This is a genomic window from Bradyrhizobium sp. CSA112, assembly GCF_029051645.1.
Lineage (GTDB): Bacteria > Pseudomonadota > Alphaproteobacteria > Rhizobiales > Xanthobacteraceae > Bradyrhizobium.
Window position 1 is genome coordinate 1 of the sequence record NZ_JAACFS010000022.1, and the last position, 57,671, is coordinate 57,671.

The 57,671-nt window shown below is 63.0% G+C and carries 40 protein-coding genes (1 of these 40 running past the window's edge); 16 read left to right on the forward strand and 24 right to left on the reverse strand.

Annotation, left to right across the window (positions count from 1 at the left end; translation table 11 throughout):
* Positions 1-133: 133 nt before the first annotated feature.
* A complete protein-coding gene (locus GWE18_RS27825) occupies positions 134-601 on the reverse strand; it encodes a hypothetical protein (protein ID WP_275188881.1) in 468 nt (155 codons plus the stop codon).
* Between the two features lie 399 nt (positions 602-1,000).
* Here GWE18_RS27825 and GWE18_RS27830 point away from each other — a divergent pair, with 399 nt between their 5' ends.
* From GWE18_RS27830 to GWE18_RS27865, 8 genes are all read left to right on the forward strand, one after another.
* The gene (locus tag GWE18_RS27830; RefSeq protein WP_275188882.1) at positions 1,001-1,132 is read left to right on the forward strand and encodes a hypothetical protein; all 132 of its coding nucleotides are present in this window, start codon (positions 1,001-1,003) and stop codon (positions 1,130-1,132) included.
* A 13-nt stretch (positions 1,133-1,145) separates the two neighbouring features.
* Positions 1,146-1,235, forward strand: a complete 90-nt coding sequence (locus tag GWE18_RS27835) for a K(+)-transporting ATPase subunit F (RefSeq protein ID WP_016846764.1) — start codon at positions 1,146-1,148, stop codon at positions 1,233-1,235.
* Between the two features lie 116 nt (positions 1,236-1,351).
* Positions 1,352-3,055 (forward strand): potassium-transporting ATPase subunit KdpA, encoded by a 1,704-nt coding sequence (kdpA, locus tag GWE18_RS27840; protein WP_275188887.1) that lies wholly within the window; start codon positions 1,352-1,354, stop codon positions 3,053-3,055.
* 26 nt (positions 3,056-3,081) lie between these two features.
* Positions 3,082-5,199 (forward strand): potassium-transporting ATPase subunit KdpB, encoded by a 2,118-nt coding sequence (kdpB, locus tag GWE18_RS27845; RefSeq protein WP_275188889.1) that lies wholly within the window; start codon positions 3,082-3,084, stop codon positions 5,197-5,199.
* A gap of 103 nt (positions 5,200-5,302) precedes the next feature.
* Positions 5,303-5,905 carry a K(+)-transporting ATPase subunit C gene (locus tag GWE18_RS27850; protein ID WP_275188890.1) on the forward strand — a complete coding sequence of 201 codons (603 nt, stop codon included), beginning with the start codon at positions 5,303-5,305 and terminating at the stop codon, positions 5,903-5,905.
* Between the two features lie 41 nt (positions 5,906-5,946).
* A complete protein-coding gene (locus GWE18_RS27855) occupies positions 5,947-8,664 on the forward strand; it encodes a sensor histidine kinase KdpD (protein WP_275188891.1) in 2,718 nt (905 codons plus the stop codon).
* Entirely contained in the window at positions 8,661-9,350 is a 690-nt protein-coding gene (locus GWE18_RS27860; RefSeq protein ID WP_275188892.1) for a response regulator transcription factor, read from the forward strand. Before GWE18_RS27855 ends, GWE18_RS27860 begins: the two co-directional genes overlap by 4 nt.
* A gap of 139 nt (positions 9,351-9,489) precedes the next feature.
* Complete coding sequence (locus GWE18_RS27865) at positions 9,490-10,095, forward strand: pyridoxamine 5'-phosphate oxidase family protein (protein WP_275188893.1); 606 nt, start codon at positions 9,490-9,492, stop codon at positions 10,093-10,095.
* A 44-nt stretch (positions 10,096-10,139) separates the two neighbouring features.
* Here the strand turns inward: GWE18_RS27865 and GWE18_RS27870 are convergent, their stop codons facing one another.
* From GWE18_RS27870 to GWE18_RS27885, 4 genes are all read right to left on the reverse strand, one after another.
* A complete protein-coding gene (locus GWE18_RS27870; RefSeq protein WP_275188894.1) occupies positions 10,140-11,522 on the reverse strand; it encodes a TRAP transporter large permease subunit in 1,383 nt (460 codons plus the stop codon).
* A 20-nt stretch (positions 11,523-11,542) separates the two neighbouring features.
* Entirely contained in the window at positions 11,543-12,094 is a 552-nt protein-coding gene (locus GWE18_RS27875) for a TRAP transporter small permease subunit (protein WP_275188896.1), read from the reverse strand.
* Positions 12,095-12,236: 142 nt separating this feature from the next.
* Positions 12,237-13,310, reverse strand: coding sequence for a TRAP transporter substrate-binding protein (locus GWE18_RS27880; protein ID WP_275188897.1), 1,074 nt, complete (start codon positions 13,308-13,310; stop codon positions 12,237-12,239).
* Between the two features lie 420 nt (positions 13,311-13,730).
* Entirely contained in the window at positions 13,731-15,338 is a 1,608-nt protein-coding gene (locus GWE18_RS27885) for an AMP-binding protein (protein WP_275188898.1), read from the reverse strand.
* 188 nt (positions 15,339-15,526) lie between these two features.
* Here GWE18_RS27885 and GWE18_RS27890 point away from each other — a divergent pair, with 188 nt between their 5' ends.
* Entirely contained in the window at positions 15,527-15,769 is a 243-nt protein-coding gene (locus GWE18_RS27890; protein WP_275188899.1) for a DUF6496 domain-containing protein, read from the forward strand.
* A 131-nt stretch (positions 15,770-15,900) separates the two neighbouring features.
* Here the strand turns inward: GWE18_RS27890 and GWE18_RS27895 are convergent, their stop codons facing one another.
* A complete protein-coding gene (locus GWE18_RS27895; protein WP_275188900.1) occupies positions 15,901-16,785 on the reverse strand; it encodes a Ku protein in 885 nt (294 codons plus the stop codon).
* 100 nt (positions 16,786-16,885) lie between these two features.
* On the opposite strand from GWE18_RS27895, the gene ligD reads away from it, so the two are divergent.
* On the forward strand, positions 16,886-19,549 hold the full coding sequence (ligD, locus tag GWE18_RS27900; protein WP_275188902.1) for a DNA ligase D: 2,664 nt from the start codon (positions 16,886-16,888) through the stop codon (positions 19,547-19,549).
* Positions 19,550-19,780: 231 nt separating this feature from the next.
* On the opposite strand, the gene GWE18_RS27905 is transcribed toward ligD, so the two are convergent.
* Entirely contained in the window at positions 19,781-19,945 is a 165-nt protein-coding gene (locus GWE18_RS27905) for a DUF3309 family protein (protein WP_082645846.1), read from the reverse strand.
* Between the two features lie 164 nt (positions 19,946-20,109).
* Between GWE18_RS27905 and GWE18_RS27910 the strand changes: the two genes are divergently transcribed.
* Positions 20,110-20,421, forward strand: a complete 312-nt coding sequence (locus tag GWE18_RS27910) for a polyhydroxyalkanoic acid system family protein (protein ID WP_057848881.1) — start codon at positions 20,110-20,112, stop codon at positions 20,419-20,421.
* A gap of 16 nt (positions 20,422-20,437) precedes the next feature.
* Here GWE18_RS27910 and treY read toward each other — a convergent pair whose 3' ends face one another.
* Genes treY through treS form a run of 5 tightly spaced genes read right to left on the reverse strand, consistent with a single transcriptional unit; the run spans position 20,438 to position 32,502 of the window.
* Positions 20,438-23,227 (reverse strand): malto-oligosyltrehalose synthase, encoded by a 2,790-nt coding sequence (gene treY, locus GWE18_RS27915; RefSeq protein WP_275188903.1) that lies wholly within the window; start codon positions 23,225-23,227, stop codon positions 20,438-20,440.
* Between the two features lie 4 nt (positions 23,228-23,231).
* Complete coding sequence (gene treZ, locus GWE18_RS27920; protein ID WP_275188904.1) at positions 23,232-24,986, reverse strand: malto-oligosyltrehalose trehalohydrolase; 1,755 nt, start codon at positions 24,984-24,986, stop codon at positions 23,232-23,234.
* The gene (gene glgX, locus GWE18_RS27925; RefSeq protein WP_275188905.1) at positions 24,983-27,058 is read right to left on the reverse strand and encodes a glycogen debranching protein GlgX; all 2,076 of its coding nucleotides are present in this window, start codon (positions 27,056-27,058) and stop codon (positions 24,983-24,985) included. The genes treZ and glgX overlap by 4 nt, the downstream gene beginning before the upstream one ends.
* A gap of 3 nt (positions 27,059-27,061) precedes the next feature.
* Complete coding sequence (glgB, locus tag GWE18_RS27930) at positions 27,062-29,209, reverse strand: 1,4-alpha-glucan branching protein GlgB (protein WP_275188906.1); 2,148 nt, start codon at positions 29,207-29,209, stop codon at positions 27,062-27,064.
* Positions 29,206-32,502, reverse strand: coding sequence for a maltose alpha-D-glucosyltransferase (treS, locus tag GWE18_RS27935; protein WP_275188987.1), 3,297 nt, complete (start codon positions 32,500-32,502; stop codon positions 29,206-29,208). The genes glgB and treS overlap by 4 nt, the downstream gene beginning before the upstream one ends.
* 299 nt (positions 32,503-32,801) lie before the next feature.
* On the opposite strand from treS, the gene malQ reads away from it, so the two are divergent.
* Together malQ and GWE18_RS27945 are read left to right on the forward strand one after the other, a co-directional pair.
* Positions 32,802-34,751, forward strand: a complete 1,950-nt coding sequence (malQ, locus tag GWE18_RS27940; protein ID WP_275188907.1) for a 4-alpha-glucanotransferase — start codon at positions 32,802-32,804, stop codon at positions 34,749-34,751.
* Between the two features lie 135 nt (positions 34,752-34,886).
* The gene (locus tag GWE18_RS27945; protein WP_275188908.1) at positions 34,887-36,686 is read left to right on the forward strand and encodes a glycoside hydrolase family 15 protein; all 1,800 of its coding nucleotides are present in this window, start codon (positions 34,887-34,889) and stop codon (positions 36,684-36,686) included.
* Between the two features lie 415 nt (positions 36,687-37,101).
* On the opposite strand, the gene GWE18_RS27950 is transcribed toward GWE18_RS27945, so the two are convergent.
* From GWE18_RS27950 to GWE18_RS27985, 8 genes are all read right to left on the reverse strand, one after another.
* On the reverse strand, positions 37,102-37,905 hold the full coding sequence (locus GWE18_RS27950) for a Cof-type HAD-IIB family hydrolase (protein WP_275188909.1): 804 nt from the start codon (positions 37,903-37,905) through the stop codon (positions 37,102-37,104).
* Positions 37,902-38,390: a gluconokinase gene (locus GWE18_RS27955; protein WP_275188988.1), complete on the reverse strand. Its 489-nt coding sequence runs from the start codon at positions 38,388-38,390 to the stop codon at positions 37,902-37,904. The genes GWE18_RS27950 and GWE18_RS27955 overlap by 4 nt, the downstream gene beginning before the upstream one ends.
* 22 nt (positions 38,391-38,412) lie before the next feature.
* On the reverse strand, positions 38,413-39,168 hold the full coding sequence (pgl, locus tag GWE18_RS27960) for a 6-phosphogluconolactonase (protein ID WP_275188910.1): 756 nt from the start codon (positions 39,166-39,168) through the stop codon (positions 38,413-38,415).
* Between the two features lie 3 nt (positions 39,169-39,171).
* Positions 39,172-40,683: a glucose-6-phosphate dehydrogenase gene (gene zwf / locus GWE18_RS27965; protein WP_275188911.1), complete on the reverse strand. Its 1,512-nt coding sequence runs from the start codon at positions 40,681-40,683 to the stop codon at positions 39,172-39,174.
* 6 nt (positions 40,684-40,689) lie between these two features.
* Positions 40,690-41,685 carry a phosphogluconate dehydrogenase (NAD(+)-dependent, decarboxylating) gene (gene gnd, locus GWE18_RS27970; RefSeq protein WP_275188912.1) on the reverse strand — a complete coding sequence of 332 codons (996 nt, stop codon included), beginning with the start codon at positions 41,683-41,685 and terminating at the stop codon, positions 40,690-40,692.
* A gap of 11 nt (positions 41,686-41,696) precedes the next feature.
* Positions 41,697-44,543: a bifunctional transaldolase/phosoglucose isomerase gene (locus tag GWE18_RS27975; protein WP_275188913.1), complete on the reverse strand. Its 2,847-nt coding sequence runs from the start codon at positions 44,541-44,543 to the stop codon at positions 41,697-41,699.
* 478 nt (positions 44,544-45,021) lie between these two features.
* Complete coding sequence (locus tag GWE18_RS27980) at positions 45,022-45,471, reverse strand: DsrE family protein (protein ID WP_275188915.1); 450 nt, start codon at positions 45,469-45,471, stop codon at positions 45,022-45,024.
* Positions 45,472-45,499: 28 nt separating this feature from the next.
* A complete protein-coding gene (locus GWE18_RS27985; RefSeq protein WP_275188916.1) occupies positions 45,500-46,102 on the reverse strand; it encodes a hypothetical protein in 603 nt (200 codons plus the stop codon).
* 501 nt (positions 46,103-46,603) lie between these two features.
* On the opposite strand from GWE18_RS27985, the gene GWE18_RS27990 reads away from it, so the two are divergent.
* Genes GWE18_RS27990 through GWE18_RS28000 form a run of 3 tightly spaced genes read left to right on the forward strand, consistent with a single transcriptional unit; the run spans position 46,604 to position 51,384 of the window.
* Positions 46,604-48,547, forward strand: coding sequence for a PrkA family serine protein kinase (locus tag GWE18_RS27990; protein WP_275188917.1), 1,944 nt, complete (start codon positions 46,604-46,606; stop codon positions 48,545-48,547).
* A gap of 18 nt (positions 48,548-48,565) precedes the next feature.
* Complete coding sequence (locus GWE18_RS27995) at positions 48,566-49,843, forward strand: YeaH/YhbH family protein (protein ID WP_275188990.1); 1,278 nt, start codon at positions 48,566-48,568, stop codon at positions 49,841-49,843.
* Positions 49,840-51,384, forward strand: coding sequence for a SpoVR family protein (locus GWE18_RS28000; protein WP_275188919.1), 1,545 nt, complete (start codon positions 49,840-49,842; stop codon positions 51,382-51,384). The genes GWE18_RS27995 and GWE18_RS28000 overlap by 4 nt, the downstream gene beginning before the upstream one ends.
* 148 nt (positions 51,385-51,532) lie before the next feature.
* Here GWE18_RS28000 and GWE18_RS28005 read toward each other — a convergent pair whose 3' ends face one another.
* From GWE18_RS28005 to chrA, 4 genes are all read right to left on the reverse strand, one after another.
* Complete coding sequence (locus tag GWE18_RS28005) at positions 51,533-52,588, reverse strand: 2-oxoacid:ferredoxin oxidoreductase subunit beta (protein WP_275188920.1); 1,056 nt, start codon at positions 52,586-52,588, stop codon at positions 51,533-51,535.
* On the reverse strand, positions 52,585-54,435 hold the full coding sequence (locus tag GWE18_RS28010; RefSeq protein ID WP_275188921.1) for a 2-oxoacid:acceptor oxidoreductase subunit alpha: 1,851 nt from the start codon (positions 54,433-54,435) through the stop codon (positions 52,585-52,587). The genes GWE18_RS28005 and GWE18_RS28010 overlap by 4 nt, the downstream gene beginning before the upstream one ends.
* The gene (locus GWE18_RS28015) at positions 54,405-56,204 is read right to left on the reverse strand and encodes an FAD-dependent oxidoreductase (protein ID WP_275188922.1); all 1,800 of its coding nucleotides are present in this window, start codon (positions 56,202-56,204) and stop codon (positions 54,405-54,407) included. The genes GWE18_RS28010 and GWE18_RS28015 overlap by 31 nt, the downstream gene beginning before the upstream one ends.
* 304 nt (positions 56,205-56,508) lie before the next feature.
* Positions 56,509-57,671, reverse strand: partial view of a chromate efflux transporter gene (gene chrA / locus GWE18_RS28020; protein ID WP_275188924.1) — the 3' portion only. 37 nt of this gene lie beyond the right edge of the window; the window shows 1,163 of its 1,200 coding nt (coding positions 38-1,200); its start codon lies off the right edge, out of view; the stop codon is at positions 56,509-56,511.

A 57,671-nucleotide genomic window follows, 5' to 3' on the forward strand; every position in this document is an offset into this window, starting at 1 on the left:
CCGTAACACCATCCATGTGAGGGACGACCGCCCGCCTTCCAAGCAAGCCGCGCGAAGCGCGCATTCAACAGCGCCGTAGCAAGCGCGGCTTGCTTGGAGGGCAGACCGGGCCCGTTACCCCATCTACAAATATTCACGCAAAGCTATCGCTGCAGACCGGCTCGTAGAGTGAGTCGGCATTGCGCGGCACGCTGAGAACGCTGGTCCGGCTCGCCGGTGCATTGATGCGTTGCGCCTCCACGAATGCGCTCAGGATCGACAGTGCCAGATCCGCGTGACAGCCTTCGACTGCCTGATCCAGCCAATCCGGCAGTTCGCGTTGCCGCGACAAGGCGCAATGCCATTCACTGTCATCATAGGCGAGGCGGCGGACCTGCCATTGCGGCAATTCAAGATCGATCAGCGCCAGCGCCGCGTCGGTCCATGCCTGCGACCAGATCAGTCGCTCAATGCGCGCGCTCCTGCAATTCTGATCCGCCGAAGGAAAGCGCCGGCAGGTGGCGTGGATGATATCGGACAGAAATTCAGCCGTGACGCCACAGGCGTCGCGCAGCCGATCGCCGAGGTCGGCGGGAGCTTGCTGTTCTGAAAGAAGCGACATGGCGTTACCTCGCTTATGGCGCGGCCGTCACGGCAACCGCGCTCCCAAGGTGATCAGACCGTCATTTGAAAACGAGAGGGAGCGAGGGGCGGAGATATAGGGATTTCATAGGGCCCTTCTTCCCCTCTCCCCTTGTGGGAGAGGGTGGATCGGCGCCGCGAAGCGGCGGCGAGACGGGTGAGGGGTCTCTCTCCGCGGAGAGAACCCCTCATCCGGCGCCGTAGCCGATGCCAAGCATCGGCGTTCTAAGAGACGGCGGCCAAAGGCCGCCTATGCCACCTTCTCCCACAAGGGGAGAAGGAAGAGGGCCACGTCTTTATGAGATTCCTATAACGTCGCCATCTCCCCCGTCTCGAAAACCTATGCGGCCGGTGGCACTTCAGCCCCTGAAAAAACGCGATGACCGGTAAGCCGACATCGCAGCTCACGTCGCACAGGAACATTCCCATGCTGGACATTCTCATGCTGGCGCTCGCCCTCGGCTTCTTCGCGGCAGGCATTGGTTACGCTTATGCCTGTGAGCGGCTGTAGAGAGGAGAACGCCATGATCTTCGATTACTCGCTCGCCGGCCTCGTCTCGCTCGGCCTGCTGTTCTACCTGACTTACGCGTTGCTGCGGCCCGAGCGCTTCTGAGCGCCCCATGATCACGCTGGTCGAGGTCGTCCTGGCGTTTGTCGTCACCTCGGCGCTCCTGATTGCGCTCATTCGCTTGCTGCTGCCTGCAAAGAAATCCTGAAGGGTTCACGACTATGACCGTCATTGGCTGGATTCAAATTCTTTTGTACTGCGCGATCGTGGTTGCGCTGGTCAAGCCGCTCGGCTGGTACATGACGCGCGTGTTCAGCGGCGAGCGAACGTTCATGTCTCCGATCCTGCGGCCGGTCGAAACGGCGCTATACCGGATCGGCGGCGTCGACGAGAAGCGCGAGCAGCACTGGCTGACCTATACGGTCGCGATGCTGCTGTTCCATGTCGGCGGCTTCCTCATCATCTACGGCCTGATGCGGCTGCAGGCGCTGTTGCCGCTCAATCCGGCGGAGCAATCTGCCGTCGCCCCGGATCTGTCCTTCAATACGGCGATCTCTTTCCTCACCAACACCAACTGGCAGAACTACGGCGGCGAGAGCACGCTGTCCTATCTGACGCAGATGGTCGGCCTGACGCATCAGAATTTCCTGTCGGCCGCGACCGGCATTGCGCTCGCCGTGGCGATGATCCGCGGCTTCTCCCGTTCCTCGATGCGCACCATCGGCAATTTCTGGGTCGATGTGGTCAGGTGCACCCTCTATGTGCTGCTGCCGATCTGCATCGTTTACACGCTGTTTCTGGTCTGGCAGGGCATGCCGCAGACGCTTGGCGCTTATGTCGAAGCCACGACGCTGGAGGGGGCGAAACAGACCATCGCCGTCGGGCCCGTCGCCTCGCAAGTCGCCATCAAGATGCTCGGCACCAATGGCGGCGGCTTCTTCAATGCCAACGCGGCGCATCCCTTTGAGAATCCCACGGCGTTGTCGAACTTCGTGCAGATGATCTCGATCTTCGCGCTTGGCGCGGCGCTTACCAACGTGTTCGGCCGCACGGTCGGCAACCAGCGCCAGGGCTGGGCGATTCTGGCCGTGATGGGCGTGCTCTTCATTGCCGGCGTCGCCGTTACCTATTGGGCCGAAGCCAACGGAACCGCGACACTCAATGCGCTGGGGCTAACCGGCGGCAACATGGAGGGCAAGGAAGTCCGCTTCGGCATCGTCGCGTCCTCACTCTTTGCGGTCATTACCACGGCAGCGTCCTGCGGCGCGGTCAACGCCATGCATGACAGCTTCACCGCGCTCGGCGGCATGATCCCGCTGATCAACATGCAGATCGGCGAGATCATCGTCGGCGGCGTAGGCGCCGGGCTGTACGGCATGCTGCTGTTCGTCGTGCTGGCGATCTTCGTCGCAGGCCTGATGGTCGGCCGCACGCCGGAATATGTCGGCAAGAAGATCGAGGCGCGCGAAGTCAAGATGGCGATGCTGGCGATCCTGGTACTGCCGCTGATGTATCTCGGCTGGACGGCGGTCGCCGTGGTGCTGCCGTCGGCAGTGGCCTCGATGGCCAATGCCGGTCCGCACGGCTTTACCGAGGTGCTCTATGCCTTTACGTCAGCGACCGGCAACAACGGCTCGGCCTTCGGCGGCCTGACCGGCAACACCTTCTTCTACAATCTGACGCTCGCCAGTTCGATGTTCGTCGGCCGCTTCTTCATGATCGTGCCGGCGATGGCGCTGGCGGGTTCGCTCGCCGCCAAAAAGTCGATTCCGCCGTCGGCCGGCACGCTTCCAACCACGGGCGGGCTGTTCGTCGGCCTCGTCGTCGGCGTCATCCTGATCATCGGCGGACTGACGTTCTTCCCGGCGCTGGCGCTCGGCCCGATCGTTGAGCACCTCGCGATGAATGCCAACACCCTGTTCTGATCGAACGCCATCCGGAGTCTACGTCCATGGAAACCATGAAACTGCAGAAACAGGTCAAGACCTCGGCGATGCTCGATCCGAAAATCGTGCTGCCCGCAATCCGTGCGGCCGTTGCAAAACTCGATCCGCGGCTGATGATCAAGAATCCCGTGATGTTTGTGGTCGAGGTCGTTGCCGCCCTCACCACCGTGATCTTCCTGCGCAACCTCGCGGCGGGCGGCGAGGGCCTCGCCTTCACCTTCCAGATCATCTTGTGGCTGTGGTTCACGGTGCTGTTCGCCAATTTCGCCGAAGCCGTCGCCGAAGGCCGCGGCAAGGCGCAGGCCGAATCGCTGAAGAAGACCCGCACCGAGAGCAAGGCGAAGCTGCTGGAAGGTCCCGGCAAGGCCTATCGCCTGGTTTCCGGGACCACCCTGAAGGTCGGCGATATCGTCCTGGTCGAGGCCGGCGACAACATCCCCTCCGACGGTGAGGTGATCGAAGGTGTGGCATCGGTGAACGAGGCGGCCATCACCGGCGAGTCCGCACCCGTGATCCGCGAATCCGGCGGTGACCGCTCGGCGGTGACCGGGGGCACGCAGGTGCTGTCGGACTGGATTCGCGTCCGCATCACGGCGGCCCAAGGCTCTACCTTCATCGATCGCATGATCAGGCTGGTGGAGGGCGCCGAGCGGCAGAAGACGCCGAACGAGATCGCACTCAATATCCTGCTCGCAGGGCTCACTATCATCTTCGTGTTTGCCACCGTGACGATCCCGAGCTACGCGGCCTACGCCGGCGGCTCGATCTCGGTTGTCGTGCTGGTGGCTTTGTTCGTGACGCTGATCCCGACCACCATCGGCGCGCTGTTGTCGGCGATCGGTATTGCCGGCATGGATCGCCTGGTGCGCTTCAACGTGCTCGCCATGTCCGGCCGCGCGGTCGAGGCCGCCGGTGACGTCGACACGCTGCTGCTGGACAAGACCGGCACCATCACGCTCGGCAACCGGCAGGCGGCGGCGTTCCGTCCTGTCCGCGGCGTCACCGAGCAGGAACTGGCGGATGCCGCCCAATTGGCGTCGCTCGCCGACGAGACGCCGGAAGGCCGCTCGATCGTTGTGCTGGCGAAGGAGAAATACGGCATCCGCGGCCGCGACATGAAGGAGCTCAACGCGACGTTCATTCCGTTCACCGCGCAGACGCGCATGAGCGGTATCGATGCCGGCTCACTATCGGTCCGCAAGGGCGCGGTGGACGCAATCCTGACCCATGTCGACGGCGGCGGCGCCGTTCGCACGGCCGCCTCGGGGAGTGCCGTGCGTGCGCTGCAATCGGGCGTCATGTCCGAGGCGGGGCGCGAGGTCCAGGCGATTTCGGATGAGGTCGCCAAGGCCGGTGGCACGCCGCTCGCCGTCGCCCGCGACGGCAAGCTGCTCGGCGTCGTGCACCTGAAGGATATCGTCAAGGGCGGTATCCGTGAGCGCTTTGCGGAGCTGCGCCGGATGGGCATCCGCACTGTCATGATCACGGGCGACAACCCGATGACGGCCGCCGCCATCGCCGCCGAAGCCGGTGTCGATGATTTCCTGGCGCAGGCGACACCGGAGGACAAGCTGAAGCTGATCCGCGACGAGCAGGCCAAGGGCAAGCTGGTGGCGATGTGCGGTGACGGTACCAACGATGCGCCGGCGCTGGCGCAGGCCGACGTCGGCGTCGCCATGAACACCGGCACGCAGGCCGCGCGCGAGGCCGGCAACATGGTCGATCTCGACTCCAACCCGACCAAGCTGATCGAGGTGGTCGAGATCGGCAAGCAGCTCTTGATGACCCGCGGCGCGCTGACCACGTTCTCGATCGCCAACGACGTCGCGAAATACTTCGCCATCATCCCGGCGATGTTCCTGGCGTTCTACCCGCAGCTCGAGGTGCTTAACGTTATGCATCTGGCGAGCCCGCAAAGCGCGATCCTGTCGGCGATCATCTTTAACGCGCTGATCATCATCGCGCTGATCCCGCTGGCGCTGAAAGGCGTCGCCTATCGGGCCGTGGGAGCAGGGGCGTTGTTGCGCCGTAACCTGCTGATCTACGGCCTCGGCGGCATCATCGTTCCCTTCATCGGCATCAAGGCCATCGACCTCGCTGTCACGGCCTTGGGATTGGCCTAGCCGTCATTGCGAGCGCAGCGAAGCAATCCATCTCACCACACGAAGAAAGCTGGATTGCTTCGTCGCTTCGCTCCTCGCAATGACGAACTAATGGAGACACATCATGCTCAGAGAAATTCGCCCCGCCATCCTCATCCTGCTCCTGCTTACCGCGATCACCGGCCTTGCCTATCCCCTCGCCATGACCGCGATTGCCGGCGCGATCTTTCCGAAACAGGCGCAGGGCAGCCTGATCGAGAAGGACGGCAAGATCATCGGCTCCGCGCTGATCGGGCAGGAATTCAAGGACGACAAATATTTCCACGGCCGTCCGTCTGCGACCTCGGCGCCGGATCCGGCTGACACCACCAAGACGGTGTCCGCGCCGTACAATGCCGCCAATTCGGGCGGCTCGAATCTCGGTCCGACCAGCAAAGCGCTGGCCGACCGGATCAAGGAAGATGTCGAGAAGCTGAAGGCCGAGAATCCTTTCGCCCCAGTGCCGGTTGATCTCGTTACCACTTCCGCCAGCGGGCTCGATCCCGACATTTCGCCTGAAGGCGCGCTGTTCCAGGTGCCGCGGGTGGCGAAGGCCCGCAACCTTCCGGAGGCCCGGGTACGCCAACTGGTTACGGAGCACATCCAGGGCCGCATGGCTGGATTGCTTGGCGAGCCCAGCGTTAACGTATTGGCGTTGAATCTGGCGTTGGACGAGGCCTCCAAATGAGAGCCGCTAGGCCCGCCGAGGGGTGAGGACTATATTGCCGCATGGTTCAAATCCGCCGCGACCCCGAACAGCGTCCCTCGCCGGAAGCCCTCCTGGAAGCGGCCCGGCGCGAGGACAGCCGTGCGGGCAGGCTCAAGATCTTCGTCGGTGCCGCTCCCGGTGTCGGCAAAACTTACGAGATGCTGCAGAGCGCCCATGCCAAGAAGAAGGCCGGCGCCGATGTCGTGGTCGGGATCGTCGAAACCCATGGCCGGGCGGAAACCGAAGTGCTGTTGAAGGGCCTCGAGGTGCTGCCGCGCAAGCGGCTCGCCTACAGGGAGCAGACCCTTGAAGAGATGGACCTCGATGCGCTGATCGCGCGGCGGCCGCAGATTGCCCTCGTCGACGAACTTGCCCATAGCAACGCACCCGGCAGCCGTCATCCCAAACGCTATCTCGACGTCGAGGAGCTGCTGTCCCACGGCATCGACGTCTATACCGCGGTCAATATCCAGCACATCGAAAGCCTCAACGACGTGGTTGCGCAGATCACGCATGTGCGGGTGCGCGAGACCGTGCCGGACAAGATATTTGACCGCGCCGACGCCATCGAACTGATCGACCTTACGCCGGACGATCTGATCCAGCGGCTGAAGGAGGGCAAGGTCTATGTGCCCAAGCAGGCCGAGCGCGCGCTGGAGCATTATTTCTCGCCGGGCAATCTGACCGCGCTGCGCGAGCTGGCGCTGCGGCGCACCGCCGAGCGGGTTGACGAGCAGCTGCTCACCCACATGCAGGCCAACGCCATCGCGGGGCCTTGGGCCGCAGGCGAACGCATTCTGGTTTGCGTCAGCGAAGATCCGCGCGCGGCCGGCCTCGTGCGCTACACCAGGCGGCTGGCCGACCGCCTGCATGCGCCATGGACGGCGATCAGTATCGAGACGCGGCGCAGCCTGCAACTGACCGACGAGGAGCGCGACCGGCTGGCCGATACCATGCGGCTCGCCGAAGCGCTTGGCGGGGAGGCGCTGACCATTCCCGGCGTCGGCCGCCGCATCGCCGACGACGTCATCAATTTCGCGCACGCCAACAACGTTACCCAGATCATCATCGGCAAATCGACGCGCTCCTGGTGGTTCGAACTGACGCACGGCTCCGTGGTGCACGATCTGGTGCGGCGCGCCGGCAATATCAGTGTCCACGTCATTGCCGGGGATGAAGAGGGGGTGGCGAAGACGTCGGTGCAGACCGCGGCGCGGCAGGAGCCATTCGAGGCGAGGCCTTACCTGATGGCGCTATTGTTCGTCGCGATCGGTCTTGCCGCCGCCACGCTGATAAGGCCTCTGTTCGGTGGTATCGAGAACGTCGATCTGGTGTTTCTCACCGCCGTGGTCAGTGTGGCGGTTCGCTACGGGCTTTTGCCCTCGCTGCTGACGAGTGTCGCCGCTTCGCTATGCTACAACTTCTTCTTCATGCCACCGTACTATACCTTCACCATCGCCGACCCTACCAACATCGCCGCGTTCTTCTTCTTTATGTTGATTGCGATTGTAGTCTCCAATGTCGCGGCGCGGGTGCGCTCGCAGGCCGACACGGCGATCGGACGGGTGCGCACCACCGAATCGCTCTACGCTTTCAGCCGCAAGCTGGCGGGCACTGCGACGCTGGACGACGTGCTGTGGGCGACCGCTTACCAGACCGCGCTGATGCTGAAGGTGAGGGTAGTATTGCTGCTGCCGGAGGATGGCGTGCTCACCGTTAAGTCGGGCTATCCGCCGGAAGACCAGCTCGACCAGGCCGATCTCGCCGCCGCCAACTGGGCTTGGAGCAACGATCGTCCCGCCGGGCGCGGCTCGGACACCTTGCCGGGTGCCAAGCGGCTGTTTCTGCCGATGCGGACCGGGCGCGGCGCGATCGGCGTCATCGGCATCGACGACGACCGGACGGGCCCCTTGTTGACGCCGGATCAGCGCCGCCTGCTGGATGCGCTGGTCGATCAGGGGGCGCTCGCGATCGAGCGCGTGCTGCTGGTCGAGGACATGGACCGCGTGAAGCGGACGGTGGAATCCAATCGCTTGCGCGGCGCGCTCCTGACCTCGATTTCGCACGATCTGAAAACGCCGCTGGCCTCGGTGCTGGGCGCCGCCAGCACCCTGCGCGATCTCGGCTCCGATCTTGATGACGTCCAGAAGCGCGACCTGCTCGCCACCGTGATCGACGAATCCGAACGGCTCAACCGCTTCATCGCCAATCTGCTCGACATGACGAAGCTCGAATCCGGCGCCATCGTGCCGAATGCTGCATGGCACGATGTCGGGGAGATCGTCGGCAGCGCGCTCCGGCGCGCCGGCAAGATCCTCGTGCATCACAAGGTGTCGCTCGAACTCGCGGCCGATCTGCCGATGCTGGAGCTGGATGCCGTGCTATTCGAGCAGGTGCTGTTCAATCTACTTGACAACGGCGCCAAGTACGCGCCTGCCGATACCACGATATCGATCAGGGGCGTGCGCGATAGGGAGTCGGTGCTGCTGCAGATCGTGGACGAGGGTAACGGCATCCCGCCCGCGGAGCTGGAAAGCGTGTTCGACAAGTTTTATCGCGCGCAGAAGGGCGATCACGTCCGTCCCGGCACGGGGCTCGGGCTCGCGATTTCCCGCGGCTTCGTCGAGGCGATGCACGGCACCATCTCGGCCGCCAACCGCGCCGACCGTTCCGGCGCCATCATCACCATCCGCCTGCCGGTCCCGGCCGCGGCGGATACGCTGGACACCGCCGCATGAGCGCCGCCCCGATCAAGGTTCTGGTGATCGACGACGAGCCGCCGATCCGCAAACTCTTGCGGATGGGCCTGAGCACGCAGGGCTACGACATTCTCGAAGCGTCCAACGGCAAGATCGCGCTGGAGAAGCTGGCCGAGAGCCCGGCGCTGATCATCCTCGATCTGGGCCTGCCTGACATCCAGGGCCATGACCTGCTGCGCATGATCCGCGGCCGCAATGAAAGCGTGCCGATCGTGGTGCTGTCGAGCCGCGGCGATGAGGCCGGCAAGGTTCAGGCGCTCGATCTCGGCGCCGACGATTACCTGACAAAGCCGTTCGGGATGGATGAACTGCTGGCGCGCATGCGCGCAGCGCTACGGCACCAGTTGCAAGTGCAGGGCGAGCGGCCGGTGTTTCGCGCAGGCGATCTCTCCGTCGACCTGGTGCGCCGCATCGTCAAGGTCGGCGAGCGCGAGGTGAAGCTGTCGCCGAAGGAATACGAATTGTTACGCGTGCTGGTGCAGCATGCCGGCAAGGTACTGACCCATCGCTTTCTCTTGAAAGAGCTGTGGGACGAACTGACGGATGCGCAGTACCTGCGCGTCTATGTCCGCCAGCTCCGGCAGAAGATCGAAGCCGATCCCGAGCGTCCGCAATTCGTACTGACCGAGACGGGGATCGGATACCGGTTGCGCGCGCAGGATTGATCATGCCTCCGATAGCGGCGATCCCCGCGCTCGGCTTATCATGCGGGTCAGCTTGCCGCATCCGGTTTGACCATGAAGTGGTATGCTTCCCGGGCTGACCACGCGCACCCCGGGGTGAATCGGAGGAGGAAGCACAGCCATGGCTGAGAGCGTCATGTATCACGAAGGTAACAGGCAATTGCAGGATCAGTTCGATAGCCGCCGGATTTCGGACCGGCTGGAAGAGAAGCTGATGCGCAGGGAATTTTCGGATGACGACAAGCAGTTCATCGAAAGCCTTCCTTACTTCTTCCTGGCGACGGCGGACGCCGAGGGCCGGCCCGATTGCTCGTTCAAGGGTGGAGCGCCGGGATTTGTGCGCATCACCGGGCCTTCCGAGCTCGCATCTCCCGACTATGACGGCAACGGCATGTTCAAGAGTCTAGGCAACATCGTCGTCAACGCCGATGTCGGTTTGCTGTTCATCGCCATGCACGACAAGCCGCGGCGCCTGCGGGTCAACGGCAGCGCGCGCGTGAGCGACAACGATCCGCTGCTGTCGGAGACCATTGGCGCGCAGCTCATCGTTCGCGTGACCGCGCGCGCGATCTTTCCCAACTGTCCGCGCTATATTCCGACGATGCGTTCGATCGAGCCGTCGATGTATGTACCCGTTGCCGGCCAGGACGCGCCGGAGCCGGCGTGGAAAGGTTTTGCGGATTTCAAGGATTGCATCCACCCGCGGCAGCCGACCTTCAAGGGATGAGGACGACGAGTCGCGCGTCCTTCCTGAAGCCGAGGAACTGGTGGCTATTCGATGAAGCCGGCCAGTCTGGGCAGCCACAGGCTGATGCTCGGGAAATAAATGCACAGTATCAAGCCGAGCGCCTGCAGCGCGACGAACGGATACATGGCCGTGAACACGTCGTTCATGGTGACGCCCGGCGGCGCCGTGCCCTTCATGTAGAACAGCGTCGCCCCGAACGGCGGCGTCATGAACGCGGTCTGCAGATTTACCGCAACCAGTGTGCCGAACCAGGTCATCAGCGCAGCGTTGTTGCCGAGATGGTCGGAGAAGTCGTACCTCAACAGGATCGGCCCGAACACCGGCAGGACGATCAGGCAGATCTCGATCCACTCGAACGGGAAACCGAGCAGGAAGATCAGAATCATGACAAAGCCGAGCATTTCCCACTTGGTATCGATGCCGAAATGGGTGAGCGTCGAGATCATCAGGTCGTCGCCGCCGAGCACGCGGAAGACGTAGGAGAATCCGGTCGCGCCGAGGAAGATCAGGAACACGAGGCCGTTGGCGCGGCAGGAGGAAAAGATCGCCTCGTTCATCATCTTGAACGTCATGCGCCGGTTCAGCGCGGCGATGAACATCGAGCCGAGCACGCCGACGGCCCCGCTCTCCGTGGGCGTGGCCCAGCCGGCGAAGATCGAGCCGAGCACGATCACCAGCAGCGCCGTCATCGGGAACAGGCCCCGCCACAGCGCGTACCAGAACGCACTGCGGGTCTGCGGCCCGTAGCCGGGCGGCAGCTTCGGCGCGGCGCCCGGCCTGAAGATGGCAACGAGCACGATATAGACCAGATAGAGGCCGGAGAGCAGGAAGCCTGGCATGATGGCGGCGAGAAACAAATTGCCCGCCGAGGTCGCCAGCATCTCTGCCATCACCACCAGCATGATGGCCGGCGGAATCAGGATGCCGAGCGTTCCGGCCGAGGCGATGGTGCCGATGGCAAGCCGCTTGTCGTAGCCCGCGGCCAGCATCTGCGGCAGCGCGATCACCGACAGCGTGATGACAGCGGCGCCGACCACGCCGATCGGCGCCGCCAGGATCGTGCCCATCACCATCACGGAGACCGCCAGCGCGCCCGGGCACCGCTTGAGCAGCACCTCGGTGGCATCCAGCATGTCCTTGGCGGAGCCCGATCGCTCCAGGATCGCGCCCATGAAGATGAACATGGGGATCGACGCCAACACCGGATCGTTGGCGACCCCGCCCCACATGCGCAGCACGATATCGGACAGGCCGATCAGGTTGAACGTGCCGAGCCAGGCGCCGAAGACGGCAAAGGCCAGCGCCAGTCCGCCCATGATGAACGCGACCGGGTAGCCGATGAAAATGAAGAAAAACATCGACACGAACATGATCAGAGCGAGATTGTCGGCCAGCCAGTCGAGCACGTTGCAGTCCCCCGGTTGGATTAGACGTCCGTAATCACATGCCCGATTTGCAGATTGACTTCCCGCTCCGACTTTTTACCGAACAGGAAGACGATCACGCGGAGCAGCACGCTGAGGATGCCGAGCACCACCATCCACAGGCCGGCTGCGTAGATGCCCTTGATGATCCAGCGGTGGGTCAGCCCGACGGTGCTGTCGGACTGCTCGCCGAGCCGATAGGACTGTGCAACGAAATCCAGGCTGTAGTAGGCGACCAGCGCCATGTAGGGCAGCGCCAGCAGGAGGCAGCCGGCGAGTTCAATCCATGCCCTTCGGCGATACGACATCATCTCGGTGAATGTATCGACCCGCGGATGCGCGTTGATCGTGTAGCAGTAGCCCATCCAAAGCGAGAAGATCGCGGCGTGGAAGTGCCATTCCAGCTCTTGCAGTCTGGTGTACGGCAGCGGCACGCCAAACTTGCGCGCGACGACATCGAACGTGGTCACGCACGCCATGATGACGAGCAGCCAGCCGGACGTCAGGGCAACAACCTCGAGTGCCCGCCGCATATTCTCGGCCAGCTTCAGCAATGCGTTCATCGCGACAAAGTCCTGCTGTGGCGCAACCCGCGGCAGCGCACTGTGCGCAACCGGCTGATCTCATCACCTGCCGGCGAGGCAAACCTCCCCGGCGGGAGCCGGCGCAGCCGCGCGCTGCACCGGCTGCCTCCGCTCAATCCTTCTGGTAGGTGGCCTTCATCGTCTGCGACACGCCCCAGACCGCGAACTTCTTGCGGTAGTCCAGGTAGTGGTCGGCGACCTTCTTGAACAGCGGGTCCTTGGCCGATTCCTCCGCCAGCACTTCCAGCCAGGCCTTCTCCAGCGCGGCCAGGTCCTGGTCGCTCCAGCGCTTGACCTGAACCTTGTGCTTGTCGCGCATCTCGGCCATCGCCGCGAACTGGGCGTGGTCGCTCTCGACGTAGGTGTGCATAACGGATTCGCCGAGAGCGATCTCGATGATCGCCTTGTTCTGATCCGACAGCTTGTCCCATGCCGCCTTGTTCATCAGAAGCTCGCTCACCGAGGTCTGCTGATGCCAGCCTGGGAAATAGTTGTACTTGGCGATCTGATGGAAGCCCAACTTGGTGTCCATCGTCGGCATCGAGAACTCGGTCGCGTCGATCACGCCGCGTTCCAGCGCAGGATAGATATCGGCCGCTGCCAGCAGCTGGGTGGAGACGCCGAGCTTCTGCATCACCTGTGCGCCAAGGCCGAAGAACCGCATCTTCAGCCCCTTGAGTTCCTCGACCGACTTGATCTCGTTGCGGAACCAGCCGGAGGTCTCGGGCGCGATGGCGAAGGAGTCGATCGCAATCAGGCCGTGCTGGGCGTAGATCTCGTTGCGCAACTGGTTGCCGCCGCCGAACCACTTCCAACCGAGGAACTCGCCGACGGGCGGTCCGAACGGCACGGTCGTGAAGAAGGCGAGCGCGGGATACTTGCCGGTGTGGTAGCCGGGCGTCGTCCAGCATGATTCGATCGAGCCCTTGGCCACCGCGTCGAAGCACTCCAGCGGCGGGATCAGCGCACCGGGCTCGTAGAACTTGATCTCCAGTTTGCCGCCCGACAACCGCTCGACATTCTTCACGAAGCGCACGGCCGAGGTGCCGAGGTGTGGCAGTTGGCTGCCGAACGCGCTCTGCATCTTCCAGCGGACTTTTTCCTGCGCGTTAGCATCTGTGGTCACCGCCGCGAGGGCCAAGGCGGCTAGCCCCGCGAATCCCAATACCAGTGTGGATTTAATCATCGCAGCTCCTCCCTTCGTTTCACGCAAGACCGACGCCCACGGCTCACGCTGCCGCAGTGTTGTTCGACGGTACGTTCGATGAGGTGGCTACGTTTCTTTTTGGCCTTGGAAGGTGCCGGGACGGACGTTGTCTCACCCCATTGCCAGCAACGTGGCATGAAGGCGCATAGCTGTCAAAAAAAGCGCTCGGCAGACGGAAGCGCAATTTTGCCGCCGCGTCTTATTCCTCCTACGTCCGTATTTTCCCGGAGCCGGTCGCAACGCCGATATGGTGCGCCGCGAAGGCGCGAGCCATCACCAAACGAGGATCTCATCCGGACAATTGCCGATTGGCTTGGAAGCTGGGGAGTGGGCATGCGCGACTTGGCCTCAGCCGTGCTTTGGGCGGCTCCTCGAAGGGGGCAAGGACCGTGCTCTAGTCTAGATCGCCGTCATCTCGCCCTTGGTCCAGGCTTCCCGCAGCTTGAATTTCTGGATCTTGCCCGATCCCGTCAGCGGGAATGCGTCCACCACGAACCAATGCTTCGGCGTCTTGTGCGGGGCAAGCGAGGCGCGCATGTAGTCGATCAATTCTTCCTTTTCGATTGTTGCGCCGGGCGCCGGGCGGATGAAGGCCGCGACCTCTTCGCCCCACTTTTCGTGGGGCACACCAATGATCGCGACTTCGCCGACGTTGGGATGCTTGAACAAGAGCTCCTCCAGTTCGCGCGGATAGATGTTCTCGCCGCCGCGGATGATCATATCCTTGAGGCGGCCTTCCACCGTGCAATAGCCGCGTTCGTCCATTGCGCAGAGATCGCCGGTATGCAGCCAGCCGTCTGCATCAATCGCAGCCGCGGTCGCATCAGGCATTTCAAAGTAACCGAGCATCACGTGATAGCCGCGGGTGCAGAACTCGCCGATCGTGCCGATCGGGACGGTCTCGCCGGTATCGGGATCGATGATCTTGGTTTCCATATTGGGCAGCGGCAGGCCGATCGTGTTGGCCTTGTCCTCGACGCTGTCGGTGGTGCGGGTTTGTGCCGCGACCGGCGAGCATTCGGTCTGGCCGAACACGATGGTGAAGGGGGCGCCGAGCTTTTCCTCCAATCGCCGCACCAGCGCGGCTGGCACCGTGGAGCCGCCCGAGCAGATCGCCTTGACGGATGAGAGATCAGTGGTCGGAAATGTCGCGTGTTCCAGCATCGCGACCAGCATAGTGGGAACGCCGAGCATCGCATTGCCGCGATAGATTCCGAGCATTTCCAGCACCAGTCCAGGCTCGAAGGCCTCGATCAGCACCTGAGTTGAGGCTTTCGATACCGCGCCGATCACGCAGCAGACGCAGCCGCCGGTATGAAACAACGGCATCGTGGTGACGAAGACGTCGCCGGGATCGACGCCCATCCGGTCGGCGGTGTCGGCGCCGTTGTTCAGCAACCCGCGATGACGGAGCAGGGCGCCCTTTGGAAAGCCCGTGGTGCCCGAAGTGTACTGGATCATGACGGGATCGTCGGGACTGACCGCCGGCAGCTTGATGCCCTCATCGTCGCCTGCGGCGATGAAGGCATTCCAGTCGTCGAAGCAGATGATCTCGCGCAGCTCGGGGCAGTTCGGCGCCACCGCCTGCACGGTCTCGAGCATCGGGTTGCCGCGGAAACCGCTGACGACGAAGACGCCGGCCGAGCGCGACTGCTTCAATACGTACTCGACCTCGCGGGCGCGAAAGGCCGGATTCACGGTAACGAGGATCATGCCCGCCATGCCGGCGCCGAATTCGAGCATCACCCATTCCGGGAGGTTCTGCGCCCAGACGGCAATACGCTCGCCCGGTTTGAAGCGCGACAGCAGCGCGCGGGCAGTGCGCTGGGCTTCGCGATAAAACTGCGCGTAGGTCCATTGTCGCCGCAGCTTTGGATCGGCGACGCCTGCAATAAGGGCCAGGCGATCGGGCGCCTCCTCGGCCGCCTTGCGCAAGAGATCGCCGAACGTCATCTCCCGCACCGCAGGTGTGGTCGGTCCTGCGACGTGCGACTTCGTCAATGTCATTCAATCCTCCCGATCCGGCGTCCTCACGGGGGAATGCTGCCGTTCTTCTTGCTGGCGTTTCAGATGTCCCCCTGAGACTGAAAATGCCTTCCGTCTCCAATCAATGCAAGCGGACTATGACGTGCGCGGAACTTTGCATGCCACCGATGATTACATTTTCGCCAAACGGAGGAAGCCGGAGAAAAGCAATGGCACGAAGATACTCGAAGAAGGCGTCGACCGACGTCGGGCGCGCGATGAAGAAGCGCAAGGCTGGCACATTGAAGAGCGGCCGATCAGGCAGGAAAGTCAAGAGCCGCAAGCAGGCGATTGCGATCGGGCTGTCGGAGGCGAGGGCCAAGGGCAAGAAGGTGCCAAAGAAGGCGTCGAAGAAACGCAAGACGGCGAAGAAAAAGGCAGCGAAGAAGTCGAAGCGGAAGGCGAAGCGGTAGGGCGCTCGCCTCTGTCATTGCCTGCGACAAACGCGAAGCGTTTGCGCAAGGGAGCAAAGCGACGAAGCAATCCAGAATCCCGATGGGACTCTGGATTGCTTCGCTTCGCTCGCAATGACGGTGGACCAGCCTCACCCCGCCTTGCGGTGCCTGGCTGCGGACCGGTGAGCCTTCTTGGCCGTCCGGCGCGCCGGCGCCCGCCGCGCGGTCGAGCCATGCGCCCGCCGTTTCGCCGCCGATTTTCCCTTCAGGCTCGCCTTCAGCGCATCCATCAGGTTGATGACGTTGTCCGGCCTTTCCTCGGGCTCAGGCAGTTTGATCGTCTTGCCGGAGGCCTTGCGGCGTACCAGCGCCTTCAGCGCGTCTTCATATTCGTCCTTGAATTTCGAGGGATCGAAATGCGCGGCCATCTTGTGCAGGATGTGGCCCGCGAGCTCGACCATGTCCTTGGTGATCTTGGGGCTCTTGATGTCCTCGAAAAAGTCGTCCTCGTCGCGCAGCTCGTACGGATATCGCAGCGTGGTGCCGAGCAGGCCCTTGCCGAGCGGCTCGATCGCCATGACGTGCTCGCGGTTGGTCAGCACGATGCGCGCCAGCGCGACCCGCTCCTCATCCTTCATGGCGTCGCGGATCACTGCGAAGGCGTCGACCGCGGCCTTGCCGTCAGGCGCGATGTAATAGGGGTGGTTGTAATAGCGCTTATCGATTTCGTCCCGCGGCACGAAGCTGTCGATCTCGATGGTGTGATTGCTCTCGATCTGGACGGCCTCGAGTTCGTCCTTTTCGATCTCGACATACTGGCCCTTTTTCAGCTCATAGCCGCGGCCCTTCTGGTCGCTCTCCACGACATCGCCGGTCTCGGCATCGATCATCTGCTGCTTCAGCCGGTTGCCGGTCTCCTTGTTGATCATGTGAAAGCGGGTTTTCTCGACCGATGTCGAGGCGGGATAAAGCACCACCGGGCATGACACCAGGGAGAGCTTTAGCGAGCCTTTCCAATAGGCGCGGGGGGCCATTGCAGTCTCCGGCATGGTTGGGTTTGGGAACTTCAACGGTTAGTATGGGTTTTCGTTCCGAATGCCGCCCTGCGAGCGGTCGTAATCGTCGAGGTTTGCCGTGGCGTTGAAAAGACTCAGCACGTACCGGAAGAAGCGCGATTTCGGCAAGACGGCGGAGCCCTCCGGCGACGTCAAGGTCGCGCCTGCCAAGCAGCGACGGTTCGTGATCCAGAAGCATGACGCAACGCGCCTGCATTACGATCTTCGGCTGGAATTCGATGGCGTCTTCAAATCCTGGGCGGTCACCAAGGGGCCTTCGCTCGATCCGCACGACAAGCGGCTGGCGGTCGAGGTCGAGGATCATCCGCTCGACTACGGCGATTTCGAAGGCACCATTCCCGAAGACCAGTATGGCGGCGGCACCGTTATGCTATGGGATCGCGGCTATTGGGAATCGGATGATCCCGAGCACGGCTTCAAGAAGGGCGACCTGAAATTCACGTTGCACGGCGACAAGCTGCATGGAAGCTGGGTCCTGGTGCGGATGCGGGGCGACCGTTATGGCGGCAAGCGCACCAATTGGCTCCTGATCAAGCACCGCGACGAATTCGCCAAAGAAGGCGAGGCCAACGACATCCTGGAAGAGGATCGCTCCGCAGCCTCGGGGCGAACCATGGCGCAGATCGCGCAAGGCAAGGGCAAGGCGCCAAAGCCGTTCATGCTGGCCAAGAGAACGCAAGCCGACGCGGTCTGGCAGTCGAACCGGGGTGACGCCGCCGAGGCGCGGGCGAACAGGAAGACGGCCGCATTGCGGGCTACCCCGGAAACGAAAACGCGGGCACCGGCGCAGATCGCGCGACCGAAGAAAGTTGCTGCCATGCCCGACTTCGTCGCGCCGCAACTCTGCACGGTGGTCGAGCGGCCGCCTGGCGGCGAGGGCTGGTGCCATGAGATTAAGTTCGACGGCTACCGCGTGCAATTGCGGGTCGAGGATGGCGATGCCGTGCTCAACACCCGCAAGGGCCTCGACTGGACCGATAAATTCAAGGCGATCGCGAAGGAAGCGACGTCGCTTTCCGATGTGCTGATCGACGGCGAAATTGTCGCGCTCGATCATAACGGTGCGCCTAATTTTTCGACATTGCAGGCGGCGTTGTCGGACGGCGACAGCGAAAGCCTGATCTTCTATGCGTTCGATCTGCTGTTCGCCGACGGCGAGGATCTTCGCGGGCTGCCGCTCGACGACCGCAAGGCGCGGCTGAAGAAGCTGTTGGAGGCGCGTAAGGGCAAGGAGAAGCAAATCCGCTATGTCGAGCATTTCGAAAGCGGCGGCGATGCTGTTTTGCAATCGGCCTGCAAGCTGGAACTGGAAGGCATCGTTTCCAAGAAGCTCGACGCACCCTATCGCTCCGGCCGTTCGGAGAGCTGGACCAAGGCGAAATGCCGGGCCGGGCACGAGGTGGTGCTGGGCGGCTGGAAAACCACCAGCGGCAAATTCCGGTCGCTGATGGCGGGCGTCTACCGCGGCGATCATCTCGCCTTTGTCGGTATCGTCGGCACCGGTTTCGGGCAGGATAAGGTCCGCCGCATCATGCCGGCGCTGAAGGCGGCGGCCTCCGACAAGAGCCCGTTCGGCGGCAAGAACGCGCCGAAGAAAACCCGCGACGTGCACTGGCTGAAACCGGAACTCGTCGCCGAGATCGAATTCGCGGGCTTCACCGCCGATGGCAATATCCGTCAGGCCGCGTTCAAGGGCCTGCGGCAGGACAAGCCGGCCAAGGAAGTGGAGGCGGAAATGCCATCCAAAGCTGACGTCGCGCAGCCCAGACCGGGCAAGGGCAAGGGAGTGGCGTCGCGCACGAAGCCTGCGACGAACAAGGCGGCCGAGGTCATGGGCGTCGGGATCTCGAAGCCCGACAAGGAGCTGTGGCCCGATGCCGGCGACGGCGAGGGCGTCACCAAGCTCGACCTTGCGCAATATTTCGAGGCCGTCGGCGAATGGATGATTGGCCACCTCAAGGGCCGGCCATGCTCGATCGTCCGCGCGCCCGATGGCATCGGCGGCGAACAATTCTTTCAGCGCCACGCCATGCAGGGTGCGTCCAACCTGTTCGAATTGGCCAAGGTTTCGGGCGACCGCAAACCCTATCTGCAGATCGACCGGATCGAGGGATTGGCGGCGGTGGCGCAGATCGGCGGACTGGAGCTGCATCCCTGGAATTGCGCGCCCGATGCCTATGATACGCCGGGACGGCTGGTGTTCGACCTCGATCCCGCGCCGGAAGTTGAATTCGCCGAAGTCATCGAAGCCGCTAAAGATATGCGCCAGCGGCTGACCGCCGTCGGCCTCGAGAGCTTTTGCAAGACCACTGGCGGCAAGGGGCTGCACGTGGTGGCGCCGCTGCTCTACGGCGCAAGGGACAAGGTCGCGTGGAAGGAGGCCAAGGCGTTCGCGCAAGGCATCTGCCAATGGATGGCGAATGATGATTCCGAGCGCTATCTGCTCAACATGTCGAAGAAGCTGCGTAGGGGAAAGATCTTCCTCGACTATCTGCGCAACGACCGGATGTCGACGGCGGTCGCGGTGTTGTCGCCGCGTGCGCGCAGAGGCGCCACTGTCTCGATGCCGTTGACCTGGGCGCAGGTGCGCGGCGATCTCGATCCGAAGAAGTACACGGTGCGCACCGTGCCCTCGCTGCTGGCCAAGACAAAGGCCTGGGCCGGCTACGACGATGCGGCGGGCTCGATCAAGCCGGCGATGAAGAAGTTGGCTTCACAATAGGTGTCATACCCCGCGCATGCGGGGTATCCAGTGCGCCGCGGCCTCTCGATTGATCACGAACGTCTCTGGAATACCGGATCACCCGCTTACGCAGGTGATGACAGTTGTACACGGTGTAAGATGACAGCTTCTAGCTTGTAGTGGGCAAAGCGAAGCGTGCCCACCATGTCGATTGCGTTAAAGGAAGGTGGGCACGCTGTCGCTTTGCTCACCCTACAATTTACGATCCGCTCAAATCTTCCCGAGTAGCAGCAGGATCAGCAGGATCACGATCACCAGGCCCAGCCCGCCGCCACCGTAATATCCGGTGCCGTAGAACGGACCGCCGCCGATGCCGCTGAACCCGCCGAGCAGGGCGATGATCAGAATGATCAGAAGGATGGTGCCGATAGACATAAACTTCTCCTCAGCCCAAAAGGGCGTTCTGTATGCTCTGCCCTTTGTGTGGATCAACAGCGGGGAGTCAGCTAGGTTCCGGTTTGCGTTGCGATAATACGCGTAGCCCTTCCTTTCGAAGCAGGTGCAATTACATCCGGTTGGACGAGAGAGGGATTTCTGCGATGACCAAACCGCTGGTGGTTTCCATCCCGCACAGCCTGGGACGCGAGGAGGCGATGCGCCGCCTGAAGACCGGGTTGTCGCGCGCCGCTTCCGGCGTGCCGGTGCTGAGCGTCGATGAGGAGCGATGGGAAGACAACCGCATGATTTTTCGCGTTCGCGCGCTAGGCCAGGCGGCCGCCGGCCATGTCGACGTCGCCGAGGATCATGTGCAGGTGGAAGTCATGCTGCCATGGCTGCTGCAGCGCTTTGCCGAAGTGGCCCAGGCTGCGATTCAGAACCGCGGCAAGCTGTTGCTGACCAAGAAGAGTTGACGCAGAACCGAAGGCGCTAGGTGCCCGCGCGTTTGCGCGCCGGCTTTACCGCGCCGGTGAATCTTGCTTTCAGCACGGCGACCGGTAGATGCGTCAGCAGGTCGGACAGGCGCAATTGCGCAGCATCGGCGTCCGCAAAGCCTTCCACTGCATAGCCGCCGACATTCAGTGCGGCGTCATAATTCTCCGGACCAGGCCAATGTCTGCCGCTGTCGGTAAACGGCGCAAACCAACGCGTGACCACGGTGATCGCGGCTTCGCGGCCGCGCCGCCGGGCGAACGCGATAAAATGGTCGCGATGCGGACCGCTCGCTTCCAGGGGCTCGTAATCACCGTTTGTGAATATGTCGGCGAGTTCGGTCCGAAGCTTGAGCAGATGCCTGGTCCAGGCCAGCTTCAGATGACCGCTCGGCCACTTCGCGACCAGCCGGTCCCAATCCGAATTCTCCGGCGCGTCGAGCCGCCCTGCGCGTTCGGCAAAATCGACCGGTCGCCGGTTATCGGGATCGACCAGTGAAAAATCCCAAAGCTCCGTGCCCTGATAGAAATCCGGCACGCCCGGCATCGTCGTCTTCAGCGTGATCTGGCTGAGCGAATTCAAGCCGCCCAGCAGCGAAAGCCGCTGCGCCAGCGTTTGCAGGGAGTTCAGGAATTCGCCCGAAAGGGAGGGATCGAGGATTTTCCTAATGAAGCTCTCTACGCCCGCCTCGTAGGCCTCGTGGGGATTGAGCCAGCTCGTTTCCTGCTTGCCCTCGCGCGCGGCCTTTAGAGCATATTCCAGCATTCGCTCCGGAAAAGAGGCATCGTTCGGCTGCCATGCTCCGAGCAGCGCTTGATACAGCATGTATTCGAACACAGCCGACGGCGCGCGCAGATCGCCATCGACCAAGAGATGCGGCGCGTTAAGCAGCTTCCATCGGGCCACTGCGCTGGTCCATTCGCCCGGAATTTCCGCCAGCGCCATGATGCGCGCACGCGCATCCTCGCCGCGCTTGGTGTCATGCGTCGCGGTCGCCGTCATGCCATGCGGCCATTCGCTGGCACGGGACCGCATCATCCCGTGGAATTCGTCGATCGAAAGCGCCTTTGCGGCCGGATCGCCGCCGACCTCGTTGAGGGCGAGCAGGCGGTGGTAGCGGTAGAACGTGGTGTCCTCGAGCGACTTCGCCATCATGGGGCCGGTGAATTGCTGCACCTTCAATGCAAACCGGCGGACGCGCGGCGCGCTGTGGTGCGCGCGGCCGGGCTTGATCAGGTCCATCGTCAGGGTGTCGCGCAGGAAATCGAAAATGCCGTCGTCGGCGGCGAACCAGTCGGCGCGCGCCCGTTCGATCGTGTTGGAGATCAACTGGCGGTCATGCGCTGATGGCCCTGACGATGTCAGGTAGGTGCGGTAGACCGGGAAATGCAGCACGTAGAGTTCGAGCGCCTGCCGCAGGCTGTCGGCGGAGTAGTCGCGAGTGGAGTAGTGTCCGCTGGCAATCCGTGCCAGCAGGCGCGTCAGCACCGTGAACTCGCTGGTCAGCAATGTCTCCAGCACGCGGCCCTTGGCTTCTCTCAGGATCGGCTCGATCTGCGGTGAACGGTTGCTGATCTGCCGCCAGATCTCGTCGAGCGGCTCCAGGCCGCGACCGTCGATCAGCACATGGGTGATTGCGTTCATCCACTCGTAGCCGGTGGTGCCATGGAGGCCGGCGAATAACGGCAGCTTTTCCTGTTCGCCAAGAATCTTCTCGACCAACACATAGAACGGCCTGTTACGGCCGCCATGCGCCTCGCGGACCAGCCGGCGCAGGCGCTGGAAATACTGGACGGGATCGCGCAGGCCATCGATGTGGTCGAGTCGCAGCCCCTGCAGCTTTTCCTCCGCAATCAACCGTTTGACTAGGCGATGGATCGCCTCGAAGGTGCCGGCGTCTTCGACGCGCAGCCCCGCCAGCGTATTGATGTCGAAGAACCGCCGGTAGTTGATATCGCTGGAAGCAAGCCGCCAGTGACCGAGCTTGTAGTGCTGGCGTTCGAGCAGATGGTGCAGCGAAAGCGTCTGAGCGGCGCGATCCGCTCCGGCGCGATAGGCTTCCAGGCCATGCAGGATGATGTCGGCAGCCCCCGTGATGCCTTTCAGTTCGGCCTTGAAGGCAGGCGCTTCCTTGCGGTTGGGGCGCCGCAACCCCTGATAACGGAGAGCCAGCTCAAGCATCGCCTTGCCGGGCGCGCTATCCTCCGCGCCCGCCTCCTTGACGATCATGCGCAGGATTTCGCCATAGCGCTCCGGCGCGATCGGCAGCCGATGCTCGAAATACCAGGCCGAAAAGCTGCCTTCGCCGGCGTCATAGCGCAGTTCGATCTCGCCATTTTCCAGCGCCTGACCGTAGGACGAGCCGATGATCGGCAGCAGCACGCCGCCGCGTGCGCGGTACGGCAACTGCTCCCAGTCGATGTCGAAGGAGGCCGCGTGAGGCGAGGCGGGGCCCCATTCCAGCACGTCGAGCCACCATGGATTATCGGCAAAATGCACGCCGACATGGTTCGGCACGAAATCCAGGATCAGCCCGAGATCGTGTTGCCGCAGCACGGCGCTCAACCGCTCGAAGCCGGCTTCGCCGCCGAGCTCCGGATTGAACTCCGCGTGGTCGGTGACGTCGTAGCCATGCGTGCTGCCCTTGCGGGCACGCATGAAGGGCGAGGCATAGAGATGCGTGATGCCGAGCGCCTTGAGGTAGGGCACCACGGAAGCAGCGGCGTCGAAATCGAAATCCGCCGACAATTGCAGGCGGTAGGTCGCGATCGGGATCGCCGGGGGCATTTTTCTATCCGATGCGCCAGAGCACCGTCCATGGCGGGACACTGTCGCCCAACTCGCTGCCCCAGATCAGGGTTCCCGCGGGGCCGCCGGGTGCATGGCTGATGGCCTGGCCCGACAGGTTGGCAACGAGACGGAGCGTGGCGCCATCGCCCATCCGCCAATGGGCCGTCAGCAAACCATCGTCTGCCACCTGCGCCTTCCCGAAGGCGGCGCCGGCCAGACGGGGGACAATCTGCTGCTTGCGAGTTCGCAGCAGCTCTCGTACGAGCGTCAGGCGCTTTCGTCCCGCGGGCGTCTCGCGTCTGTCCCAGTCGAGCACCGCAGAGTCCCTCGTCGAAGCCGCAAGCGCGTCGGGGACCTCATCGCCATATTCCGCATAGGCCCAGGCCAATTCAACGCGGCGGCCCTTGCGGACGGCGTCGGCAAGATCGCCGCCGAAGTCGCAGAAGAATGGGAAGGGGACAGTTGAGCCCCATTCCTCGCCCATGAACAGCAGGGGAATGTGAGGTGCGATCAGCAGGACCTGAAGCGCCGCCTCGATCATCCGCGCGTCGGCATTGCCTTCGAGCCGGTCGCCCAACGCGCGATTGCCGATCTGGTCGTGGTTCTGCAGGAAGTTGATGAAGGTGGTCGGCGCCAGATGGCCGCTCGGTTCGCCGCGCTTGCCGCGCCGGAACGTAGATAGCTCGCCCTGGTAGACGAAGCCGGACGACAGCGAGCGCGCGATGTCAGACCTCGGCGAGCGCTGGTAATCGCCATAATAGCCCTGCTTCTCGCCGGTCATCAGCACGCGCCAGGCGTGATGATAGTCGTCGTTCCATTGCGCGCGATACTTTCCGCGCGGCGGGTCTTCAGCGGCGTCCAGAATACTGGCGCGGTTGTCGCCGTTTTCCAGCACCAGGTGAATGTGCCGGCCGGTTTCCGCGGCGAGTTTGCCGGCGGCGGCACTGAGATCGTGCAGCAGCGACAGCCCGCCCGGCTCGACGATGCTGTTGACGGCATCGAGCCGCAAGCCATCGAAGCGATAGTTGCGCAGCCAGTGCAGCGCGTTCTCGATCGCGAAGGCACGGACTTCCTTCACGCGATAATCGATCGCGCTGCCCCACGGTGTCTGTGCTTGCGTGAAGAAGGTTGGCGCATAGCGGCCGAGATAATTTCCTTCCGGGCCGAAATGGTTGTAGACCACGTCGAGCATCACCATCAGCCCGCGCAGATGCGCCTCGTCGATCAGCGATTTGAGATCTTCGGGGCGGCCATAGGCGCTGTCGGGCGCGTACCACAACACGCCGTCATAGCCCCAGTTGCGTGAGCCGGCGAAATCCGACAGCGGCATCAATTCCAGCGCGGTGATGCCGGTCTCAACGAGATGATCGAGCCTGTCGATCATCGCGCGATAGCTGCCTTCTTTGGTGAAAGTCCCGACATGGGCTTCGACGATCACTGCTTCCTCCCACAGCCGTCCGCGCCAGTTCGTAGCACGCCATGGATAGGCCTCATGATCGATCACTTCACTCGGGCCAAAGACGTCATCGGGCTGAAACGCCGACGCCGGATCCGGCACCTCGATCTCGTCATCGATGCGGAATCTGTAGCGCGCGCCGGCTTTCACGCCGGCGATATCGGCCGTGAACCAGCCGTCCTCGCCGCGCTTCATCGCGTGAGGTCGCTCCAGCATCACCTCGACGCGTTTCGCCGCCGGCGCCCACAGCCGAAACCGCGTGCCGTAGTTTGTCAGAAACGGTCCGTGCCGGTCATTCATGCCGCGCCCGCAAAGGCAAGCACTGACCGCGGCGGCGCGCTGGTCTTGGCGCCCGGTGCGAGTTCGGTAGGACCCTGCACGGGCTCAGTCGTGTTCAGCACCTGCTGCCAGTTTTTGTACTCGGTCATCTTGGGCAATGTGAAAGCGATCTCTTCAGGCGCGGCGTTCAGGACGATAAAGATCGGCGGCTGACCTTGTTCCAACGGGCCCAGCACATAGGCGAGGAATCGCCCCTCCGGAAAATTCCAGTCGGCTTCATGCATCTCCTCGGCCGCCGGCGTCAGCCACAGCACGCCATAGGAGCCATCCTTGCGCCGTCCGGAGAGCCAGCGCTGGCAGCGGAGTTGGGCGAAGCGCCGTCGCAGCGCGGTCATGTGGCTGATGAAATCGGTGAGGTCGTCGCCCGGCTTGCCGAGATTGTCCCAATTCACCCAGCCGATCTCATTGTCCTGGCAATAGGCGTTGTTGTTGCCGTTCTGCGAATTGCCGACTTCATCGCCGGCCAGCATCAAGGGCGTCCCCTGCGCGAGGAACAGGCAGGCGAGCTGGTTCCTGCGGAGCTGCCGGCGCAGCGCAACGATAGCGGCATCAGTGGTCGGGCCCTCATGCCCGCAATTGTTGCTGTGGTTGTCGTTGGAGCCGTCGCGATTGTCCTCGCCGTTGGCCTCGTTGTGCTTCTCGTTGTAGCTGAACAGATCGGCCAGCGTGAAACCGTCATGGACGGTGATGTGATTGATGCTGGCGCGCGTTGCGCGATTGTCGTGATGGAACAGGTCGGATGAGGCGGTCATGCGGCGCGAGACCTCGCCGATCAGGCTGCCTTCGCCGCTCCAGTAGCGCCGCAACGCACTGCGATAACGGTCGTTCCATTCCGACCATTGCGACGGAAACGCGCCGACCTGATAGCCGCCCATGCCGAGGTCCCACGGCTCGGCGACCAGCTTGACCGTTGCCAGCACCGGGTCCTGCCGTACCGCGGTCAGAAACGAGGAGTTGCGGTCGAAGCCGTTCGGCCCCCGCGCCAGCGTGGTGGCGAGATCGAAGCGGAAACCGTCGACGTGGCAGACCTCGACCCAGTAGCGCAGCGAATCCATCACCATCTGCAGCACGCGTGGATGAGTGAGGTTGACCGAGCTGCCGCAGCCGGTGAAGTCGTCGTAGTAGCGCGGGTTGTCCTTGCTGAGCCAGTAGTAGGACGCGTTGTCGATACCGCGGAAACACAGTGTCGGGCCGAGATGATTGCCCTCGGCGGTGTGGTTATAGACCACGTCGAGCATCACCTCGATGCCGGCGTCGTGCAGCCGAGCCACCGTGGTGCGGAACGCGTCGAGCGCGTTGTCCTGCGCATAGCGCGGCTCCGGCGCGAAGAACGCCAGCGTGTTGTAACCCCAGTAGTTCGCAAGCTTCCGTTCCACCAGCACCCGGTCGTCGATCAGCCCGTGGATCGGCAATAATTCGATGGTGGTCACGCCGAGCCGCTTGAGATGATCGATCATCGCCGGCGAGCACAGCCCGCCATAGGTGCCACGCCAGCCCGGACCGACATCGTCGCGCTTTTGCGTCAGGCCCTTGACGTGCGCCTCGTAGATGATGGTGTCTTCCCAGGCGATGTTCGGCCGTATCTCGCGGCGGCCCCAGTTGAAGCTCTCGTCGACTACCACCGCTTTCGGCATGCCGCGGGCATTGTCGCGGCGGTCGAAGGAAAGATCCTCGCGCGCGCTGCCGGTGCGATAGCCGAAATGCGCGTCGCTCCACACCAGCCGCCCGGCGATCCGTTTGGCATAGGGATCGAGCAGCAGCTTGTTGGCATTGAAGCGGTGTCCGCGCTCGGGCGCATAGGGGCCATGGACGCGATAGCCATAGAGCTGCCCGGGCGAGACGTCGTTGAGATAGCCGTGCCAGACGTCTTCGTTGCGCTCAGGCAGCTCGATGCGCTCGAGCTCGCGGCGGCCCTGGCCGTCGAACAGGCAAAGCTCGACCTTCTCCGCATTGGCCGAAAACAACGCAAAGTTGGTGCCCCTGCCGTCCCAGCTTGCTCCGAGGCGGGCGGGGCTTCCCGCGGACAATCGCATGCGTCAGCTTTCCGGTACGAGAAAGATCGCGGCCAGTGGCGGGATGGTCAGGCTGAGCTCGGGGATGCTGCCTTCCAGCGTGTGGACTTCGCCGATATTGCCGACATTGCTGCCGCCATAATGCGCGGAATCGGAATTGAGCGCTTCCTTCCACTTGCCGCCGAACGGCACCCGCACGCGATAATTGTGGTAGACGTTCGGCGAGAAGTTCACGACCACAAGACAGCGCGCATGGGCGTCGAACCCCTTGCGTAGCCAGGCAAAGACGTTGCCGCCGGAATCATGGGTGATGACCCATTCGAATCCGGCCTGGTTGCAGTCCATCTCGTGCAGCGCCGGCACGCTGCGATAGAGCCGGTTGAGGTCGCGGATCAGGTTCTGGATGCCGGTATGCCGGTGCTGCGCCAAAAGGTGCCAGTCGAGCGAATGATCGTGATTCCATTCGCGCTCTTGGCCGAATTCGCAGCCCATGAACAACAGCTTCTTGCCGGGATGGCCGAACATGAAACTGTAATAGGCGCGCAAGTTTGCAAAGCGCTGCCATTCGTCGCCCGGCATGCGGCCGAGGATCGATCGCTTGCCGTGCACGACTTCGTCATGCGACAGCGGCAGAATGAAATTCTCCGAAAACGCGTAGTGCAGGCCGAACAGGACGTCGCCGTGATGGTGCTTCCGGTACACCGGGTCCTTGCCGACATATTTCAGCGTGTCGTGCATCCAGCCCATGTTCCATTTGAAGCCGAAGCCGAGCCCGCCATATTCGACCGGCCGCGAGACTTGCGGCCACGCGGTGGATTCCTCCGCAGCCGTGGTGGCCTCCGGAAAATGTCCGAACAGTTCGATGTTGAAGCGGCGCAGGAACTCGATGGCTTCGAGGTTTTCCCGGCCGCCAAGCCGGTTCGGAATCCACTCGCCGGCGGGCCGGCTGTAGTCGAGGTAGAGCATCGAGGCGACGGCATCGACGCGCAGGCCGTCGATGCCGTAGCGATCGAGCCAGAACAGCGCGTTGGAGACCAGGAAATTGACCACTTCGGTGCGGCCGTAATTGTAGATCAGCGTGCCCCAGTCGAGATGGCGGCCCTGCATCGGGTGGGCGTGCTCGTAGAGCGCGGTGCCGTCGAAATAGCCGAGCCCATGCGGATCGTCGGGAAAATGTCCGGGCACCCAGTCGAGCCACACGGCCAGCCCCTCGCGATGGCAGGCATCGACGAGGGCGGAAAAATCTTCCGGCGTGCCGAACCGGCTGGTCGGCGCGTACAGGCCGGTCGGCTGATAGCCCCATGAGCCGTCGAACGGATGCTCGCTGACGGGCAGAAACTCGATATGGGTAAAGCCCATATCCTTCGCATAGGCTGGAAGCTGTTCGGCGAGGTCGCGATAGGTCAGCCATTCGTTGCCGTTCTTGCGACGCCAGGAGCCGAGATGAACCTCGTAGATCGAGATCGGCGCGCCCACCGCATTGATGCCCGATGGCGCCGGTCGCGGACGCGGGATTCTGCTTTCGTCGACCACGATCGAGGCCGTTGAGGGCCGGATCTCCGCGGCAAAGGCCACCGGATCGGATTTCAGCGGCAGATGCCGCCCGTCGGAGCCGGTGATGTCGAACTTGTAGCGGTCGCCGGCGCGGGCGTGGGGCACGAACAGTTCCCAATAGCCGACGCCGCGCACCCGCATCGGATGCCGCCGGGCATTCCAGAAATTGAAATCGCCGACCACGCTGACCGCCTTGGCGTTCGGCGCCAGCACCACGAACGCCACGCCGTCGACGCCATCGAGCGTCATCGGATGTGCGCCGAGCTTGTCGTAGATCCGCCGGTGGGTGCCTTCGCCCAGGAGATAGAGGTCGAAGTCGCCGAGCACGGGCGGAAAGCGGTAGGGGTCGTCGAGATCGACGACGTTCTCGCCGAAGCGGGCGCGGAGCTGGTAGCGTTTCGATCCGTTCGGCAGCGCGCCTGCAAACAGCCCGGCATCGTGAATGCGCTCAAGCGGCGCCGTCTCGCCTTGCTCGCCGATCGCCTCCACGTTGGACGCTTCGGGGATGAAAGCGCGCACCACGCTGCGGCCGCCTTCGCTGTGCAAGCCGAGGTAATGAAACGGATCGGAATGCTTGCCTTCGATGATGGCATAGGCCTCGGCGGGTAGCTTGGTCATGAGGCCTCGATGGATGGTTGCGACAACACTCGGATGATTCCGGTCAGCGGCACGCGCAGCCATTCCGGCCGGAATGACAGTTCGTGCTCGATCTCGTTCAAGGCCTTCTCAATCAGGAAGAAGGTCAGCAGGCCGCCTGCCGCTTTCGGATCGGCCGGCCACAGCCGCTGATCGGTCATGGCCTCGTGGTAGGCGGCGAGAAATGCGACTGTCGCCCGGTCGCGCCACTCGCCAAGCGCCGCGCCGAGCTTGCCGTGCTCATCGTGGGCCACTTTGAGCGCGCGCTCAAGGGCCGCGGTTGCCGAATAATCGATCGAGCGGATCAGGCTGGCAATGTCGCGCGCCGCGGGCGCCTTGCGCCGGCGTTCGGCGATACTGCGCCGCGGCGCGCCTTCGAAGTCGACGATGAAGATGTCGTCCTTGACGATCAGCAACTGACTGAGATCGAGATCGCCATGGCAGCGGATGTTGGCGACATCGGCCTCGCGCAAGAGCAGCGTTTCCAGCCAGTCCGGCAGGGCTGCCTGCAACGCCAGCACCTGGTCGGCCAGCGCGCGGTCGGCTTCCTTTAGCGTATCCCGCCGCTGCCGGAGCGCATCGAAAACACGCCCGGCGCAGAGCATCAAATCGTCGATCCAGCCCTGCACGTCGTCGCGGCCGGTCGGCTCCGGCGCGAATTCGGCAAGCTCGCTGTTGCTGGCGAGCGCTGCATGAAGTTCGGCTACGCGGCGCCCAGCTTGCGAAATGTAACGCAGATAGGGGATCTCTTCTTCGCGCTCGCCGGGATGGATGCTCGCTGCCAGCAGGCGCTGCTCCTCGACGAAGCGGTCGAGATACGCCGCACTCACGGTCCAGAGGTCGCCCTGATTGGCGACGAAGGCGTGAACGACGCCGACCGCGCTCTTCTCGTTACCCTCGACCAGCTCGACGCTGCCGAGCAGCGCCGGCGTGTTGGCAAAGTTGGCGACATCGGTGAGGAAGCGCCCTATCTCGATCTCGGGATTGAGGCCGGGCTGCAGAGTCCGGTAGATCTTGACGACGCAATCGTTATCCACGAGTGCGGTGCTGCGGGGCAGCTCGGAATCGACGGTGCGGATGTGCTCGGGCGGCCGGATCGGCTTGTCGCCGAAGCGGCCGGTCGGCCGGAATTCAAGCCGCAAGCCCTGTTCGCTCTCGTCGACCGTCAGCGATTGCTGCAGATTGCGCAACAGCAGTGAGATGAAGATCTGGTCGGTGGCGACGTCTAGCAGGGTTCCTTCGCGCGCGCCCTGGCGAACGGCGGCCAGCGCATGCGGATTGTAGCGCTCGCGGTCGAAGCGTACCCATTCGATCTGCATCGGCAGCACGTAGCGCGTCGTGATGCCCCGTTCGGTGGTTTCAAAGAAGGCGAGCCACGGCCGGTTGTCGCCGATGTCACAGAACGGGATCGCCGACGTCAGGGTCGGCTTTATCGCCTTGGCCGACCGTTCCGGATACCAGCGGCTGCGCGCCAGATGTCCCGGAAGCACGTCGCGCTCGAACACGCCGCGTTCGCGCGCTAGCGACACCCAGGTCGCGTTCAGCGGCACCACCAGCGTTTCGAACTCGGGCACCGCGCGCTGCGGCGGCGGCGCCGATTTGTCGCGTTCCTGCAGCTCGAACCAGTAGAAGCCATAAGGCGCGAGGGTAATCATGTAGGGCAATTCGCCGATCGCCGGGAAGCGGGTGCGGCCAAGCATTTCCAGCGGGATACGGTCCTTGAAGGCGGAAAGGTCGAGTTCGGTCGCCTGCGCCGACCGCGACAGGTTGGCGACGCACAAAATGACCTCGCCCTGATATTGGCGCACATAGCACAGCACCGAGCGGTTTTCCGGGCGGATGAACGTCATGGTGCCGCGGCCGAAGGCGATCGTCGATTTGCGGACCGCGATCAGCCGCTTGGTGGCCGAGAGCAGCGAGGAGAGGCTGCGCGACTGCGCCTCGACATTGACGGCTTCATAGCCGTAGACGGGGTCCATGATGGTCGGCGCGTAGAGCCGCGCCGGGTCGGCGCGGGAGAAGCCGCCATTGCGGTCCGGCGTCCACTGCATCGGGGTACGGACGCCGTTGCGGTCGCCGAGATAGATATTGTCGCCCATGCCGATCTCGTCGCCGTAATAGATGATCGGCGTGCCCGGGAATGAGAACAAGAGCGAGTTCATCAGCTCTATCTTGCGCCGGTCATTGTCCATCAGCGGCGCGAGCCGCCGGCGGATGCCGACGTTGATGCGCGCCCGGGGATCGTTGGCGTAGGTCGACCACAGGTAATCGCGCTCGACGTCGGTGACCATTTCCAGCGTCAGCTCGTCGTGATTGCGCAGGAACAGCGCCCACTGGCAGTTGGGCGGAACGTCCGGCGTCTGGCGCAGGATGTCGGTGATCGGAAAGCGGTCTTCCTGCGCGATCGCCATGTAGATGCGCGGCATCAGCGGGAAGTGATAGGCCATGTGGCATTCGTCGCCGCGGCCGAAATATTCCTGCACGTCTTCCGGCCATTGATTGGCTTCGGCCAGCAGCACCTTGCCCTTGGCGTAGGCATCGAGCTCGGAGCGCAGCCGTTTGATGATGGCGTGCGTCTCGGGCAGATTCTCGTTGTTGGTGCCGTCGCGCTCGCAAAGATAGGGGATCGCGTCGAGGCGGAAGCCGTCGACCCCAGTGTCGAGCCAGCGCTTCATCACCTGCACCAGCGCGCTCACCACGCGCGGATTGTCGAAATTGAGGTCCGGCTGGTGCGAGAAGAAGCGGTGCCAGTAGAACTGGCCGGCCTCCGGGTCCCAGGTCCAGTTCGATTTCTCGGTATCGGTGAAGATGATTCGCGTGCCCAGATATTTCTGGTCGGTATCGCTCCAGACATACCAGTTGCGCGCGCTGGAATTCGGGTCCGAGCGCCGGGCGCGTTTGAACCAGTCGTGCTGGTCGGATGTGTGGTTGACGACGAGTTCGGTGATGACCCGCAGGCCGCGCTTCTTGGCTTCCTGGATGAAGCGCCTGAAATCCTTCATCGTCCCGAAATCGGGGTTGATGTCGCCGTAATCGGCGATGTCGTAGCCGTCGTCGCGGCCGGGGGAGGGGTAAAACGGCAACAGCCACAGCGTGGTGACGCCGAGATCCTGCAGATATCCCAGCTTCTCGGTCAGCCCGGCGAAGTCTCCGATGCCATCATTGTTGCTGTCGGCGAACGCCTTGACGTGGAGCTGATAGATGATGGCATCCTTATACCAGAGCTCGTCGGTGACGGCGTCGGCGGCGGGCGCCTCCTTGGTATCGAGCAACAGGCTGCTGCCCTTATCCAGCGGATAGGCGCCACCGATATCGATAGGAAGGGAGACGCCGGGGTTGGAGCTCTCGGCGGTTTGCGCTTTTTTGTTCACGGTGATGCCATTGCCATGGAAATGACGCTCCCGTTTCGTTTGCAGAAAGGGAGACGTTCCGGACGAAGATAGAAACCGCTCGGCTGGCTTTGGTTCCATTGGAACCGTTGCTGGACCCGGGCGTTACACACCGTCTATCTCCTTCCCGTAATTGGACAATTTCGCGACATCGGTTTGATGTTTGCGTGCAAAGTACGTGCCGAATGGACCTTTTTGCTCAAGCCAAAGCCCTGGGAATTCAGACCGAATTCCTGGATGGCCAGGGTCACCGCCGTGTGACGGATGCCGCCGCGCTCAAAATTATCCTGGATGCGCTGCCGCCGCAGGCCCCGGGACCGCTGGTCGGACACCCCGTGGTGGTTCGCGCCGGGCGGCCGTCGCGAACCGAGCTCCCGGCTACGGCCAAGCTTCCGGTGGTGTGGAAAATCGTTGCGGGGGCGGGCGTTATCGCCACAGGCGAGAGCTCGGATCACGCCATCGACTGGCCCAGGGACCTTCCGCTTGGCGTCTACCGCCTGCAGGTGAGCGACGCCGCGACTGCCGAGGACGTGCCGCTGATCTCGGCGCCGGAAAGGGCGTTTGGCGGCGAATTCGACCGCTGCTGGCTGCTTGCGGTCCAGCTTTACGGCGTCCGTTCCGCGCGCAACTGGGGCATGGGCGATTTCACTGACCTCGCCAGCCTGATCGAACTCGCCGATCATCTCGGCGCCGATGGCGTCGGCCTCAATCCGCTGCATGCCCTGTTCGACGATCGCCCGGGCGATTGCAGTCCCTATTCGCCGAACAGCCGGCTGTTTCTCAACCCGCTCTATATCGACGTCGAAAAGCTCCCCGAATTTCAGCCCGATTCCGAAACAAGCGAGGCGCTGGCGTCGCTGCGGGCAGGCGATGTCGTCGATTACGTCGGCGTCGCCGGTCTGAAGTGGCGGGCGCTCCGCAGGGCCTTTGCTGCCTTCAAGGCCAACGCCAAGCCGGACCGCCAACTGGGTTTTGACAAATTCCGCGCCGAGCGCGGCACCTTGCTGTCGCACTTTGCCTGCTTCGAGGTGCTGCGGCACAAATTCGGCAAACCGTGGTGGGAATGGCCGGTAGAGTGGCGGCAGCCGGACGATGCCAGGTGCGCGGCATTGCGCCAGGGCGAGGACGCCGGCGAGATCGAGTTCGTCGAATTCGTGCAATGGACCGCCGACCGGCAGTTGGGGGCGGCGGCCGATCTGGCGAAGAAGCTCGGCATGAAGGTCGGGCTCTATCTCGACGTCGCGGTCGGGGTGCAGGCCGATGGCTTCGATGCCTGGAACGAGCAGGTGGCGATCTCCCGCCATCTCGGCGTCGGAGCGCCGCCCGATCCGCTCAACACTGCCGGCCAGACCTGGGGCCTCGCCGGGTTCAACGCCGTTGGGCTTGAGCTTGAATCCTTTGCGCCGTACCGCGACATGCTGCGCGCCGCGATGCGCCACGCCGGCGCCATCCGTCTCGATCACGTGCTCGGACTGAAGCGGCTCTATCTGGTGCCGCAAGGCTTCAGCGCCCGCGACGGCGTCTATGTCCAGATGCCGTTCGAGGCGTTGCTGGCGGCGACCGCGCAGGAAAGCGTTGCCAATCGCTGCGTCGTGATCGGCGAGGACCTCGGCACCGTGCCGGAAGGCTTTCGCGACCAGATTGCCGATTGGGGCATCTGGTCGTATCTCGTGATGATGTTCGAGCGCGACGATGCCGGCTCGTTCCGCAACATCGATCATTACCTGACGAATGCGCTCGTCACCTTCAATACCCACGATCTCTCGACCTATGCCGGCTGGCGCTCGTTCGGCGATCTCAAGCTGAAGCGATCGCTCGGGATCGATCCCGGCGAGAGCGACGATGCGCGCTGGCATGCGCTGGCGATGCTGGACGAGGTGCTGCGCCATCACACTATCGATCGCAACGATCTCTATTCGGTGGCGAATTTCCTGGCGCGCACCAAGTCGCGCCTGCTCGCGGTCTCGCTGGAAGATCTGCTCGGGGTGGTGGATCAGCCCAACATTCCGGGCACCGTCGACGAGCATCCGAACTGGCGGCGACGGCTTCCGGTGCCGATCGAGGAAATGATATCCACGGTCGACGTCGCCGCGCTCAAGGCGGCAACCCACGAGCGATCGCGCGCCGCGCTCTGATACACATGATCCGGTGGTTGCCGGTTTTCCCGCGGGATAAACGCGAAACGTTTGTCCGGAGATCGTGCTCAAGGATGAAGGTAGAGCGGGATGACAGTTCGAGGAATTGCCATCCCGCTCCAATGGTGAAGCATCTTGCCGTGCCGTATCGAAGATTATGGGCTGATCGGCGATTGTGAGACCGCGGCGCTGGTCGGCCGGAACGGTTCGATTGACTGGCTGTGCTGGCCGGCCTTCGATTCCGACGCCTGCTTTGCCGCGCTTCTCGGCACCGAAAGGCACGGCCGCTGGCTGATCGCGCCGGCTGAGGAAATAACCGTCACTTCGCGCCGCTATTGGGACGATACCCTGATCCTTCAGACCCGGTTCGAGACGGCCGGCGGCGCGGTTGACCTGATCGATTTCATGCCGCCGCGCGGCAACGCCTCCGACGTGGTGCGGCTGGTGCGCGGCGTTCGCGGCCGGGTCAAGATGCACATGCAACTGGTGATCCGCTTCGGCTTTGGCATCGATACTCCCTGGGTCAAGAGAAACGAGGACGGTTCGGCGCTGCTCGCGATCTGCGGGCAGGACATGACGGTGTTGCGGACGCCGGTTGAGACCCGCGGCGAGGACCTGACGACGGTTGCCGATTTCGAGGTCGGCGAAGGCGACACCATTCCTTTCGTGCTCACCTACAGCCCTTCGCATCTGCCCGTGCCCAAGCCGATCGACCCTTCATATGCGTTGAAGGATACCGAAGCGTTCTGGACCGAATGGTGCAGCCGTTGCACCTATCGGGGCGAGTACCGCGACCTCGTCATGCGCTCGCTGATCACGCTGAAGGCGCAGACCTATGCTCCGACCGGCGGCATCGTCGCCGCGCCAACGACCTCGCTGCCGGAGAAGCTCGGCGGCGCCAGAAACTGGGACTATCGCTTCTGCTGGCTGCGCGACGCCACCTTCACGCTGCTGGCGCTGATGAATTCGGGCTATACCGGGGAAGCGTTCGCCTGGCACCAATGGCTGTTGCGGGCGGCGGCGGGCTCGCCGGCCAACATGCAGATCATGTACGGCATCATGGGCCAGCGGCGACTCCTGGAATGGGAGGCCGCATGGCTGCCCGGCTACGAAGGCGCAAGGCCGGTGCGGATCGGCAACGCTGCGCACGCGCAATTGCAGCTCGACGTCTACGGCGAATTGATTGACGCCTTTCATCAGTGGCGCACCGCCAAGCTCGAATTGGATGAAACCAGTTGGTCGCTGGAATGCGCCGTGCTGCAGCACCTTGCCGAACGATGGGACCAGCCGGATCACGGCATTTGGGAGCGCCGCAGCGCGGGCAGGCACTATGTTTCGTCGAAAGTGATGACCTGGGTCGCGTTCGACCGCGGCATCAAGAGCGCCGAGACGTTCGGCCTCAAGGCGCCGCTCGAGAAATGGCGCGTGCTGCGCGACGCCATTCACCTCGACGTCTGCGCAAAAGGCTTCAACTCCGAGCTGAACGCCTTCGTCGAAGCTTACGGCTCGAAAATGCTCGATGCCAGCATCCTGCTGCTGCCGTCGGTGGGGTTTCTGCCGCCGGAAGACCCGCGCGTCCGCGGCACGCTTGCAGCGGTCGAACGGCATCTGATGCGCGACGGCTTTGTGCTCCGGCATGATCCCCGCGAGGTGGAGAAGCAGCCTGCCGAAGGCGCGTTCCTGGCGTGTACGCTCTGGCTCGCCGACGCCTATGTGCTGGCGGGCGAGCTTGGCAAGGCGCAAGAGCTGTTCGCCCGTGTCGTTGCGATCGCCAACGACCTTGGCCTCCTGGCCGAGGAGTACGACACGGCCGCCGGCCGCCAGACCGGCAATTTCCCGCAGGCGCTGACGCACATCGCGCTGATCAACACCGCGCATAATCTCAGCGCGGCAGAGAAACCGACCGAGAAGCCGGCGATGCAGCGGTCGAAATAGCTAGCTCTCCGTCATTCCGGATTCGTGCTTCGCACGCCTCGAAATGACGGCCCATCGTCGTCCCTGCGAACGCAGGGACCCATAGCCACCGGCGCTTGCGATATTGAAGAAAGCCGTCGACCTGCGCACCCAATAATTTCCGCCGCGGAGTATGGGTCCCTGCGTTCGCAGGGACGACGGGAGAATGCCCGACGAGGCCGGGCACAAACTTGCGCCTCGACGAGTCGCGCGAGCCGGCGCCCGTTTCGCCGCGGCAGGCCCGGGCTGGGTGAACCTGCCTTCATGGGAGGAGACGGCGGTCGGGCACCGGCTCGTGCTTGCCGATCGTGCCGAGCGACAGAAACGGATTCGCGGCGCGAAGGCTTTGAGAATCTCTCGATTTATCCTTCACGCGGGCTTGATACGCCGGCTCGGCCTATCCGAACTGCAGCACCGTCTCGATCGCGCGCGCAAATCCATCGCGCTCGTTGCTGTCGGTCACATGCGTCGCACGCTGCTTGATGCTGTCGGCGGCATTTCCCATCGCAAACGAAACGCCGCTTCGGGCAAACATCGGCAGATCGTTCTCCATGTCGCCGATGGTCGCCACCGCTTCGGCCGAAATGCCGAGTTGCCTGGTCATGGCGTCCACGAAGGTGCCCTTGTCGTGACCGGGCGGCGTGACGTCGAGATAATAGGTCTGCGAGCGGACCGCGGTCGCCTCCCTGCCAACGGCTTCCCTCATCGCCGCCTCACAGCGCTGCAACAGCGCCGCGTCCGAACTGGCGCCCACGATCTTGCAGGTCTCTGCGAGATGCGGCGTGAAATCGTCGATGATGGTCGGATCGGCCTTGATCGCGCGCTTTTCGTGCGGGACGTACTCGCCGTCGGGATTGCGCGTGTACCAGCGATCGTTCGTGAACAGCCAGATATCGACACCGAACGCATTGAGCACGTCGAGGCTGCGCTGCGCTACGCTCGGTCCGATCAAATGCTGCACGATCGGCTTGAGCCCGGCGTCGACGATCGAGCTGCCGTTGAAGGAGCCGAGGGGAAGCGTGATCGCAAGCGGTTCGATCAGAAAACCCATGCCGATGGTCGGCCGGCTGGAAACGATGGTGAAGCCGATGCCGGCCGCATGTAGCTTGCGCACGGCTGCCTTCGCGCCGTCGGTCAGGATCTTGTCTTTCGTCAACAGGGTGCCGTCGACGTCGGAAACAACAAGCGCAATACGGGTCATTGGGGAACCAGGTTCAATTGGCTGACGATGTCATCTACGATCGCCTCAACCGGCGCATCGATCGATACAATGATCGGCCGCTCGTTCGTGCCCGGCCGCTCCAGCGTCCCGAACTGGCTGGCGAGCAAGCCAGGCGGCATGAAATGGCCCTTGCGCGCCGCAAGGCGAGCCGCGATCAGATCCTGCATGCCGTCGAGAAAAACGATCCTGACATCGTCGCGGCCGTGCACGAGGACGTCACGATAGGCGCGTTTCAGCGCCGAGCAGGCGATCACGACGTGCGCGCCGGATGTGCAGACGCGGTCGATCTCGTCGGCAATCGCCTGCAGCCATGGCCAGCGGTCCTCGTCGGCGAGCGGATGGCCGGCGCTCATCTTCGCAACGTTGGCCGGCGGGTGAAACCTGTCGCCGTCCTCGTAGCGCCAGCCGAGGCGTCCAGCGAGATGATCGGCGATGGTGCTCTTGCCCGAGCCGGAAACGCCCATCACCACCAGCGCACAAGGAGTCCTATTGCCCACCAAAATCCCCCGGAAGCGCTTCCCGGTCGATCAGCCAGATCGTCTCGCCGGAGGACTGCGCGCGGTTGGCGGGCAGGTTCTCGCCTGCGAACAGGCGCGTCAAGATCGCCCGCTTGTCCCGGCCGGAGACCTCGAACAGCATTTCGTGGCAGGAGGCGAGGGTGGGCAGCGTGAGGGTAATCCGCGGGACGAACGGCACGACATTCGCCCGCGGCACGCCGACGACCCAGCGCGCATTCTCGTCGAGCGCGGGATCGCCGGGAAACAGCGAGGCCGTATGGCCGTCGGGACCGACGCCCATCAGCACGAGGTCGAACAGGGGCCTCGCTTGGTCGAGCGTGTCTGCCCCGTAAAACGACTGCAATTCCCGTTCGTAGAGCGCGGCGCCCCGGTCGGGATCGGCGGGGTCGGCGGTCGCGGTCGGAATCGGATGGATGTTCGCTGTCGGCGCGCATTGTTTGAGGAAAATCGTTTGCGCCATGCCCATGTTGTTGAGCGGATCATCCGCCGGCACGAAGCGTTCGTCGCCGATGAACCAGTGCACGCGCTCCCAGGGAATCCGGCTCCGATAGGCCTCGGTTGCGAGCAGTTGATAGAGCTGCTTTGGGCTCGATCCGCCGGTCAGGCAGATCGCCACGCGGCCGCTGTTGGCGGCCGTTCTGGCCAGCAAATGTTCGGCGGCGGTCGCCGCCAGCGCCGCCCGATCGGTGACTGCAATCACATGACGATTGTCGTTCGATGTCATTGCTCACCCCAGCTTTCGCCAGCTTCGGCCGTCGCGGGTCAGCAGTTCGTTCGCTTCCCCCGGGCCTTCGCTGCCGGCCGTGTAGGTCTTCAAGCCGTCGGCTCCCGCCTTCCTCCAGGCATCGATAAACGGTTGCACCGCCTTCCAGCCGGCCTCGACGCTGTCGGCGCGCTGGAACAGGATATTGTCGCCGATCATGCAGTCATAGATCAAGGTCTCGTAGCCGGTCGAGGGCTCCGCCTTGAAATAATCCTTGTAGCGAAACTTCATCTCGACGCCGTCGATCAGGATCGAGGGGCCGGGCACCTTGGTGTTGAACTGCAGCGCGATGCCCTCGTTGGGCGCGACGCCGATCACGAGGTAGTTCTGCGCCAGCCGTTCCACCGGCGTGCAGTTGAACATCGCGAACGGCGCCTGCTTGAACTTGATCGCGACTTCCGTGCGCTTGACGCCGAGCGCCTTGCCGGTGCGCAGGTAAAAGGGAACGCCGGCCCAGCGCCAGTTATCGATGATCAGCTTCAGCGCCACATAGGTTTCGGTCGTGCTGCCGGGTGCGACGTCTTCGATGTTGCGGTAGTCCGCGATTTCGGTATTTCCGATCCGGCCAGCCAGATACTGGCCGCGCACCGAATTGCGCAACGCCTCAGTCTCGCTCTGGGCCTGGATCGCGGCAAGCACGTCGGCCTTTTCCGTGCGCACCGAATGCGCGTCGAATCGGATCGGCGGCTCCATCGCGACCAGCGATAAAAGCTGGAACAGGTGGTTCGGCACCATGTCGCGCAGCGCGCCGGTCTGGTCGTAGAAGCTGCCGCGGTGGCCGACGCCGAGCTGTTCGTTGACGGTGATTTGTACGTGGTCGATGTGGTTGCGGTTCCAGATCGGCTCGAACATTCCGTTGGCGAAGCGCAGCACCAGAATGTTCTGCACCGTCTCCTTGCCGAGATAGTGATCGATCCGGTAGATCTCGTGCTCGTCGACGAGTTTAAGCAATTCGCCGTTCAACGCCTTTGCGGAGGCGAGATCGGTGCCGAACGGTTTTTCCACCACCAGCCGCCGCCACGCGCTGTTCTCGGCGAGCATGCCGGTGCGGCCAAGCTCGCGGCTGATCGGCAGAAATGCGTTGGGCGGGGTCGCCAGATAGAACAGCCGGTTGCCACCGGTGTTTCGCGCAGCTTCCAGTTCGCCGAGCTGCTTGCTCATTGCATCGAACGATGCTGGACGCTTTGGGTCGGCCTCGATGCAGGTGACGCATTCGAGCAGGCGCCGCGCGACCTTATCGTCCACCGGGCGGGTCGCAAACTGACGCAGGCCTTTCATCAGATTATCGCGAAGCGCGTCGCTCGCCATCCCTTCGCGCGTGATACCGACCACGCAGAATTTGTCCGGCAACAGATCGGCCGCCGCGAGGTTATAGAGGGCAGGGATGACCAGGCGGTGCGCGAGATCGCCGGTCACGCCGAAAATGACGAAGGAGCAGGGATCGGGTTTCTTCTGTGCTGTTTGACCGACCGCCATGGCTGCTCAGGCCTTCGTGTCAGGTTTTTTCGGCGGCTCCTTGTGGCCGCCGAAGCCGGCCCGCATCGCGGACAGGATCTTTTCCGCAAAGGTGTGATCCTTGCGCGAACGGAAGCGTGCGTAGAGCGCCGCCGTCAGCACTTCCGCCGGCACGGCTTCGTCGATCGCGGCGTTGACGGTCCAGCGGCCTTCGCCGGAATCCTCCACAAAGCCGGAGTAATTATCGAGCGTCTGGTTCTCGGCGAGCGCGGATGCGGTGAGGTCGAGCAGCCAGGACGGGATCACGCTGCCGCGCCGCCACACCTCGGCGATGTCGGCGATATTGAACTCGAAGCGATGTTGTGGCGGCAGCGCTTCGATGTTGGCATTCTTCAGGATGTCAAACCCTTCGGCATAGGCCTGCATCAGGCCGTACTCGATGCCGTTGTGGATCATCTTGACGAAGTGCCCGGCGCCGGACGGGCCGGCGTGGATGTAGCCCTGCTCAACGCGCAGGTCGCGGCCTTCACGTCCCGGCGTGCGCGGGATATCGCCAACGCCCGGAGCCAGTGTCTTGAAGATGGGATCGAGCCGGTCGACCACCGCCTTGTCGCCGCCGATCATCATGCAATAGCCGCGCTCGATGCCCCAGACGCCGCCGCTGGTGCCGACATCGAGATAGTGCAGGCCTTTTGCTTTCAACGCCGCCCCGCGGCGGACGTCGTCCTGCCAGAACGTATTGCCGCCATCGATGATGACGTCGCCGGCTTGCATCAGCTTTGCCAGCGCCTCGATGGTCGCCTCGGTAATCGGGCCGGCCGGCAGCATCACCCAGGCGGTACGCGGCTTTTCGAGTTTCGCCACGAAATCTTCCAGCGAATTCGCAGCCGTCGCGCCTTCCGCCGCAAGCGTGGCGACCGCCTTGGCGTCCCTGTCATAGACCACGGCGGTGTGGCCGTTCCTCATCAGCCGGCGGACGATGTTGCCGCCCATCCGGCCGAGGCCGATCATGCCGAGTTGCATAGCCTGACTTCCTAACTGAGCGCTTCCGTGATCGCGGCATCCAGCGCAGACAATCCCGATCCGAGGTCGCCCTTGAGATGGACGCGCAGCGCGCGCCGCCCACGTTCGGTGAGCACGTCGAAATCGCCGCGCGCCTGCGCCGCCTTGATGATACCGAAACTCGCCTTCTGGCCCGGCACCGGCAGATCCTCGGTATCGTCGGCCGTGATCTGCAGGAATACGCCGCTGTCGGGACCGCCCTTGTAGGCCTGGCCGGTGGAGTGCAGGAAACGCGGGCCAAATTCGGCGCAGGTCGCGAGATGATGCCTGTCGCGCACCGCAAGCCGCATTTTTTGCAGCGAGCCGATCGTGCCGGGATTGCGCGCGATATAGGCGAGCAGGGCGACGTAATCGCCGCTGTCCGAGCGCGAAAGATGCGCTTTGATCCAGGAGCCAAGCGTGCCGTCGGCGCCGGCCTTGCGCAGCTCGGCCGCGTTGTGCTCATCAGTGTAGAGATCGGCCTCGTCGGTCGAAATCACCGGCTGCTCCGCAGGAAGCGCGCCGGTCTTCTCGAACGCGCCGGTCAACTCGCGGGTCTTGACCTTGGCCGCTTCCACGTCGGGCTGGTTGAACGGATTGATGCCGAGCATCGCGCCCGCCACGGCGGTGGCCATCTCGAACCGGAAAAACTCCTGACCGATATGGTCGATCGACTTCATGACGATCCGCGCCACGGGATGTCCGGCCGCCTCGAGCGCTTTGAGCCTGTCGTCATGAGAGGCGTCGTCTTCACCCTCGGTCCTGATGTCGATGAAGAAGCGGTCGTTACCATAGAGCGAGGGGTCGCCGAGCGGCTCGCCGTCGATCGGGATCAGGCCCTTGCCCTCCTTGCCGGTGGATTCGGCAATCAGTTGTTCGGCCCAGGCGCCGAAATCGGCGACCTTCTCCGACGAGGTAATCGTTACCTTGTCGCGGCCTTCGAGGCCGGCGAGTCCCATCGCCAGCCCGAGCTGAACGCCCGGGTTTTCATGCGGCGGCACGTCGGCGCCGCAGGAGCGCACCATCGCCAGTGTGTGGGTGAGCAGGCTGCGAACGTCGATACCGGCGGCAGCCGCCGGCACCAGTCCGAACGGCGACAGCACGGAATAGCGTCCGCCGATCGTGGGATCGCCATGGAAGATGCGGGCAAAGCCTTGGCTGATCGCCGTCTTCTCCAGCGACGAGCCGGGATCGGTGACCGCGATGAAGCGATGGCCGGCCTTGTCGTTACCGATGGTCTTGGAGACGCGATCGAAGAAGTAATCCTTCATCACGTTCGGCTCGGTGGTGCCGCCCGATTTGCTGGAGACAATGAACAGCGTGCGGGCGAGATCGACCGTATCCTCCATCGCGCGCACCTGCGCGGGATCGGTGGAATCGAGCACATGCAGCTTCGGGAAACCGGATTTCTTGGCAAAGGTTTCCGCCAGCACCTCCGGCCCCAGGCTCGATCCGCCCATGCCGAGCACGATGGCGTCGCTGAAATTCTGTCCCTTCACGCGGTGGGCAAAGTCCTCGTAGTTGCCGACATCTGCGGCGGCCGGGCTGTTCAGCCAGCCCAGCCATTTGTTCTCGTCGTCATTGGTCCAGACCGATTTGTCCTTTTGCCACAGGCGGCGGATCCTGGCGGACGCGCGCCAGTCCTCGGTGGTTTTCTCGACAGCCTTCCTGATGCCGTCGCCGAGCGCGAGGTGCTGCCGATCGATGCCGCCTACGAGGGAGGTCGCGCGCTTCTGCGCGACCGCCCCATAGAGCTTGTCGGCGGCATCCGCAAACAGCTTGACGCCGTCCCTGACCAGTTCGGCGGTGATGGCTTCGAGCGAGATGCCGGATTCCTCGAGCTCTTCCAGCAGGCGCCTTGCGTCCTCGATATTTTCCTCGAGGCTGTCCCTCACTTTGCCATGGTCGCGAAATGCATCGAGCGTGGCCGGCGGCATGGTGTTGACGGTGTTGGGGCCGATCAATTCTTCGACATACAGCACATCGCTGTAGTCCTTGTTCTTGGTGCCGGTGGATGCCCACAACAGGCGCTGCGGCTTGGCGCCCTTGGCCGCGAGCTTTTCCCAGCGTGGCCCTGCGAACAGCCGCTTGTAGTCCTGATAGGCCAGCTTGGCGTTGGCGATGGCGACCTTGCCCTTCAGCGCGCTCAGTCGCTCCTTCTCGCTGGGGTCATTGGCTTTTGCGATCTTCTCGTCGAGCTGCTTGTCGACCGCGGTATCGATGCGGCTAACGAAGAAAGATGCGACGCTGGCGACAGGCGCGGGATCGCCGCCCTCGGCGACGTATTTTTCAAGGCCGGCGATATAGGCCTCCGCCACCTCACGGTAGACGTCTTGCGAGAACAGCAGCGTGATATTGATGCTGATGCCTTCGCCGATCAGATGTTCGATCGCGGGCAGGCCCTCCGGCGTGGCCGGTACCTTCACCATCAAATTCTGCCGCTTGACGTCCTTCCAGAGCCGTTCGGCTTCCGCGATGGTCCCCTTGGTGTCCATCGCCAGATAGGGCGAGACCTCGAGGCTGACGAAACCGTCGCTGCCGTTCAAGCGGTCGTAAACCGGGCGCAGCACGTCGGCGGCATTCTGGATGTCCTCGACGGCGAGCGCCTCGAACAGGTCGGCGACGGGCCGGTCGCCCACTTGCAGGGCATGGCCGATCGCGCCGTCATATTCGTCCGAACTGCCGATCGCCTTTTCGAAAATAGAGGGGTTCGATGTCACGCCCTTGACGCCGTCGGTGTCGATCAGCGCCTTGAGGTCGCCCTTGGCGACGAAGCCGCGGGCGAGGAAGTCCAGCCAGACCGCCTGGCCGTGGTTTTCGAGTGCTTTGACGGGATTCATGATGCCTGTTCTGTTCGATCGGTCGATTTCTGGGTTTCCGGCAGCTTTCGGGGGCAGGGCCGGAAAGTCAATATTTGGTATTTGGTTGGGCGCGCAGCCGGATGGAATGAGGCTGGACGGGACGATAACGCCACTAGCACGGGTTCGATCCCGAAAATGGCAGGTCTTGCCGGTCGAACCGGCTTTCGGAATGCCGACACCAACGGGCGCAAGCACGAAGTCGTGAAGGGGTCCGTGATGAGGCGTCGTTTCTCGCCCCCGGGCTGCTTCGCGCTTCTGTGCGCCTGATCGTCCTTGGCGCGACCACGGCAGAAGCGGCCGGCATCGGCGTGCATTTGAGGGTTCATAAGCAAAACATTCCGCGAGCGGTTGCAGGGGGACGCAACCCGCATGTCGGCGCGGGAGCGGGCGAAAGTACGGCGACCGGGTCGCTCAAATGCGGGATCGACGTGAAATGTTCACGTCGATTGGGAGAACCTCAGGGTCGCAGGTAAAGATAGCCCTGCGATTGCAATTCGGCGATCCGCACCACGCCGCCCTGGCCCGCAGCAATAAAGCCCGGCAGCAAATCCTTCAGCGTGACATTCTGCGACTTCATGGTGTTGCCGCAGGCGGCGAACTCCAGGCCGGCTTTGGAGAATTGACCGACGCGCCGGGAAAGATCGGGATTGGCGGAAGCCGAATGAAATGCCCGCAACGCCTGGCCGTGCACCACCAGCGCGATCGTGACATGGTCGGGACCGCCGACGCCGTCGAGATGGTTCTGGATGTTGCCGAGGACGAAGCTGACCTTGTCGAGGTCGTTGAGGTGATAGACCACCTTCAATTTTGCCGGAGGCGCTGTCTCGCTAACCGCGCTGGCGCGAGAGGCGGCAAATGCTGCGCTGACTGCCGAAATTGCGCCCCACAGGATATTGCGTCGATGCATGGCGTTCTCCCAGGCTGAATAGTGTGGCTCATTTGCGCCTGAGTGCCGCAAGCTCCCTGCGATCGGTTACAAGCTCGGCGCATTCGCGCAAGTCCGCGCGATCGACGCGGAAGATCTTGTCGTCGGCGCCGGCAACCAGATCATTGCTGGCGTCCTCGTCGGCCTTGTTGCGCTCCCAGATCCTGATCCGCTTCAGCTGGATCAGCGCGGATTTGTCGTCCTTCATCGCCACTTGAATGCCGCCGCCTTCGCAATCGACGCTGCAGCCAAGCCGAATTTCGCCGCCGGTGTTTTCGACAATGTGACTGCAGTAGCCGCTGGAATCGAAATTGCCCGCGCGATGGCGATATTTGAAGCCGAGGCGGAACGAATAATTGACGGTCTTGTCTTCCGGTGCGTCTTCCGCCGTCGCCAGCAGCTTCATCGCGCTGACCCTCTGCTTCGGATGCTGTGCCAGATGGCTGGCGTCATAACGACGCACGAAGCAGGCATAGGTCTTTTGGCTGAGCGGGCCGCCGAACATTCGGGCATTGAAGGCGGTGGCTTTGGCCTTGTCGACGCCCTCCTGGGCGTGACTGGCATTGGCTGCGACGACGGAGGCAATGGCGCCGACGATCCAGACATATTTCATGGCAGACTCGGATTAAACGCGCGGCATATTACTTTAGTTGCAGTTGGCGCCGGGTACGTTCAAACGCGCAGTCTGCGGCTGCCCTGACGGATATTTGGCGATTTTGCGTCAGCGCGGCCGCTCAAGGGCCTGAATGCGCGATAAAGGCGGCGTTTACCCCCCGTTCAGAGCCCCGGATTGCTGCGTTTGCCGCCTCGGGCTAGCCAGCCCGACGCAGATTCGGGACGCGCACCTACTCGGAATCCCCGAAAAATCCCCTACATGCTACTCAGTAGTTGCCCGGTGAAAATGTTGCAGCACGGCTACAACGCTGGCGAAATGGCACCGTATCTTTACGAGGTGAAGGCCCTTAGCACGACTATTGCATTGCATTGTGAAGTCGCTCGCGTGTCCAATCGGTGCATGTGCTGATGGTGATTCGCGAACGGAAGCTGTGACGCTCCGACACTGGAACCCTAGTGGTGCGTCCGGCATTTACAGGTGACCATGGAGAGACGGATCATGTACAACGATTCTCTGTTCAATGCTTTCGCCCGGTCCTTCGAAGCACGAAGCCAGACCGACATGTCGATGGCGGAATATCTGGAGTCGTGTCGAAGCGATCCGATGCGCTATGCCAATGCAGCCGAACGATTGCTAGCTGCCATCGGTGAGCCTCAGATGATCGACACGGCCAAGGACCCCCGCCTTGGCCGTATCTTCTTGAATCGCACGATGCGGCTCTATCCGGCCTTCGCCGGCTTCTATGGCATGGAAGACACGATCGAGCGCCTCGTCGGGTTCTTCCGCCATGCGGCGCAGGGCCTCGAAGAGCGCAAGCAGATACTCTATCTGCTCGGCCCAGTCGGTGGCGGAAAGTCATCGCTTGCCGAACGCCTCAAGTCGTTGATGGAAGTGCATCCGATCTACGTGTTGAAGGCCGGTGATGAAATCAGCCCCGTGTTCGAGAACCCGCTCGGCCTGTTCGATCCGGAAGCGCTCGGCCCGATGCTCGAGGAGAAGTACGGCATTCCGCGCCGCCGCCTCAGCGGATTGATGAGCCCGTGGTGTTATAAGCGCCTCGAAGCTTTCGGTGGCGATATCTCGCAATTCCGCGTCGCCAAGATTCAGCCGTCGCGGCTGCGCCAGATCGCGTGCGCAAAGACCGAGCCCGGCGACGAAAACAACCAGGACATCTCGTCGCTGGTCGGTAAGGTCGATATCCGCAAGCTCGAGACCTTCGCCCAGAACGATCCCGACGCGTACAGCTATTCGGGCGGGCTCAATCGCGCGAACCAGGGCATTCTCGAATTCGTCGAAATGTTCAAAGCGCCGATCAAGATGCTGCATCCGTTGCTGACGGCGACGCAGGAAGGCAACTATATCGGCACCGAGAACATCGGCGCGATCCCCTTCACCGGCATCGTTCTCGCCCATTCCAACGAGGCCGAATGGACAAGCTTCAAGGCCAACAAGAACAACGAGGCCTTCATCGACCGCATCTGCGTCATCAAGGTACCGTACGTCCTGCGGGTCACCGAAGAACAGAAGATCTACGAGAAGTTGATCCAGGGCTCCGAACTGGCCACCGCGCCGTGCGCTCCGGCCACGCTGGAAACGATGGCGCGCTTTTCGGTGATGTCGCGGCTGCGCAAGCACGAGAATTCGACCGTCTTCGCCAAGATGCGGATCTACGACGGTGAAAGCCTGAAGGAATCCGATCCGAAGGCGCGCAGCGTTCAGGAATACAGGGATGCGGCCGGCGTTGATGAAGGCATGGACGGCGTTTCGACCCGCTTCGCCTTCAAGGTGCTCGCGGCAACCTTCAACCATGACACCAATGAGGTCGGTGCCGACGCGGTCCACCTGATGTACACGCTGGAGCAGGCGATCCGGCGCGAGCAGCTTCCCGACGAGGTCGAGAAGCGTTACCTCGAGTTCATCAAGGCCGAACTGGCGCCGCGCTATGCCGAATTCATCGGGCATGAGATCCAGAAGGCCTATCTCGAATCCTATTCGGACTACGGCCAGAACCTGTTCGATCGCTACGTCGACTATGCCGATGCCTGGATCGAGGATCAGGATTTCAAGGATCCCGACACCGGACAACTGCTCGATCGCGATCTGCTCAATCAGGAGCTGACCAAGATCGAAAAGCCGGCCGGGATTGCCAACCCCAAAGACTTCCGCAACGAGGTGGTGAAGTTCTCGCTGCGGTCGCGGGCCCAGAACGGCGGCAAGAATCCGTCGTGGACCGGCTATGAGAAGATCCGGGAAGTGATCGAGAAGCGGATATTCTCCCAGGTCGAGGATCTGCTGCCCGTGATATCCTTCGGCTCGAAGAAGGACGGCGAGACCGAGAAGAAGCATGACGACTTTGTCGCGCGCATGGTCGAGCGCGGCTACACCGAGCGGCAAGTCCGCCGGTTGGTCGAGTGGTACATGCGCGTAAAACAGGCTGGCTGAGGCGGATGAAACGTGGCCATTCACATTGTCGACCGGCGCCTGAATCCGGGTAGCAAGAGTCTCGAGAATCGGCAGCGCTTTCTGCGCCGGGCCAAGGCGCTGGTTCAGGGGGCTGTGAAGAAATCGTCGCAGGACCGGGACATCAAGGATGTCCTGGAAGGCGGCGTGGTCAGCGTGCCCATCGATGGCATGGACGAGCCGCGCTTTCGCCGCGAAGGCGGCACGCGCGACATGGTGCTGCCTGGAAACAAGAAGTTCGTCGAAGGCGACATCCTTCCGCGACCGAACCAGGGCGGTGGCAAGGGAGGGCGGAACGCGGGCGAGGGCGACAGCGAAGATACGTTCCGCTTCGTTCTCAGCCGTGACGAGTTTGTCGACCTGTTCCTGGACGATTTGGAATTGCCCGATCTCGCCAAGCGAAAATTGGCCGAGGTCGAAAGCGAGGGCATTCGCCGGGCGGGTTACACGACATCCGGCTCGCCCGCCAACATTTCCGTCAGCCGAACCGTAAGTCGCGCCCTGGCGCGGCGCGTCGCCCTGCGGCGGCCGAGGCCGGAGGTGCTGGCGGCCCTCGAGGCGGAGCTTGAGGATTGCAGCGACGAGGCGCGCCGCGCCGAGCTCATGGCCGAGATCGAGGCTCTGAAGACAAAGATGCGCCGCATCCCGTTCATCGATCCGATCGACATCCGCTACCGGCGTTTCGAGACGGTGCCGAAGCCCGTGGCGCAGGCCGTCATGTTTTGCCTGATGGACGTCTCCGGCTCGATGACCGAGCATATGAAGGATCTCGCCAAGCGCTTCTATATGCTGCTCTACGTATTCCTGAAGCGGCGGTATCGCCACGTCGAGATCGTTTTCATCCGGCATACCGACCGGGCCGAAGAGGTCGACGAGCAGACGTTCTTTTACGGACCGGCTTCCGGCGGCACGCTGGTGTCGAGCGCGTTGCAGGCGATGCACGACATCGTGCGGTCGCGGTTCCGGCCGGCGGACTGGAACATCTATGCCGCGCAGGCGTCCGACGGCGACAATTCCTACGCGGACGGCGAGGTCACGGGCCGGCTGCTGACCGACATGATCCTGCCGGTCACCCAATTTTTTGCCTATCTGGAAGTCGGCCAGGAAAACGGCTTGAGCTACGAGATGCCCAATTCAGCGCTCTGGACCCTTTACGAGGGCCTGCGCGCGAGCGGCGCGCCGCTATCGATGCGCAAGGTCAACGAACGCAGCGAGATCTTCCCGGTGTTTCACGACCTGTTCCAGCGTCGGGGTCCGCAGGAGAGGACCGCGCCATGACCGAGACCGGCGAATTGCTGTTTCAGGGGGCCGATTGGGACTTCCGGACGCTGCAGCGGGTCTGCGACGCCTGCGAGCAGGTTGCGCGGGACGAATTGAAGCTCGACGTCTATCCCAACCAGATCGAGGTTATTACCGCCGAGCAGATGCTGGACGCTTATTCGTCGGTCGGCATGCCGCTGTTCTACAAGCATTGGTCGTTCGGCAAGCACTTTGCCTTCCAGGAGGCGTCCTATCGCAAGGGGCTGATGGGGCTGGCCTACGAGATCGTCATCAATTCGTCGCCGTGCATTTCCTACCTGATGGAAGAGAATACGGCGACGATGCAGACGCTCGTCATCGCGCATGCCGCGTTCGGTCATAACCATTTCTTCAAGAACAACTATCTGTTCAAGCAATGGACGGATGCCGACGGCATTCTCGATTATCTCGAATTCGCCAAGCGCTACGTGGCGCATTGCGAGGAACGCCACGGCCGGCTGGCGGTCGAGCACACGCTCGACGCCGCGCATGCCTTGATGTCGCACGGCATCGATCGCTATCCCGGCAAGAAGAGTCTCGATCTTCGCGCCGAGGAAAAGCGGGCGGGCAGGCGCCGTGCCCACGAGGAGAGCGCATTCAACGATTTGTGGCGCACCGTTCCGACCGGTCCGGCGAAGAGCGGCGCGGTACTGGACGTCGAGCGCCGCCGCCAGATGCTCGGTCTGCCGCAGGAAAACCTGCTGTATTTTCTCGAGAAGACGGCGCCGCGGCTGAAGCCCTGGCAACGCGAGATACTGCGGATCGTGCGGCACATCGCGCAATATTTCTATCCGCAGAGCCAGACCAAGGTGATGAACGAGGGCACGGCGACCTACGTTCACTACCGCATCCTGAACCGGCTGCACCAGCAGGGGCGGCTGACCGACGGCAATTTCCTCGAATTCCTGCAGTCGCACACCAACGTCGTGTTCCAGCCCGAGTTCGACGACCCGCGCTATTCCGGCTTCAACCCGTATGCGCTGGGATTTGCGATGATGCAGGACATCGAGCGCATCGTCACCAATCCCGAAGCCGAGGATCGCGAGTGGTTCCCGGATATCGCCGGGACCGGCGATACGATGGGCGTGTTGCGCGACATCTGGGCCAATTATCGCGATGAAAGCTTCATCAGCCAGTTCATGAGCCCGCGGCTGATGCGGCACTTCCGCCTGTTCCACCTGCATGACGATCCGGAGGAGCGGGCCGGCATCCGGGTCGACGCGATCCACGACGAGCGCGGCTACCGCCGGCTGCGGCGCGAACTGTCGCGGCAGTACGATGTCGGCTTCATCGACGCGAACATCGAAGTCGTCGATGTCGACCTTGCCGGCGATCGTCGCCTGATGTTGCGCCATACCGTGGTAAAGGGCGCCCAGCTCAGCGAAGCCGACACCAAGCGCGTGGTGCAGCACCTTGCCGACCTCTGGAGCTACGACGTGTCGCTCGTCGAGGTCGATGGGTCCGACAAGGTCTTGAAGGAGTACGTTGCAAACCCGCGGAACATCGCCGCGGCGGCGTAACCAAGTTTACCGCGTAATTAACCCCTCATGGTGAGGAGCGCAAAGCGCGTCTCGAACCATGAGGCCCCACCTGTGGCCTACATCCTTCGAGACGCCCGCTCTGCGGGCTCCTCAGGATGAGGATTTGAGCAGCTTAAACGCGGCCTGGCTACCGCAAGCTGGCGTTGATCTTTTCCAGCGCCGCCGTGCCGGGGCACAGATCCTTGGCTTCCAGCGAATTGAGCGGCGTCTCGACAGTGTCGAGATGGGCGTGCAGGTCCTCCGCATCCGGGTCGACATAAAGCAGCCCGGTGACCACCTGGCCCTTGGCGGCATGCTTCTGCAGGAAGGTCATCGCCGCCAGTCGGTCATTGGCGTCATAGTCGGCGTCGATCTTGCGCAGCGCCAGCCGCGTGCCGTCATGCTGCTCGACCATCTGCACGGTGCCCGGCGCGTAATCGACTGTGATCGGGTCGCGGCCGGTGAGAACGTCGAGGCGGTTCACCGCATCGTTATGCTCACGGACATAATCGAAACTCTTGGTCGAGCCGGCGTGGTTGTTGAAGGCGATGCAGGGGCTGACGACGTCGATGAACGCCGCGCCCTTGTGCCGGATGGCGGCGGCGATCAACGGCACCAGCTGGGTCTTGTCGCCGGAGAAGCTGCGCGCCACGAAGCTGGCGCCGAGCTGCAGCGCGATCGCCACCAGGTCGATGGCGTTGTCGGTGTTCGTCACGCCCTTCTTGGACTTCGAGCCGCGGTCGGCGGTGGCCGAGAACTGGCCCTTGGTCAGGCCGTACACGCCGTTGTTCTCGACGATGTAGGTCATGTTGACGCCGCGCCGGATCGAGTGCGCGAACTGGCCGAAGCCGATCGAGGCACTATCGCCGTCGCCGGAGACGCCGAGATAGATCAGGTCGCGATTGGCGAGGTTGGCGCCGGTCAGCACCGACGGCATGCGGCCGTGCACCGAGTTGAAGCCGTGCGAATTGCCGAGGAAATAGTCCGGCGTCTTCGAGGAGCAGCCGATGCCGGATATTTTGGCGACGCGATGCGGCTCGATCGAGAGCTCGTAGCAGGCTTCGATGATGGAAGCGGTGATCGAGTCGTGGCCGCAGCCGGCGCACAGGGTCGAGATTTTCCCCTCGTAGTCCCGGTGGGTGTAGCCGAGCTCGTTCTTCGGCAGGCCGGGATGATGGAATTTTGGCTTTGCAATGTAGGTCATGACACGGCCTTGCGGAGAGGGGTCACCTTGAGATGGTCCTGGTGGTCGCCGATGGCGTTGGCAATGAAGCGGGCGGTGATCGGGGTGCCGTCATAATGCAGGATCGGCACCAGCCGGACCGGATCGATACCGTTCTCGTTGACGATCAACTGGCGTAGCTGGCCGTCGCGGTTCTGCTCGACCACGTAAACGAAATCATGGTCGGCGATGAAGCTCGCCACGCTTGAGTGGAACGGGAAGGCGCGGATGCGCAGGCGATCTAGCTGATGCCCGCGCGCTTCCAGCAAGCCGATCGCCTCGTCCATCGCCGGCGCGGTTGAGCCGAAATAGATCACGCCGTATTTGGTCGGCTTGGCGGCGTTGGCCTGCAAAGGACGCGGCACCATGTCCTGCGCCGTCTCGAACTTGCGCACCAGCCGCTGCATGTTGTCGGCGTAGATGGCGCCTTCTTCCGAATAGCGCGCGTAACGGTCGCGCGAGGTCCCGCGGGTGAAGAACGAGCCCTTGGTCGGGTGCGTGCCCGGATAGGTGCGATAGGGAATGCCGTCGCCGTCGACATCGAGATAGCGGCCGAAATCGCGGCCGGGTTCGTCGAGCATTTGGGCGGTCATTACCTTGCCGCGGTCGTATTGCCGGGCGTCGTCCCACTTCAGCGGGCGGCAGAGGCGGTGGTTCATGCCGATATCGAGGTCGAGCATCAGGAAGATCATGGTCTGCAGCCGATCGGCGAGGTCGAACGACTGCGCCGCGAACTCGAACGCTTCGGCCGGATCTTCCGGGAACAGCAGGATGTGCTTGGTGTCGCCATGCGAAGCATAGGCGCAGGCGATGATATCGCATTGCTGGGTGCGCGTCGGCATGCCGGTCGAGGGGCCGGCGCGCTGAATGTTCATGATCACGGCCGGAATTTCCGCGAAATAGGACAGTCCGATGAACTCTGTCATCAGCGAAATGCCGGGACCGGAGGTTGCGGTGAAGGCCCGCGCGCCATTCCAGGAAGCGCCGATCACAATGCCGATGGATGCAAGCTCATCTTCGCCTTGCACGATCGCGTATCTCGCCTTGCCGGTCTCGGGGTCGTGCCGCAGCTTCTTGCAGTGGCTTGTGAAGGCTTCCGCCACCGACGACGACGGGGTGATCGGATACCAGGCGCAGACGGTGGCGCCGCCATAGACGGCACCGAGCGCAGCCGCGCTGTTGCCTTCCATGAAGATGCGGTCGCCGACCTTGTCGGATTTCTTCACCCGAAGACCGATCGGGCATTTCAGGTTCTGCAGCGCCCAGTCGCGGCCGAGATGCAGCGCGTGGACGTTCGACGACAGAAGCTTTTCCTTGCCCTTGTACTGCTCGCCGATGAGCTGCTCGACCAGCTTGGGATCGAGGTCGAGCAGGGCGCAGAGCGCGCCGAGATAGATGATGTTCTTGAACAACTGGCGCTGGCGCGGATCGGTGTAGGTCGAGTTGGTGATCGCGGTCAGCGGCACGCCGATTACCGTGATGTCGGCGCGAAATTTCGACGTCGGCATCGGCTTGGTCGAATCATAGAACAGATAGCCGCCGGGCTCGATCGAGGCGACGTCCTTGTCCCAGGTCTGGGGATTCATCGCCACCATCAAGTCGACGCCGCCGCGGGCGCCGAGATGGCCTTCTTCCGTCACCCGCACCTCGTACCAGGTCGGAAGGCCCTGGATGTTGGAGGGGAAGATGTTGCGCGGTGACACCGGCACGCCGTGGCGCAGGATCGAGCGCGCGAACAGTTCGTTGGCGCTGGCCGAACCCGAGCCGTTGACGTTGGCGAAGCGGACGACGAAGTCGTTTACGCTGCTGATCGGGCTTTGGACTGGCATGTTGATCCCGCGTAAGTCATATCGATGAGGTACTTTTGCATGTCCCAGGCGCCGGTCGGACAACGCTCGGCGCACAGCCCGCAGTGCAGGCAGACGTCCTCGTCCTTCACCATGACACGGCCGGTCTTGAGGCCCTCGGCAACATAGAGCGCCTGGTCGGGGCGCGGCGAGGGCGCCTTCAGCCTCTGCCTGAGGTCCTCTTCCTCGCCATTCTCTGTGAACGTGATGCAGTCCATCGGGCAGATGTCGACGCAGGCGTCGCATTCGATGCAGGCAGGCGCCGAGAACACGGTCTGCACGTCGCAGTTCAGGCAGCGCTGCGCCTCGCCGAGCGCGAGCTTGACGTCATAGCCGAGCTCGACCTCGGCCTTGATGTCCTTCAGCGCGATCACCTTGTCGCGATGCGGCACCTTGTAACGCTTGTCGCCGGAGATGTCGTTGTCGTAGCTCCACTCGTGGATGCCCATCTTCTGCGAAAAGACTTGCACTTCGGGCAGCGGGCGCTCGGTGATGTCTTCGCCCGAGATCATCTTGTGGATCGACAGCGCAGCGTCGTGGCCGTGCGCCACCGCCCAGATGATGTTCTTCGGGCCGAACGCCGCGTCGCCGCCGAAGAACACTTTTGGATTGGTCGAGACAAAGGTTTTCGTATCGACCTGCGGCATGTTCCACTTGTCGAACTCGATGCCGCAGTCACGCTCGATCCACGGGAACGCGTTCTCCTGGCCGACCGCGACCAGCACGTCGTCGCAGGGGATGGTCTGGTCGGGTTCGCCCGAGGGCACCAGATTGCGACGGCCGTTGGCGTCGTATTCGGCCTTCACCTTCTGGAAGGTGACGCCGATGAGCTTGCCGCCGACATGCTTGAATGCCACCGGCACCATGTAATTGAGGATCGGAATATCCTCGTGAAGGGCGTCTTCCTTTTCCCAGGGGCTCGCTTTCATTTCCTCGAAGCCGGAACGCACGATCACTTTCACATCTTGGCCGCCGAGGCGGCGCGCGGTGCGGCAGCAATCCATCGCCGTGTTGCCGCCGCCGAGCACGATGACGCGGCGGCCGATCTTCTCGACATGGCCGAATGAGACGGATGCCAGCCATTCGATGCCGATATGGATGTTGCTGGCTGCTTCCTTGCGGCCGGGGATGTCGAGTTCGCGGCCGCGCGGTGCGCCGGAGCCGATGAAGATCGCGTCGTAATTTTCGTTGAGCAGCTTTTTCAGGCTGTCGATGCGATGCCCGCCCTTGAACTCGACGCCGAGGTTGAGGATGTAATCGGTCTCCTCGTCGATGACGGTGTCCGGCAGGCGGAACTTGGGAATCTGGCTCCGCATCATGCCGCCCGCCTTGGGATCGGCATCGAACACGGTGCAGTGATAGCCGAGCGGTGCGAGGTCGCGCGCCACCGTCAGCGAGGCGGGACCGCCGCCGACCAGCGCGATGCGCTTGCCGTTCTTCGCAAGCGGCTTCGGCATCCGGTGCTTAACGTCGTCCTTGAAGTCGGCGGCAACGCGCTTCAGGCGGCAGATCGCAACCGGGTTTTCCTCGACGCGGCCGCGGCGGCACGCCGGTTCGCACGGACGGTCGCAGGTGCGTCCCAGGATTCCGGGAAACACGTTCGATTTCCAATTGATCATGTAGGCGTCGCTGTAACGCCCCTCGGCAATCAGTCGGATGTACTCGGGAACTGGCGTATGTGCGGGGCAGGCCCATTGGCAATCGACCACTTTGTGAAAGTAGTCTGGCGCCGAGATATCAGTCGGTTTCATTCCTACCTTGTCCGCGCAAGCTTAGGAAACGCGGCCTTATTTTGCCTGCGAACGCTTAACGAGCGTTCTTGTGGTTTTTGAATTGGATCATAGGCTTATCTTATTAGAGCCATTCCAGACGCGGCACACAAGCCAATTTTGCGGGATCACCAGCTTTCACTGCATGGGAGCTTGGACTTAGCGTCGTAGCGTTAATGTGGCGGTGCAGCATGTGCAGTGCAGCTTGGTTGAGCGGTTCCGCCTGCAAACGCGATGCGTTCGAGCGCATCGCGCGGAGAAATGTACGCAAGGTGAGTTGATGTGCTCAGATCAGCCGCAGAATTGCGCCGGTCGTCCCCAGCAGGACGACGACGATCCATGGCGGCAGTTTCCAAACCGTGAGCAGCAGGAAGCCGGCGAGCGCCACGGCGAAATCGCGCGGCGTGAACACGGCGCTGGTCCATACCGGGTTGTACAGCGCCGCCCCAAGTATGCCGACGACGGCCGCATTGGTGCCGCGCATGGCGGCTTGCGCCATGGGGCGCAGACGTAGCGCGTCCCAGAACGGCAGCATGCCATAGACCAGCAATAGGCCCGGCAGAGACAACGCGACGAGCGCAATCACCGCGCCGGCGAGGCCATTGGGAGCGGGGCCCGTGACAGCGCCGAGATAGGCCGCAAAGGTGAATAGCGGTCCAGGCACGGCTTGCGCCATGCCGTAGCCGGCGAGGAAATCAGCATTGCTGACCCAGCCCGGCGTCACGACTTCTGCCTGCAACAGCGGCAGCACGACATGGCCGCCGCCGAACACGAGGGAGCCGGAACGATAAAACGCGTCGAACAGGGCAAGGCCCTGCGAGCCGGTCCTTACGGCCACCAGTGGCGTGACCAGGAACAGCACTGCGAAAAGCACGAGTGCGATTACGCCAACGCGAGGCGAAACCGAGAATCCGAGTTGGCCGGTCAGCGCCGGCCCGTCGCCGCGGCACAGCCAAAGCCCGGCCACCGCCCCAAGCGCGATGGCGCCGATCTGCCCGAACGATCCGCCGACGAAAACCACGATCGCAACCGCCGCAAGCGCGATCGCAGCCCGTGCTCGATCCGGCGTCAGGCTGTTTGCCATGCCCCAGATCGCTTGCGCGACCACGGCAACCGCGACCAGCTTCAGGCCGTGAAGGATACCCTCGGCGAAGGGGCCGGTGAGGGCGGTTGCGCCGAGCGCGAAGGCGAACATGATGAGGGCGGAGGGCATGGTGAAGGCGAACCACGCCGCCAATCCGCCAATCAGGCCGTTGCCGTGCAGGATGCCGAGCGTGAAACCCACCTGGCTGGAAGCCGGTCCCGGCAGGAACTGGCAGAGCGCAACGACGTCGGCGTAGCTGCTTTCGCTGAGCCATTTCCGCCGCTCGACGAATTCTGCCCTGAAGTAACCGAGATGCGCGATCGGCCCGCCGAACGATGTGAGGCCGAGCTTGAGGAAGGCGGCGA

Coding starts and splice junctions, on each gene's coding strand:
- GWE18_RS27955 (WP_275188988.1), bottom strand. CDS start 38,390: ATGGGCGTTTCCGGCTCGGGCAAGAGCACCATCGCCGATCATCTCGCT.
- GWE18_RS27825 (WP_275188881.1), bottom strand. CDS start 601: ATGTCGCTTCTTTCAGAACAGCAAGCTCCCGCCGACCTCGGCGATCGG.
- pgl (WP_275188910.1), bottom strand. CDS start 39,168: ATGACATCGAACGACAATCGTCATGTGATTGCAGTCACCGATCGGGCG.
- malQ (WP_275188907.1), top strand. CDS start 32,802: ATGGACCTTTTTGCTCAAGCCAAAGCCCTGGGAATTCAGACCGAATTC.
- kdpA (WP_275188887.1), top strand. CDS start 1,352: ATGACCGTCATTGGCTGGATTCAAATTCTTTTGTACTGCGCGATCGTG.
- GWE18_RS27885 (WP_275188898.1), bottom strand. CDS start 15,338: ATGACATTGACGAAGTCGCACGTCGCAGGACCGACCACACCTGCGGTG.
- GWE18_RS27980 (WP_275188915.1), bottom strand. CDS start 45,471: ATGCATCGACGCAATATCCTGTGGGGCGCAATTTCGGCAGTCAGCGCA.
- GWE18_RS27865 (WP_275188893.1), top strand. CDS start 9,490: ATGGCTGAGAGCGTCATGTATCACGAAGGTAACAGGCAATTGCAGGAT.
- GWE18_RS27860 (WP_275188892.1), top strand. CDS start 8,661: ATGAGCGCCGCCCCGATCAAGGTTCTGGTGATCGACGACGAGCCGCCG.
- treY (WP_275188903.1), bottom strand. CDS start 23,227: ATGCCCCCGGCGATCCCGATCGCGACCTACCGCCTGCAATTGTCGGCG.
- GWE18_RS27985 (WP_275188916.1), bottom strand. CDS start 46,102: ATGAAATATGTCTGGATCGTCGGCGCCATTGCCTCCGTCGTCGCAGCC.
- gnd (WP_275188912.1), bottom strand. CDS start 41,685: ATGCAACTCGGCATGATCGGCCTCGGCCGGATGGGCGGCAACATCGTC.
- kdpB (WP_275188889.1), top strand. CDS start 3,082: ATGGAAACCATGAAACTGCAGAAACAGGTCAAGACCTCGGCGATGCTC.
- GWE18_RS27990 (WP_275188917.1), top strand. CDS start 46,604: ATGTACAACGATTCTCTGTTCAATGCTTTCGCCCGGTCCTTCGAAGCA.
- GWE18_RS27895 (WP_275188900.1), bottom strand. CDS start 16,785: ATGGCCCCCCGCGCCTATTGGAAAGGCTCGCTAAAGCTCTCCCTGGTG.
- GWE18_RS27975 (WP_275188913.1), bottom strand. CDS start 44,543: ATGAATCCCGTCAAAGCACTCGAAAACCACGGCCAGGCGGTCTGGCTG.
- GWE18_RS27890 (WP_275188899.1), top strand. CDS start 15,527: ATGGCACGAAGATACTCGAAGAAGGCGTCGACCGACGTCGGGCGCGCG.
- GWE18_RS27910 (WP_057848881.1), top strand. CDS start 20,110: ATGACCAAACCGCTGGTGGTTTCCATCCCGCACAGCCTGGGACGCGAG.
- GWE18_RS27880 (WP_275188897.1), bottom strand. CDS start 13,310: ATGATTAAATCCACACTGGTATTGGGATTCGCGGGGCTAGCCGCCTTG.
- glgB (WP_275188906.1), bottom strand. CDS start 29,209: ATGACCAAGCTACCCGCCGAGGCCTATGCCATCATCGAAGGCAAGCAT.
- zwf (WP_275188911.1), bottom strand. CDS start 40,683: ATGGCGGTCGGTCAAACAGCACAGAAGAAACCCGATCCCTGCTCCTTC.
- GWE18_RS27855 (WP_275188891.1), top strand. CDS start 5,947: ATGGTTCAAATCCGCCGCGACCCCGAACAGCGTCCCTCGCCGGAAGCC.
- GWE18_RS27950 (WP_275188909.1), bottom strand. CDS start 37,905: ATGACCCGTATTGCGCTTGTTGTTTCCGACGTCGACGGCACCCTGTTG.
- treZ (WP_275188904.1), bottom strand. CDS start 24,986: ATGAATGACCGGCACGGACCGTTTCTGACAAACTACGGCACGCGGTTT.
- GWE18_RS27850 (WP_275188890.1), top strand. CDS start 5,303: ATGCTCAGAGAAATTCGCCCCGCCATCCTCATCCTGCTCCTGCTTACC.
- GWE18_RS28010 (WP_275188921.1), bottom strand. CDS start 54,435: ATGCCAGTCCAAAGCCCGATCAGCAGCGTAAACGACTTCGTCGTCCGC.
- GWE18_RS27835 (WP_016846764.1), top strand. CDS start 1,146: ATGATCTTCGATTACTCGCTCGCCGGCCTCGTCTCGCTCGGCCTGCTG.
- GWE18_RS28005 (WP_275188920.1), bottom strand. CDS start 52,588: ATGACCTACATTGCAAAGCCAAAATTCCATCATCCCGGCCTGCCGAAG.
- GWE18_RS27830 (WP_275188882.1), top strand. CDS start 1,001: ATGACCGGTAAGCCGACATCGCAGCTCACGTCGCACAGGAACATTCCC.
- GWE18_RS27905 (WP_082645846.1), bottom strand. CDS start 19,945: ATGTCTATCGGCACCATCCTTCTGATCATTCTGATCATCGCCCTGCTC.
- glgX (WP_275188905.1), bottom strand. CDS start 27,058: ATGCGATTGTCCGCGGGAAGCCCCGCCCGCCTCGGAGCAAGCTGGGAC.
- GWE18_RS28000 (WP_275188919.1), top strand. CDS start 49,840: ATGACCGAGACCGGCGAATTGCTGTTTCAGGGGGCCGATTGGGACTTC.
- GWE18_RS28015 (WP_275188922.1), bottom strand. CDS start 56,204: ATGAAACCGACTGATATCTCGGCGCCAGACTACTTTCACAAAGTGGTC.